Annotated in this window: 57 protein-coding genes, 4 pseudogenes and 2 riboswitches (1 of these 63 running past the window's edge); of the genes and pseudogenes, 44 read left to right on the top strand and 17 right to left on the bottom strand. The window is 51.9% G+C overall.

The genetic code is table 11. The features are described 5' to 3' along the window. The 5 genes from KNP80_RS02345 to KNP80_RS02325 form a co-directional block, all read left to right on the top strand. Positions 1–274, top strand: the final stretch of a protein-coding gene (locus KNP80_RS02345; protein WP_128122090.1) for a cysteine desulfurase. It extends 947 nt beyond the left edge of the window; 274 of the gene's 1,221 nt are visible here — the last part of the coding sequence; the start codon falls outside the window, past its left edge; the stop codon is at positions 272–274. Then, complete coding sequence (sufU, locus tag KNP80_RS02340; protein ID WP_024372279.1) at positions 264–698, top strand: Fe-S cluster assembly sulfur transfer protein SufU; 435 nt, start codon at positions 264–266, stop codon at positions 696–698. Before KNP80_RS02345 ends, sufU begins: the two co-directional genes overlap by 11 nt. A 19-nt stretch (positions 699–717) precedes the next feature. Further along, a complete protein-coding gene (gene sufB, locus KNP80_RS02335; protein ID WP_214831971.1) occupies positions 718–2,115 on the top strand; it encodes a Fe-S cluster assembly protein SufB in 1,398 nt (465 codons plus the stop codon). Between the two features lie 132 nt (positions 2,116–2,247). Next, a complete protein-coding gene (locus KNP80_RS02330) occupies positions 2,248–2,622 on the top strand; it encodes a YciI family protein (protein ID WP_214831970.1) in 375 nt (124 codons plus the stop codon). 127 nt (positions 2,623–2,749) lie between these two features. Then, positions 2,750–3,724, top strand: coding sequence for an L-lactate dehydrogenase (locus KNP80_RS02325; RefSeq protein ID WP_214831969.1), 975 nt, complete (start codon positions 2,750–2,752; stop codon positions 3,722–3,724). 34 nt (positions 3,725–3,758) lie between these two features. On the opposite strand, the gene KNP80_RS02320 is transcribed toward KNP80_RS02325, so the two are convergent. Beyond that, the gene (locus KNP80_RS02320) at positions 3,759–5,141 is read right to left on the bottom strand and encodes an alanine/glycine:cation symporter family protein (protein ID WP_214831968.1); all 1,383 of its coding nucleotides are present in this window, start codon (positions 5,139–5,141) and stop codon (positions 3,759–3,761) included. A 92-nt stretch (positions 5,142–5,233) separates the two neighbouring features. On the opposite strand from KNP80_RS02320, the gene KNP80_RS02315 reads away from it, so the two are divergent. From KNP80_RS02315 to KNP80_RS02280, 8 genes are all read left to right on the top strand, one after another. Further along, a complete protein-coding gene (locus tag KNP80_RS02315) occupies positions 5,234–5,506 on the top strand; it encodes an acylphosphatase (RefSeq protein ID WP_214714519.1) in 273 nt (90 codons plus the stop codon). A 240-nt stretch (positions 5,507–5,746) separates the two neighbouring features. Next, complete coding sequence (gene brnQ, locus KNP80_RS02310; protein ID WP_214801394.1) at positions 5,747–7,066, top strand: branched-chain amino acid transport system II carrier protein; 1,320 nt, start codon at positions 5,747–5,749, stop codon at positions 7,064–7,066. 114 nt (positions 7,067–7,180) lie between these two features. Beyond that, a complete protein-coding gene (locus KNP80_RS02305) occupies positions 7,181–8,362 on the top strand; it encodes an MFS transporter (RefSeq protein ID WP_214831967.1) in 1,182 nt (393 codons plus the stop codon). A 17-nt stretch (positions 8,363–8,379) separates the two neighbouring features. After that, positions 8,380–9,225: a DUF72 domain-containing protein gene (locus KNP80_RS02300; RefSeq protein ID WP_214831966.1), complete on the top strand. Its 846-nt coding sequence runs from the start codon at positions 8,380–8,382 to the stop codon at positions 9,223–9,225. Positions 9,226–9,239: 14 nt separating this feature from the next. Further along, positions 9,240–10,580 carry a bifunctional metallophosphatase/5'-nucleotidase gene (locus tag KNP80_RS02295; RefSeq protein ID WP_251128812.1) on the top strand — a complete coding sequence of 447 codons (1,341 nt, stop codon included), beginning with the start codon at positions 9,240–9,242 and terminating at the stop codon, positions 10,578–10,580. A 48-nt stretch (positions 10,581–10,628) separates the two neighbouring features. After that, the gene (locus KNP80_RS02290; RefSeq protein WP_058764068.1) at positions 10,629–11,009 is read left to right on the top strand and encodes a YutD family protein; all 381 of its coding nucleotides are present in this window, start codon (positions 10,629–10,631) and stop codon (positions 11,007–11,009) included. Between the two features lie 165 nt (positions 11,010–11,174). Further along, positions 11,175–11,480, top strand: coding sequence for a hypothetical protein (locus KNP80_RS02285; RefSeq protein WP_214831965.1), 306 nt, complete (start codon positions 11,175–11,177; stop codon positions 11,478–11,480). Positions 11,481–11,581: 101 nt separating this feature from the next. Continuing rightward, a complete protein-coding gene (locus KNP80_RS02280) occupies positions 11,582–12,250 on the top strand; it encodes a DUF975 family protein (protein ID WP_214831963.1) in 669 nt (222 codons plus the stop codon). Positions 12,251–12,287: 37 nt separating this feature from the next. On the opposite strand, the gene glpX is transcribed toward KNP80_RS02280, so the two are convergent. Next, on the bottom strand, positions 12,288–13,268 hold the full coding sequence (gene glpX / locus KNP80_RS02275) for a class II fructose-bisphosphatase (RefSeq protein WP_021065511.1): 981 nt from the start codon (positions 13,266–13,268) through the stop codon (positions 12,288–12,290). Positions 13,269–13,426: 158 nt separating this feature from the next. On the opposite strand from glpX, the gene KNP80_RS02270 reads away from it, so the two are divergent. Together KNP80_RS02270 and KNP80_RS02265 are read left to right on the top strand one after the other, a co-directional pair. Then, on the top strand, positions 13,427–13,870 hold the full coding sequence (locus tag KNP80_RS02270; RefSeq protein WP_214831962.1) for a DUF86 domain-containing protein: 444 nt from the start codon (positions 13,427–13,429) through the stop codon (positions 13,868–13,870). 4 nt (positions 13,871–13,874) lie between these two features. After that, positions 13,875–14,645 (top strand): TIGR01457 family HAD-type hydrolase, encoded by a 771-nt coding sequence (locus KNP80_RS02265; RefSeq protein WP_214831960.1) that lies wholly within the window; start codon positions 13,875–13,877, stop codon positions 14,643–14,645. A 34-nt stretch (positions 14,646–14,679) separates the two neighbouring features. On the opposite strand, the gene KNP80_RS02260 is transcribed toward KNP80_RS02265, so the two are convergent. Beyond that, entirely contained in the window at positions 14,680–14,937 is a 258-nt protein-coding gene (locus tag KNP80_RS02260) for a NifU family protein (protein WP_228617585.1), read from the bottom strand. A 96-nt stretch (positions 14,938–15,033) separates the two neighbouring features. Here KNP80_RS02260 and KNP80_RS02255 point away from each other — a divergent pair, with 96 nt between their 5' ends. Further along, positions 15,034–15,327, top strand: a complete 294-nt coding sequence (locus KNP80_RS02255) for a DUF1462 family protein (RefSeq protein ID WP_029595112.1) — start codon at positions 15,034–15,036, stop codon at positions 15,325–15,327. Positions 15,328–15,365: 38 nt separating this feature from the next. Here the strand turns inward: KNP80_RS02255 and KNP80_RS02250 are convergent, their stop codons facing one another. Together KNP80_RS02250 and KNP80_RS02245 are read right to left on the bottom strand one after the other, a co-directional pair. Further along, positions 15,366–16,796 carry a S8 family serine peptidase gene (locus tag KNP80_RS02250; RefSeq protein ID WP_214831958.1) on the bottom strand — a complete coding sequence of 477 codons (1,431 nt, stop codon included), beginning with the start codon at positions 16,794–16,796 and terminating at the stop codon, positions 15,366–15,368. 238 nt (positions 16,797–17,034) lie between these two features. Next, positions 17,035–18,090: an NAD(P)/FAD-dependent oxidoreductase gene (locus KNP80_RS02245; protein ID WP_021065516.1), complete on the bottom strand. Its 1,056-nt coding sequence runs from the start codon at positions 18,088–18,090 to the stop codon at positions 17,035–17,037. Positions 18,091–18,187: 97 nt separating this feature from the next. Here KNP80_RS02245 and KNP80_RS02240 point away from each other — a divergent pair, with 97 nt between their 5' ends. Continuing rightward, complete coding sequence (locus KNP80_RS02240; protein ID WP_021065517.1) at positions 18,188–18,424, top strand: YuzB family protein; 237 nt, start codon at positions 18,188–18,190, stop codon at positions 18,422–18,424. Between the two features lie 210 nt (positions 18,425–18,634). After that, positions 18,635–19,846, top strand: a complete 1,212-nt coding sequence (locus KNP80_RS02235; RefSeq protein ID WP_214831956.1) for a NupC/NupG family nucleoside CNT transporter — start codon at positions 18,635–18,637, stop codon at positions 19,844–19,846. 101 nt (positions 19,847–19,947) lie between these two features. Here the strand turns inward: KNP80_RS02235 and KNP80_RS02230 are convergent, their stop codons facing one another. Together KNP80_RS02230 and KNP80_RS02225 are read right to left on the bottom strand one after the other, a co-directional pair. Beyond that, positions 19,948–20,526: a nucleotidyltransferase family protein gene (locus KNP80_RS02230; RefSeq protein WP_214833510.1), complete on the bottom strand. Its 579-nt coding sequence runs from the start codon at positions 20,524–20,526 to the stop codon at positions 19,948–19,950. Positions 20,527–20,600: 74 nt separating this feature from the next. After that, entirely contained in the window at positions 20,601–21,188 is a 588-nt protein-coding gene (locus KNP80_RS02225; protein WP_214833508.1) for an ECF transporter S component, read from the bottom strand. A 160-nt stretch (positions 21,189–21,348) separates the two neighbouring features. Continuing rightward, a riboswitch (FMN riboswitch) is annotated at positions 21,349–21,490 on the bottom strand. Positions 21,491–21,587: 97 nt separating this feature from the next. Between KNP80_RS02225 and KNP80_RS02220 the strand changes: the two genes are divergently transcribed. Then, positions 21,588–21,944: a HesB/IscA family protein gene (locus KNP80_RS02220; RefSeq protein ID WP_021065521.1), complete on the top strand. Its 357-nt coding sequence runs from the start codon at positions 21,588–21,590 to the stop codon at positions 21,942–21,944. A gap of 39 nt (positions 21,945–21,983) precedes the next feature. On the opposite strand, the gene KNP80_RS02215 is transcribed toward KNP80_RS02220, so the two are convergent. Further along, the gene (locus KNP80_RS02215) at positions 21,984–22,226 is read right to left on the bottom strand and encodes a hypothetical protein (RefSeq protein ID WP_214717630.1); all 243 of its coding nucleotides are present in this window, start codon (positions 22,224–22,226) and stop codon (positions 21,984–21,986) included. A gap of 129 nt (positions 22,227–22,355) precedes the next feature. Between KNP80_RS02215 and KNP80_RS02210 the strand changes: the two genes are divergently transcribed. Beyond that, complete coding sequence (locus KNP80_RS02210) at positions 22,356–23,210, top strand: NAD-dependent epimerase/dehydratase family protein (RefSeq protein ID WP_214831953.1); 855 nt, start codon at positions 22,356–22,358, stop codon at positions 23,208–23,210. A gap of 35 nt (positions 23,211–23,245) precedes the next feature. Here the strand turns inward: KNP80_RS02210 and KNP80_RS02205 are convergent, their stop codons facing one another. Continuing rightward, positions 23,246–24,223, bottom strand: coding sequence for an NAD(P)/FAD-dependent oxidoreductase (locus tag KNP80_RS02205; RefSeq protein ID WP_214833505.1), 978 nt, complete (start codon positions 24,221–24,223; stop codon positions 23,246–23,248). 266 nt (positions 24,224–24,489) lie between these two features. Here KNP80_RS02205 and KNP80_RS02200 point away from each other — a divergent pair, with 266 nt between their 5' ends. The 5 genes and pseudogenes from KNP80_RS02200 to ptsG (KNP80_RS02180) all read left to right on the top strand — a co-directional run. After that, the gene (locus KNP80_RS02200) at positions 24,490–25,701 is read left to right on the top strand and encodes an NAD(P)/FAD-dependent oxidoreductase (protein WP_214717628.1); all 1,212 of its coding nucleotides are present in this window, start codon (positions 24,490–24,492) and stop codon (positions 25,699–25,701) included. A 126-nt stretch (positions 25,702–25,827) separates the two neighbouring features. After that, positions 25,828–26,145 (top strand): YuiB family protein, encoded by a 318-nt coding sequence (locus tag KNP80_RS02195; RefSeq protein WP_021065526.1) that lies wholly within the window; start codon positions 25,828–25,830, stop codon positions 26,143–26,145. A gap of 105 nt (positions 26,146–26,250) precedes the next feature. Continuing rightward, positions 26,251–27,096, top strand: coding sequence for a glucose PTS transporter transcription antiterminator GlcT (gene glcT / locus KNP80_RS02190; RefSeq protein WP_021065527.1), 846 nt, complete (start codon positions 26,251–26,253; stop codon positions 27,094–27,096). Positions 27,097–27,313: 217 nt separating this feature from the next. Beyond that, positions 27,314–28,813: pseudogene (gene ptsG, locus KNP80_RS02185) on the top strand (glucose-specific PTS transporter subunit IIBC); the annotation flags it as partial. A gap of 140 nt (positions 28,814–28,953) precedes the next feature. Continuing rightward, positions 28,954–30,891: pseudogene (ptsG, locus tag KNP80_RS02180) on the top strand (glucose-specific PTS transporter subunit IIBC); the annotation flags it as partial. A 137-nt stretch (positions 30,892–31,028) separates the two neighbouring features. Here ptsG (KNP80_RS02180) and ptsP read toward each other — a convergent pair. Next, positions 31,029–32,747 carry a phosphoenolpyruvate--protein phosphotransferase gene (gene ptsP, locus KNP80_RS02175; protein WP_214833499.1) on the bottom strand — a complete coding sequence of 573 codons (1,719 nt, stop codon included), beginning with the start codon at positions 32,745–32,747 and terminating at the stop codon, positions 31,029–31,031. 329 nt (positions 32,748–33,076) lie between these two features. Between ptsP and KNP80_RS02170 the strand changes: the two genes are divergently transcribed. Then, the gene (locus tag KNP80_RS02170; protein WP_214833496.1) at positions 33,077–34,519 is read left to right on the top strand and encodes a leucyl aminopeptidase; all 1,443 of its coding nucleotides are present in this window, start codon (positions 33,077–33,079) and stop codon (positions 34,517–34,519) included. A 135-nt stretch (positions 34,520–34,654) separates the two neighbouring features. Next, positions 34,655–35,314 (top strand): DUF429 domain-containing protein, encoded by a 660-nt coding sequence (locus KNP80_RS02165; RefSeq protein WP_214831950.1) that lies wholly within the window; start codon positions 34,655–34,657, stop codon positions 35,312–35,314. Between the two features lie 4 nt (positions 35,315–35,318). Here KNP80_RS02165 and ytvI read toward each other — a convergent pair whose 3' ends face one another. Then, positions 35,319–36,446 carry a sporulation integral membrane protein YtvI gene (gene ytvI / locus KNP80_RS02160; RefSeq protein WP_214717623.1) on the bottom strand — a complete coding sequence of 376 codons (1,128 nt, stop codon included), beginning with the start codon at positions 36,444–36,446 and terminating at the stop codon, positions 35,319–35,321. Between the two features lie 85 nt (positions 36,447–36,531). On the opposite strand from ytvI, the gene KNP80_RS02155 reads away from it, so the two are divergent. After that, a complete protein-coding gene (locus tag KNP80_RS02155; protein WP_214717622.1) occupies positions 36,532–37,317 on the top strand; it encodes a MazG nucleotide pyrophosphohydrolase domain-containing protein in 786 nt (261 codons plus the stop codon). Between the two features lie 120 nt (positions 37,318–37,437). Continuing rightward, a pseudogene (locus KNP80_RS15775) lies at positions 37,438–37,860 on the top strand (SH3 domain-containing protein); the annotation flags it as partial. 46 nt (positions 37,861–37,906) lie between these two features. Here KNP80_RS15775 and KNP80_RS15770 read toward each other — a convergent pair. Beyond that, positions 37,907–38,152, bottom strand: coding sequence for a hypothetical protein (locus KNP80_RS15770; RefSeq protein WP_251132311.1), 246 nt, complete (start codon positions 38,150–38,152; stop codon positions 37,907–37,909). 146 nt (positions 38,153–38,298) lie between these two features. On the opposite strand from KNP80_RS15770, the pseudogene KNP80_RS15765 reads away from it, so the two are divergent. Continuing rightward, positions 38,299–38,469 (top strand): annotated as a pseudogene (locus tag KNP80_RS15765) (SH3 domain-containing protein); the annotation flags it as partial. Positions 38,470–38,508: 39 nt separating this feature from the next. Next, complete coding sequence (locus tag KNP80_RS15760) at positions 38,509–39,063, top strand: N-acetylmuramoyl-L-alanine amidase family protein (protein WP_251132310.1); 555 nt, start codon at positions 38,509–38,511, stop codon at positions 39,061–39,063. A gap of 57 nt (positions 39,064–39,120) precedes the next feature. Here KNP80_RS15760 and KNP80_RS02145 read toward each other — a convergent pair whose 3' ends face one another. From KNP80_RS02145 to KNP80_RS02135, 3 genes are read right to left on the bottom strand one after another with little or no spacing between them, the layout of a single operon-like run. After that, positions 39,121–40,161, bottom strand: coding sequence for a ribonucleotide-diphosphate reductase subunit beta (locus tag KNP80_RS02145; RefSeq protein WP_021065536.1), 1,041 nt, complete (start codon positions 40,159–40,161; stop codon positions 39,121–39,123). Further along, positions 40,118–40,624 (bottom strand): flavodoxin domain-containing protein, encoded by a 507-nt coding sequence (locus KNP80_RS02140; RefSeq protein ID WP_214717616.1) that lies wholly within the window; start codon positions 40,622–40,624, stop codon positions 40,118–40,120. The genes KNP80_RS02145 and KNP80_RS02140 overlap by 44 nt, the downstream gene beginning before the upstream one ends. 29 nt (positions 40,625–40,653) lie before the next feature. After that, positions 40,654–42,921 (bottom strand): ribonucleoside-diphosphate reductase subunit alpha, encoded by a 2,268-nt coding sequence (locus KNP80_RS02135; protein WP_214833490.1) that lies wholly within the window; start codon positions 42,919–42,921, stop codon positions 40,654–40,656. 509 nt (positions 42,922–43,430) lie between these two features. Between KNP80_RS02135 and KNP80_RS02130 the strand changes: the two genes are divergently transcribed. The 12 genes from KNP80_RS02130 (at position 43,431) to KNP80_RS02075 (ending at position 53,384) form a co-directional block, all read left to right on the top strand. Further along, the gene (locus KNP80_RS02130; RefSeq protein ID WP_021065539.1) at positions 43,431–43,664 is read left to right on the top strand and encodes a DUF1871 family protein; all 234 of its coding nucleotides are present in this window, start codon (positions 43,431–43,433) and stop codon (positions 43,662–43,664) included. 12 nt (positions 43,665–43,676) lie between these two features. After that, entirely contained in the window at positions 43,677–43,925 is a 249-nt protein-coding gene (locus tag KNP80_RS02125) for a NifU N-terminal domain-containing protein (protein ID WP_021065540.1), read from the top strand. Next, positions 43,922–44,722 carry a glycosyltransferase family 2 protein gene (locus tag KNP80_RS02120; protein WP_214831944.1) on the top strand — a complete coding sequence of 267 codons (801 nt, stop codon included), beginning with the start codon at positions 43,922–43,924 and terminating at the stop codon, positions 44,720–44,722. The genes KNP80_RS02125 and KNP80_RS02120 overlap by 4 nt, the downstream gene beginning before the upstream one ends. A gap of 3 nt (positions 44,723–44,725) precedes the next feature. After that, a complete protein-coding gene (locus KNP80_RS02115; RefSeq protein ID WP_021065542.1) occupies positions 44,726–45,220 on the top strand; it encodes an Lrp/AsnC family transcriptional regulator in 495 nt (164 codons plus the stop codon). Further along, positions 45,217–46,401 carry an aminotransferase gene (locus tag KNP80_RS02110; protein ID WP_214831942.1) on the top strand — a complete coding sequence of 395 codons (1,185 nt, stop codon included), beginning with the start codon at positions 45,217–45,219 and terminating at the stop codon, positions 46,399–46,401. The genes KNP80_RS02115 and KNP80_RS02110 overlap by 4 nt, the downstream gene beginning before the upstream one ends. A gap of 58 nt (positions 46,402–46,459) precedes the next feature. Beyond that, positions 46,460–47,704 carry a lysine N(6)-hydroxylase/L-ornithine N(5)-oxygenase family protein gene (locus KNP80_RS02105; RefSeq protein WP_214833487.1) on the top strand — a complete coding sequence of 415 codons (1,245 nt, stop codon included), beginning with the start codon at positions 46,460–46,462 and terminating at the stop codon, positions 47,702–47,704. A gap of 194 nt (positions 47,705–47,898) precedes the next feature. Further along, complete coding sequence (gene yugI, locus KNP80_RS02100; protein WP_016509788.1) at positions 47,899–48,291, top strand: S1 domain-containing post-transcriptional regulator GSP13; 393 nt, start codon at positions 47,899–47,901, stop codon at positions 48,289–48,291. A 94-nt stretch (positions 48,292–48,385) separates the two neighbouring features. Then, the gene (locus tag KNP80_RS02095) at positions 48,386–49,384 is read left to right on the top strand and encodes a Gfo/Idh/MocA family protein (protein ID WP_214833484.1); all 999 of its coding nucleotides are present in this window, start codon (positions 48,386–48,388) and stop codon (positions 49,382–49,384) included. A 68-nt stretch (positions 49,385–49,452) separates the two neighbouring features. After that, the gene (locus KNP80_RS02090) at positions 49,453–50,616 is read left to right on the top strand and encodes an iron-containing alcohol dehydrogenase (protein WP_214833481.1); all 1,164 of its coding nucleotides are present in this window, start codon (positions 49,453–49,455) and stop codon (positions 50,614–50,616) included. 107 nt (positions 50,617–50,723) lie between these two features. After that, positions 50,724–52,076, top strand: a complete 1,353-nt coding sequence (locus tag KNP80_RS02085) for a glucose-6-phosphate isomerase (protein ID WP_214833478.1) — start codon at positions 50,724–50,726, stop codon at positions 52,074–52,076. 98 nt (positions 52,077–52,174) lie between these two features. Beyond that, positions 52,175–52,648: an RNA deprotection pyrophosphohydrolase gene (ytkD, locus tag KNP80_RS02080; protein ID WP_214833475.1), complete on the top strand. Its 474-nt coding sequence runs from the start codon at positions 52,175–52,177 to the stop codon at positions 52,646–52,648. After that, complete coding sequence (locus KNP80_RS02075) at positions 52,629–53,384, top strand: alpha/beta hydrolase family protein (RefSeq protein ID WP_214833472.1); 756 nt, start codon at positions 52,629–52,631, stop codon at positions 53,382–53,384. The genes ytkD and KNP80_RS02075 overlap by 20 nt, the downstream gene beginning before the upstream one ends. A 35-nt stretch (positions 53,385–53,419) precedes the next feature. Here KNP80_RS02075 and pckA read toward each other — a convergent pair whose 3' ends face one another. Beyond that, complete coding sequence (gene pckA, locus KNP80_RS02070; RefSeq protein WP_214833469.1) at positions 53,420–54,991, bottom strand: phosphoenolpyruvate carboxykinase (ATP); 1,572 nt, start codon at positions 54,989–54,991, stop codon at positions 53,420–53,422. Positions 54,992–55,306: 315 nt separating this feature from the next. Then, positions 55,307–55,426, top strand: a riboswitch (SAM riboswitch). 132 nt (positions 55,427–55,558) lie between these two features. Between pckA and metK the strand changes: the two genes are divergently transcribed. Continuing rightward, positions 55,559–56,767, top strand: coding sequence for a methionine adenosyltransferase (gene metK / locus KNP80_RS02065; RefSeq protein WP_214833466.1), 1,209 nt, complete (start codon positions 55,559–55,561; stop codon positions 56,765–56,767). A gap of 39 nt (positions 56,768–56,806) precedes the next feature. On the opposite strand, the gene KNP80_RS02060 is transcribed toward metK, so the two are convergent. Continuing rightward, positions 56,807–57,304 (bottom strand): hypothetical protein, encoded by a 498-nt coding sequence (locus tag KNP80_RS02060; protein WP_214717600.1) that lies wholly within the window; start codon positions 57,302–57,304, stop codon positions 56,807–56,809. Between the last annotated feature and the right edge of the window lie 60 nt (positions 57,305–57,364).

The following is a 57,364-nucleotide window of genomic DNA, read 5'->3' as shown; positions in this document are numbered from 1 at the left end:
GATTGAAGGCATTGAGATTTACGGGCCAGAGGAACGTGTCGGACTCGTCACGTTCAACTTAGGTGACGTGCACGCCCACGACCTTGCGACCGTATTGGATATGCAAGGCATCGCGGTCCGGGCCGGCCACCACTGTGCTCAGCCGCTCATGCGTCTCCTGAAGCAATCATCGACAGCCCGCGCGAGCTTCTACTTGTACAATACGAAAGAAGAAGTCGACCGCTTCATCGAAGGGCTACGTCAAACGAAGGAGTATTTCAATTATGAGTTTTAACAATCTCGACATGTTGTACCGACAGGTCATTATGGATCATTATAAAAACCCAAGAAACCGTGGCGTCATCGAAGATGGCGTGACGGTCGACTTGAACAACCCGACATGCGGGGATTCACTCCGACTCCAACTCCAAGTCGAGGACGGAATCGTGAAAGATGCCAAGTTCGAAGGTGAAGGCTGTTCAATCAGTCTCGCGTCGGCATCGATGATGACTCAAATCGTGAAGGGCAAGTCTGTTGACGAGGCACTCCAATTGGCCACCATCTTCTCGGAGATGGTCCAAGGGAAAGATTACGATACAGACACGTTCGACCTAGGCGACATCGAAGCGTTGTCTGGCGTCTCAAAGTTTCCGGCTCGCATCAAGTGCGCCACGCTCGCGTGGAAAGCGCTTGAAAAGGGAGTCGACGAGGAAGCGTAAGTAGAAGGAGGAGACCGATATGGCGAAAAACATGCCTGACATTGGCGATTATAAATATGGCTTCCATGACCGAGACATCTCGATTTTCCGTTCAGGCCGCGGCTTGACGAATGAAATCGTAGAGACGATCTCGCGCATGAAAGAAGAACCGGCATGGATGCTCGAGTTCCGCTTGAAATCACTCGAACAGTTCCGCAAAATGCCGATGCCGACATGGGGCGGCGATCTCACGGCACTCGATTTCGATGAGATCACTTACTATGTCAAACCGTCTGAAAAGACAGAGCACTCGTGGGACGAGGTTCCTGAAGAAATCAAACGTACGTTTGACAAGCTCGGAATCCCGGAAGCGGAGCAAAAATACTTGGCAGGCGTTTCGGCTCAGTACGAGTCAGAAGTCGTCTATCACAGCATGCAAGAAGACTTTGAAGCGAAAGGTGTCATCTTTAAAGATACAGACACGGCGCTCAAAGAAGATGAAGACCTCTTCCGTGAGTACTTCGGAAAATTGATTCCGCCGACGGATAACAAGTTCTCGGCACTCAACTCGGCTGTTTGGTCAGGTGGCTCGTTCATCTACGTACCAAAAGGCGTGAAGCTCGAGCAACCGCTCCAAGCTTACTTCCGCATCAACTCGGAGAACATGGGTCAGTTCGAGCGGACGCTCATCATCGTCGACGAGGGCGCTTCTGTCCATTACGTCGAAGGATGTACAGCACCGGTCTACACGACGAACTCACTTCACTCAGCGGTCGTTGAGATTTTCGTCAACAAAGACGCATATTGCCGCTATACGACGATCCAGAACTGGGCGAACAACGTCTACAACTTGGTCACGAAGCGTGCTGTCTGTGAAGCGGGTGGATCGATGGAATGGATCGATGGCAACATCGGTTCGAAACTCACGATGAAATACCCGGCCGTCATCTTGAAAGGTGAAGGCTCACGCGGTATGACGCTCTCAATCGCTCTCGGCGGTAAAGGGCAGCACCAAGACGCGGGCGCGAAAATGATTCACCTCGCACCGAACACGTCGTCGTCAATCGTCTCGAAGTCGATCTCGAAACAAGGCGGAAAAGTCTCGTATCGCGGAATCGTCCACTTCGGTCGTAAAGCGAAAGGCGCACGTTCGAACATCGAATGTGACACGCTCATCATGGATAATCAGTCGACGTCGGACACGATCCCGTACAACGAGATCTTGAACGACCAAGTCTCACTCGAGCACGAAGCGAAAGTCTCAAAAGTGTCAGAAGAGCAACTCTTCTACCTCATGAGCCGCGGAATCTCGGAAGAAGAAGCGACGGAAATGATCGTCATGGGCTTCATCGAGCCGTTCACGAAAGAATTGCCAATGGAATATGCCGTCGAAATGAACCGTCTCATCAAGTTTGAGATGGAAGGATCGATCGGATAATCCTGCATAGATACTGAAAGACGGTTGACATGATTTCATGTCGACCGTCTTTTTGTGTAGGCTATGCCTGTAAACAGGGAATAGGGCATGGATAGCTGATGCGTGCCTGTAGATTCGAGAGGAGAAAATCACATGATGTTCTTAGTAACGGGATATTTCAACGCTGACAAAGTGAACGAAAAGACCGACCTAGAAATCGATCAAATCATGGCGACGTGTGAACCACACTTACAGGAGCTGTATGCAAGTGATCAGGTGCTGATGGATATGGGGCTTGAAGCAAGCATGAAACAACTCAAGCGGGAGTCACATCAGATTTCGATTACGGATGAGCCTGTTACAGAATCGAAAGAAGTCATGGGAAGTGCGTTCCTGATTGAAGCGTTGGATATGGAGGATGCGGTCAGAATCGCTTCCATCCATCCAACGACCCAAGTGCCCGAAGCGGAATCGTTAGGATGGAGGCTCGAGATTCGGCCGGTGCACTATTATCGGGAGCGAGAATGATATGTGTGATAAACATTGTTTTGTTTAGAAGCGAATTCCTCACAAGCGAGTTCGCTTTTTTTGTCGTGAAACGAAGGAGAGTCGGGTATGCTAAGAAAGAGAACACGTTTAGAAAGGGATGAAGCATATGGATCATTTGAACACGATTGACCCAGAAGACATCACCCGCATCGCCGTCGTCGGTGCCGGATGGGTCGGCGTCAGTTTCGCCTATCAACTGTCGATGGCCGCGCTCTGTGAAGAGCTCGTCTTGATTGATTCGAACCACGCCAAGGCTGAAGGGGAGGCGATGGACCTCAATCACGGCATCTCGTTCGCTCCGAGCCCAGTCCGAATTTGGGCAGGCGACTATTCGGACTGCCGCGACGCCGATATCGTCGTCATCACGGCCGGTGCCGCACAAAAGCTCGGTCAGACCCAGATGGACCTCGCTGAACAAAATGCGAAGGTCATGCAACATGTCACGGAGCAAATTATGGCGAGCGGATTCGACGGCATCCTCGTCGTCGCGACGAACCCGGTCAACGTCATGGCGCACGTCGTCTGGAAAGCGTCCGGGTTACCGAAGCATCGCGTTATCGGTTCGGGGACCGTGCTCGATACGGCTCGTCTCCGTTATAAGGTCGGTGAGTATTTCGACTTGTCGGTACGGAACTGCCACGTCTATTATATGGGTGAGCACGGTGCCGGAGGTTTCGTCGCTTGGGATAACGCCCGCATTTACGGGAAATCGGTCCAGCAACTGCTCGCCGAGAATGAGTCGTATCGGCAAGAAGACTTGGATGCGATTTATCAACGCGTCCGTGATGCGGCCAATCAAATCATCGAATATAAGAGTGCCGCGTACTATGCGATCGGGCTCGGCTTGCTTCGTATCGTCCGCGCCATCGTCCGGAACGAGAACTCGGTCGTGACGATCGGGGCCCATCTCGACGGCGAATACGGGGCATCTGGCCTCCATATCGGCGTACCGGCCTTGATTGACCGGACCGGCATCCGCCAAATCGTCGAAATTGAACTGACGGACGAGGAACAAAGACAGTTCGATGCCTCGGTCGGACGGATTCGCCAAGCGATCGACAAGATTGAATCGAGTTCATAAAAAGGCCCGGCTGCAATCGCAGCCGGGTTTGTCATTACGACGCCTTCTTCTCGGCGACGTCTTTCTTATAATATTTCTCGGACGTGAAGAACTCGGTCGTCAAGCGCTTCACTTCACCGCTGAGCAATAAGACGGCAATCATGTTCGGGATGAGAATCATCGCGAGCATCAAATCAAGGAAGTTCCAAATCATTTGGGCCCCACCGATCGCACCGATGACAATCGAGACGATGTAGACGACTTTCATCATGAAGCCGGCCTTCAAACCGAACAAGTACTCGGCTTGACGCGATCCGTAGAAGATGACGACGATGATTGTCGACAAGACGAAGAAGATGAGCGAGATGGTGACGAGAAGACTACCCGTGTAGCCGAAGTACTGTTGGAACGCAATCGTCGTCAGGGCTGCTGGATCGTTCATCGCATCGGCCCGTGTCCATACCCCGGACGACAAGACAACGAACGCCGTCGTGCTACAGATGATGAGCGTATCGATGACGATCCCGATTACGGCCCAGAAGCCTTGCCGGACCGGATGATCCGTTTGCGCAGCGGCGTGGGCAATCGGTGCCGTCCCGAGTCCTGCTTCGTTCGAATAAAGACCACGGGCGAAGCCCCAACGAATCGTCTCGGCGATGGCGGCACCAGCGAAACCACCGAGCGCGGCCATCGGTTGGAATGCGTATGAGAAGATGAGCCCGAGTACTTCCGGGATTTGTGAGAAATTCATCAAGACGATGACGAAGCCGGCACCGACATAGACGAGGGCCATCGCCGGGACGATGACTTCCGTCACTTTCGCGATGCGTTTCATACCGCCGAAGACAACGAGGGCGACGAGCCCGGCGACGATAATCCCGGTCACAAGGGTATTGCCGTTGAACGTCTCTCGGACGGCCGAACTGACGGCGTTTCCTTGAACCATGATACTCGGGATGAGTTCGATCATGAGAGCGAAGGCGAACCATGAGGCGAGCCATTTCAGCTTCAAGCCTTTCGCCATATAGTAGACGGGACCGCCGACAAATTCACCGGCCTCGTTCTTCTCGCGGTAACGGACGGCGAGGACGCTCTCCGAGAACTTGATGGCCATGCCGACGACGGCGATGACCCACATCCAAAAGATGGCGCCCGGCCCGCCGAACATGATGGCGGCCGGTACCCCGATTATATTGGCGGCACCGATCGTCGAAGATAAGGCTGACGTCAACGCCTGGCGGGGACTGATGTCACCTTCACCTTTTGGTTTTTTAAAGACACTGCCTAACGTTTGTTGCATTATGTAGATGGGGTATCGGAATTGGAAGAATCCTAAACGAATCGTCAAATAGAGTCCAGACAAAACGAGTAACGAGATGATTGGCACACCCCATAGCCAATCTGAAATTGTCGTCACCACAGTCACAAGTTGTTCCACATCACCACTCCTATCCAGTATTTTACTTATATATTGTTGCCTAACGAGACAGAGGCTAAACCCATTCTTTCAAATTTGAGGAGGAGACTTATATGAAACAGGCACAGCATCTTATCGTATCAGGCCGGGTCCAAGGGGTCGGCTTCCGTTACTTCGCGCAAGCGACTGCCCTTGAATACGGCATCACAGGTTGGGTCCGGAATTTGAATGATGGGACGGTTGAACTTCAAATCGAAGGAGACGCGGAGAGACTCGAATCCTATAAACGCGCCCTCTATAACGGGAATCGTTTTGTCGGGGTCGAACGGATTGAAGCGGAAGACACGACGGTCGAATCATTCCGGAAGTTTGATATCCGTTATTGACCATTTTTCTCATTTACAGCTAGTCAGTGAGTGCAACCAACCGACAATTTGTAAATTAAGGGAACGGTTCCATACAATAAATCCACATTTTAAAAAAATAAACATCATTTTTATGGATAGGGTGGTCAAAAAAATGAAAGTGTGTATAATGGAATAGACTAAGCGGTTTATTGTCAGAAAATTTAGTCATTTGATTCATTGGTAACACGGAAGGTATTACATGTATGTGGAGGTAGTTGTATGAAAAAATCGACATTATTCCCGTTAGCATTCACGATTTTCGCATTATTCTTCGGGGCCGGGAACTTGCTGTTCCCACCGATGCTAGGTGCGATGGCAGGACAGAACCTCGTCCCAGCCCTAGTCGGCTTCGTCATTACCGGCGTCGGGCTACCATTACTCGCGCTCTTCGCAGTCGCGCGGGTAGGCGGTGGATCTGACCAAATCGCTCGGTATATTCCGAAGCGACTTGCACTCGTCTTGACGGGATTAATGTACGTGGCGATTGGACCGTTCTTCGGGATTCCACGGACGGCAGCAGTCACGTATGAGATGGGAGTCGTACCGTTCCTCGGTGCGCCATCTACACTCACGCTCGCAATCAGTTCAACTGTCTTCTTCGGTTTGACGTTCTTCTTGACGTTACGCGCTCAGAAATTGATTGAAGTCATCGGACGCATCATTACACCGATTCTCTTGCTCTTGCTTGCGGCAATCGGAATCACGAACCTCGTGGCGCCACTCGGGAAGCCGGTCGCACCAGCAGAAGGATATGAGACGTGGATTGGCGCTCTCGGGGAGGGCTTCAAACAAGGCTACTTGACGATGGACGTCTTCGGCGCTCTCGTCTTCGGTGCCATCGTGCTCGTCACGCTTAAAGCGAACGGGATGACGGACCAGAAAGAAGCATCTTCACTTCTTCGGACGTCTGGAATGCTCGCTGTCACGTGTTTGATGCTCGTCTATATCTCGCTCGGGTCGATTGGAGCGAACATGACAGGCCAAACAGGAACGACAGACGGAGCAAGCTTGCTTCAAGCGTTTGCAGGTTCATCTTTCGGACAAGTCGGAATGCTCGTACTCGGGGCTGCGGTCTTCCTCGCTTGTTTGACGACAGCGGTCGGACTCATCACTGAGTTCTCACGCTTCATCAGCAACACGTTCGAATCACTCAAGTATTACCAAGTCGTCATCGCGACGACATTGTTCGGCTTCATGATTTCACTCGTCGGACTTGGTATGTTGATTGAAATCGCAGTACCGCTCCTCACGCTCTTGTATCCGGTCATGATCGCACTCGTACTCGTCTCGATTACGGAGCGGATTCAACGCAACCCGCATGTCGCCATGAAGGCGACTGTATATACGGCCCTCGTTCTCTCGCTCTTCGAGACGACACACGGATTGGCGCCGTCAGCAGCAACAGCTTGGATCACGAACTTGCCGATGGCTGAGATCGGACTTGCTTGGGCAGTTCCAACATTGATCGTGTATGTGATCACACTGTTATTACCGAAAAATCGTTCCAACCAAGCACTCGCTCAATCACGCATCTCATAAGCAAGTGTTTGAACACCCATCCTCTGGTCAAGGATGGGTGTTTTGCTGTCTTATCGTTTGCTCATTTCATTCATCAACAAGTAAAATGAAAGGATGAAAAGGAAGTGACATACATTGACGACTAAACAAAAGAAACAATTGGCGATTCTCATGTTGAACATGTTCATCGCTGTAGCAGGATTCGGGATTATCATACCGATTATTCCTGATTATTTGAAGATGATTGGAGAAGGCGGCACCGCTGCCGGACTCATGATTTCTGTCTTTGCCGGGGCCCAGCTGCTCATGTCGCCGATTGCCGGGAAATGGGCGGATGTTTACGGGCGCAGGCTCATGATCATCCTCGGGCTCATCGGCTTTACCATCTCGATGGGCGTCTTTTACTTATCAGACAACTTGACCGTCCTGTTGATTTCACGGGCAATCGGCGGCGTCGGGGCCGCTCTCTTGATTCCAGCCATCTTTGCTTACGTGGCCGATATCACGACGCTCAAACAACGGGCGAAAGGGAACAGTTATATTTCCGCGGCAATGTCGCTCGGGATTGTCATCGGCCCAGGAATCGGTGGATTCTTCGCCGAATTCGGGTTGAAGGCACCGCTCTTGTTATCGGCGATCGTATCATTCGTTGCCGTCATCTCGTCAATCATTCTATTGAAAGAACCGGACCGTGAACCGTATGTCCAAACGAGTGAGAGTGAATCGTTACCGCGTCAACTCGTGTCGTCGACACGGAAACCGTATTTCTTCGTGCTCGTCATCAACTTGGTCATGGCGTTCGGTTTGATGGCATACGAGTCGGTCCTCGGTCTGTTCGTCAGTGAGACGTTCAGCGCAACGCCGCAACAGATTGCGGTCATGATCACCGGGACGGGAATCGTCAGCGTCATCGTCCAGCTGTTCGCGGTCGACCGTCTTGTCTCGCTGTTCGGTGAGATTAAAGTCGTGCTCATCTTTATCATGCTCGCTGCGCTCAGCTTCTTGTTCTCACTGTTTGCCGGGTCTTACACGATTTTCTTCGCGGTCACGTTGATTATCTTCTTGTCGACGTCAATTTTACGACCGGTATTGAATACGCTCGTATCGAAAATGGCAGATAAAGAGCAAGGGTTTGCGATGGGGATGAACAATGCTTATATGAGCATCGGGAATATCGTCGGACCGACGCTTGCCGGAATCGCCTTCGATATCGATATGCGCTATCCGTTTGTGATGGGGCTCGTCCTGTTGCTCGTGACGTTCGCGGGAACGTTGAATTGGTCGAAACGGAACACGGCGGCCACGTTCAAACAATAAGTTGAGGAGGGAATGTGATGATTTATGTCGGTGTGACGGGGTGGGGAGACCATGATTTACTGTATACGACCCCAGAAGAACGAAAACATAAACTGTCGACCTATGCGGGGCATTTCCCGACCGTTGAAATCGATTCCTCGTTTTATGCGATTCAACCGGTGAAGAATTACGAGAAGTGGAACTTGGAAACACCGGAGACGTTCCAATTCATCGTCAAAGTTTCCAGGGAAATGAGCGGCCATGACCGGGAGCCGAAGCTACCTCTCGCCGAGCTGTTCGAGAGGTATCGAACGTCTGTCGAACCGCTGAAACAAGCTGGGAAGCTACGAGCCGTGCTCGTCCAACTCCCGCCCTGGTTTGATGTCTCGAAGCCACATCTCGATTATTTACGGACGATCCGTGACGAGTTGCGCGACTATGACATCGCCATCGAGTTCCGGAACCCGACGTGGTTCTCGGAGGCGTTCCGGGAGCGGACGCTCGCGTTCTTGGCGGAACAACGTTTCATCAATACGATTTGTGATGAGCCGCAAACGAAAGAGAGCAGCATCCCGTTCGTCCCGGTCGTGACCAATCCGGATGTGGCCGTCGTACGTTTGCACGGCCGCAACACCGCCGGCTGGCTTCGAAAACCGGGCATGACGAGCCAGGAATGGCGTCACGTACGCTGCCTGTATCGCTATAGTGAGGATGAACTGCAGGAGCTCGCCGCGGCCCTCAAACAAGTCGACGAAACAGCGAAGTCGGTGTACGTCTACTTCAACAACAACTCGGCCGGCGACGCGGTACCAAACGCCAAACGGTTGATTGAGATTCTCGGTGCCGAATATGAACTCGCCCCGAGCCAAATCAGTCTGTTCTAGGAAGGGGGATCGTCTTGAGAACGATTACGATGTTTCATTATAATGACTTACATTCGAAATTCCATAACTGGCCGCGGTTCGTCTCGTTTTTGAATGAGCATCGGACGGACGAGACGCTCGTCTTCGATCTCGGCGACCATGCCGACCGCACCCATCCGGCGACAGAAGTGACGCGCGGACAAGTGAACGTCCGACTGCTCAACCGGATTCGACCGACGGCGGTCACGATCGGCAATAATGAAGGCATCACGTTCCCGCACGACTGGCTCGCCCATCTGTATGACGAGGCCGCGTTCCCAGTCCTATTAGGGAACGTCTATCAAGCAGCTGGTGAACGGCCAGAATGGGCGTCGGAGACGCTCATCGTCGAACGAGAGGGAATTCAGATCGGGCTGTTCGGGGTGACCGCGCCGTATGAAGAGCTTTATCCTGAACTCGGTTGGGCCATCGAAGCACCACACGGGGCAACGGCGCGTGCCCTCGAGACACTTCGAGACTGCGACGTCATCATCGCGCTCAGCCATCTCGGCTTTTATGCCGACGAGCGGCTCGCCGAGGCGTTCCCAGAAATCGATGTCATCCTCGGAGCCCATACCCACCACGTACTCGATGAAGGTGTCGTCACGAACGGCGTCCTGATCGCGCAGGCCGGCAAGTACGGGCAGTACGTCGGGCAAATCGAGTTGACCATCGAAGGAAAGCGGGTCATCGAGAAACGGGCTTGTCTCCACGATGTATCGGAGCGCGAACCTGATGAAGCGACGGTCGCGGTCCTAGCCGCAGAGTATGGTCAAGCCGAGCGTCTGCTCGATGTGACGATTGCTGAGACACCAGGTTATGAAAGTGACTGGTTCGGTCCGTCAGCCATCGGAGACCTATTGGCGAGCGGACTCGCGGACTGGTGTGACGCCGAGTTGAGTATCATCCCATCCGGTGTCTTGTTGGAAGGTTTGCGCCCGGGCCACGTCACGCTAAATATGTTGCACCGGATTTGTCCGCATCCGATCAACCCTTGTCTCTTGACGCTTGACGGGGCTACCCTCGTCCGATTTTTGAACGACGTCCAAGAAGATGCGTTCACGACAATGCATGTCCGTGGCCTCGGTTTTCGCGGGACGGTGCTCGGTAGCCCGATCCTCCATGGAATCGACAGCCGACACGGTCGCTATTCGATTAATGGTGAGGAAATCAAGCTAGACGGGACGTATCATGTCGCCACGGTCGACATGTTCACGTTCGGACCGCTCCTTCCGTATTTGGCCGATCAGCCGAAGCGTTACTTTATGCCGGAACTGCTGCGTGACGTGTTACGCGAGACGATCGTGACCCGTCATAATGCCATCCGAAAAGGATAGGGACGGGACCGGTTGGCATGCTATGATAGAACAGTGGAGGTGTGAAACATGATTAGAGTGAATCGCCATGGCTATACCGTCATTGAAGAGAAACGTGACGGTTTTGACGAGGAAGCGTTCATCGCACGCTATAGCGACGTGCTTGATAAATACGATTATATCGTCGGGGATTGGGGCCACGGACAACTTCGGTTGAAAGGGTTCTATGAGACGAAGTCCAAGTTCGCGACGTATGATAATCGAATCGATCACGTGATGGATTACGTGTATGAATACTGTAACTTTGGGTGCCCGTTCTTTGTACTCAAAAAAGAGACGGAAATCGATGAGGCGGAAGACGGTCCAGTCTTCGGTGGCACGAAACAACCGCTCAAACTGAAACGCAAATTCAATAAATCGGAAGAAGTCGAGCCTTCGACCGGTACATGACGCGCTGATGACATCAGCGCTTTTTTGTTACATTTATTTTCCAAATGTTTCTTTTAGGTGAAAAGACGGTGTGACAGGTTTAGGGATAGGAAAATTGTGATAACTTATATTTAAGGTTATTGTTTCTGTTCGGGTTTTTGTGGGTTTTGGAAGTGAGGTGGAAGTATGCAACACGTACAAACGGCGACCGTCGGTGACCGCGATGACGTCCATAATCGAATTCATAATTTCGGCTTGGGCGTACTGGCGATGTTGTTCTTCGGGTTCGAGAGTATCATGACGTTTTACTTCACCGCCGCAGTCCTGATTTATGAGGTTGTCCACGTCTTGCTAATCCGCCGCTTTGAATATCGTCAGGCGTTTTTGAGAAGCCGCCTCTTTAAAATTATTTCGTTGGCGGCAGTGGCCACAGGTGTGCTCTTATTTATCGTATCGATGTCACAGTTTTTCATGGGCAACATCATGTATTGAAGGGAAAGGAAAAACCTTTTCCCTTTTTTCGTGTTTTTTTGAAACTTTTCGTGAAATGATGACGTACACTGAAGAGAGAACTCAAAAAAAGGATGATGAAAATGACTGCACAACTTAAGCAACATGCACAACAAATGTTAACTGGTAAGCGTTGGCTACTCGCCGGGCTATTAATTTTGTTCGTCGTCTTGAACGGGATTCCACAATCGTTCGCGCCTCCTGTAGACCCTGAAGCGGTCCCAACAGCGGCGGACACGGGACTTACGTTCTTGTCGCTCCTCCTCACATTATTGATTGCGCCGCTCGCAATCGGTTGGTCTTGGCTCGTCCTGTCTGTATCGCGCGGTGACAAGCCTGCTGTCTCTACGTTGTTCGAGCCGTTCAAAACGGGATACGTCAAGCACGTGCTCGCCCCGTTCTTCATGGGATTGTTTATCTTCCTTTGGTCGCTGCTCCTCGTGATTCCGGGAATCATCAAAAGTTTCTCGTATTCTCTCACGTTTTACATCTTACGTGACCAGCCGGAATTATCGGCTCTCGAGGCGATCACCGAATCACGCCGGATGATGGACGGGCATAAGATGGACGCGTTCAAACTCGTCCTCTCGTTTATCGGTTGGTTCCTTCTCGGGGTCATTACACTCGGCATCGGTTTCTTGTACGTCTATCCGTACTTCACGACGACGTATGCGACGTTCTACGATTCACTTCGGAAAGCAGAACAACCGCAGACGAACCATGTCGGGACAGATTTTGAACAAGGATTCTAAACGAAAACCTCCGCTCATCGAGAGCGGAGGTTTTGTATTAGGCGTTGACTTCTTGTTTTTGAAGGTAGGGCTTGAGCGATAACGTGTGTTCGGCGACGACTTTACGAATCGTCTTCGTCTTCGATCGCATGACGAGTGACGTCGTCTCGACAATATCGTCCGTCAAGAATTTTACGCCGTCCAGCAATTCGCCCGATGTGACGCCTGTCGCCGCAAAGATGCAGTCGTCGCTCTTGACGAGGTCGTCAAGCGTGAGCAATTGGAGCGGGTCCTCGATGCCCATCGAGATGACACGTGCCGTCTCTTCTTCATTCATCGGGTGGAGGCGTGCCTGCATGTCGCCACCGAGCGCTTTGACGGCCGCTGCCGTGATGACGCCTTCTGGTGCGCCGCCCGTACTGATGAAGATATCGATCGGGTTCGACTTGACGGCCGCTGCGATTCCCGCCGAGACGTCGCCGTCTTCGAACAGCTTGACGCGTGCGCCCATGTTCATCGCCGCTTGACGGAAATGTTCATGACGATCACGGTCTTGCATGATGACGGTCACTTCCTCGATGCGCTTGCCGTTATAAAGGGCGGCTTTCTCGATAATCGACTCAAGCGGTTCGTCGAGTGAGACTTTGCCTTTTAAATTCGGGCCGACGACGAGCTTATCCATATACATATCTGGTGCGTGGAGGAGGGCGCCTTTATCCGCGACCGCGATGACGACCATGGCGTCCCCGAGTCCTTTGGCGACGATCGATGTCCCTTCGAGCGGGTCAACGGCGATATCGACTTCTGGTCCGAACGTCGTCCCGAGACGTTCCCCGATGTATAGCATCGGTGCCTCATCGAGTTCACCTTCACCAATGACGACAGTTGCATCCATATTGATTGTACCGAGTACTTCACGCATGGCCGATGTCGCTGCGTCATCCGCTTCATTCTTCTGACCACGACCGATCCATTTCGATGAGGCCAATGCTGCTGCCTCGGTTGCTCGTACGATCTCTAACGCTAATTCTCGTTCCATAGTGTTGTACCCTCCACATGATATCTATTTAATGTGACATACTAATAGTTGTGTTAATCCGTGGATTAGTGTATCACAATTACGTAAATGATGTAAATAGGAGAGATTCTTTTCTCGAACGAGAAAAAGGATTACTATAGGAGGCAGGGGGGATTGCGATGTATTTTGTAAACAGAGAAAAGATTAATGAGACGTTGACCCATATGGAGACGATGCTCAGTCGACTCGACCAATTAGAGGGGGACGCGTTCACCATCGAGCTGGCGAAACAACGTTTGGCCGTTCACTTGATAGAGGGCGTGATTGACGTCGGCAACTCAATGATTGACGGGTTCATCATGCGTGACCCGGGCAGCTATGAGGATATTGTCGACATCTTGCTCGACGAGCGTGTGCTCGACGCCGAGACGGCCGAAGCGACGAAAGCGCTCGTCGGATTACGGGCGCACTATGTCAGGGAGTTCGTCACGGCAGATTCGGCCCGGTTCGACGCCTGGGTCGACCGTGATAAATCAACGTTCGAGGCATTCCCAGAGCAGGTCCGACGCTATCTCGAGGTGGAGCTCGGTCCTGTATCAGCATTTTTACCAGAAAGCGAGTGATTGGATGAATCCGATTAAAGGATACTTATTTGATTTAGATGGCACGATGTATGCGGGGACGGCCCCGATTCAAGCAGCGGTCGATTTCGTGAATCGACTCGAGGCGACCGGCTTCCCATACTTATTCGTCACGAACAACGCGTCGATGACGCCGGAGCAAGTGGCGGATAAACTTGTCTCGATGGGAGTGCATGTGACGCCTGAGCACGTATTGACAAGTGCGATGGCGACGGCCCGTTATATCGAGAAGATGACGCCAGGGGCGACGATTTACATGATTGGGGAAGATGGCCTGCGCCTGGCGCTCGAAGAACGCGGTTTCCATGTGACGGAAGAGGCGAAGGCGGATTACGTCGTCGTCGGGCTCGACCGAAACATCACATACGAAAAGTTGGCGAAAGGCGCGCTCGCGATCCGCTCCGGCGCTCGTTTCATTTCGACGAACGGCGATATCGCCATTCCGACTGAACGCGGCTTTTTACCAGGGAACGGTGCGCTCACGTCCGTCTTGACGGTGACGACGGAAAAAGATCCGTTCTTTATTGGCAAACCGGAACCGGTCATGGTCGATATCGCGCTTGAGATGATTGGTCTCACGAAAGAAGAAGTCGTCATGGTCGGGGATAACTACCATACTGACATCTTGTTCGGGATCAACGGCGGGATTCGGACGCTCCACGTCAACTCAGGCGTACATGGTCCGGCTTTCATTCAGGAACAAGAAAAACTCCCGACCTATATGGTCGAGAGCTTGGACGAATGGACGCATGCATGAAAAAAAGGGATGACATGATTGTCTCCCTTTTTGTTTAGAATACTTGTTCGACTTCAACGATGCCAGGTACTTCTTCGATGAGCGCGCGCTCAATCCCGGCTTTCAATGTAATTGTTGAAGATGGGCAGCTGCCGCATGCACCCATCAAACGAAGTTTGACGATGCCTTCTTCTACATCAACGAGTTCGACGTCACCGCCGTCGCGAAGCAAGAACGGGCGTAATTTATCGAGTACTTCTTGGACTTGATCAAACATTTCCATGGTATCTACCCCTTTCTGGTTCTCTTTCATTCTAGCAAGTTTGAGATTGTTTCTCAATCATTAACGCTGAGCGTTTTGTGACGATGCCCCTTCTTGATTTTTGTATAATAGGAAAGAAGAGGGGGAATGGATATGAAAATCACCGTATATGGGGCCGAAGTACAGTGTGCGAGCTGTGTCGGGGCGCCGAGCTCGATTGAGACATATGAATGGTTGCAAAGCGCATTGGCACGGAAGTACCCGAATCAGGCGTTCGAATTCGAGTATATCGATTTTGAGACGGCGGACGATGACATCGCCGAAGCAATCAAGCAGGACGAGTGGTTCTATCCGCTCGTGCTCATCGATGGGGAAGTGGTGGACGAAGGGGTCGTCCAACTTCGGAAAGTCTATTCGGCCATCGAACAGACGACAGCATGAAAAGAGTCGAGCGACGATTGTCGTTCGACTCTTTTGCGTTATAGAAGACGGAACGACGACGTCGCCGAACCTGACGTGTAACCCGTGAGCGTCGCATCAGATTTCACTTGATACGTCCCACGTTGTGACGAAGAGGTTGTTGAGAGCGTGAACGTGATGGCGCCCGTTGAACTTGTCTTGCCTGTTCCTGTGAGCGTCGCGCCGTTTGGCTGTGTGACCGTCACACGGACGTCGGCGTTCGCGACCGCTTGGCCGTTCGAATTCCGGACTGTTGAAGAGATGGAGACGACTTCACCAGCGTAGTAAGTTGATTTCGATGTCGATACTGTCGTCGTGAGCGCTTGGACCGGTTGCGTCGTGCCGCCAGCCGTCGGTGCTTGCACGAGTCCGTTCCCGAACCATGTGTCACGTCCGGCCGTTCCGAGGTCGATTGAATCTTGTGATAGTTTCGTGCGGAGTTGCGAGCTCGACAACGTCGGGAACGCTTGCTTCATGAGTGCGAGGTTACCGGCGACGTAAGGTGTCGCCATCGATGTCCCGCTCATTTGACCGTAGCCGCCGTTCGCGAGTGTCGAGTTGATGCTCACACCTGGTGCCGCGACTTCGACCGTACTACCTGTCGCCGAGAACGAGGCGCGGTTATTGTTGATGTCCGTCGCCGCGACGGCGATGGCCGAGCTGTAACGGGCCGGGTAGTTGACGAGGTCGCCTGTACCGTCAGAGCGTCCGTTGTTACCGGCTGCCGCGACGACAAGGATACCCGCGTTATTGGCGCGATCGACGACCTGTTGGAGCGTCGTCGATGGACTTGTCGTCCCGAGACTCAAGTTGATGACGTCCATATCGTTCGTGATCGACCAGTCAATCCCGGCGATGATACTCGAGAGGCTACCACTACCGTCGGCTTCGAGTGCTTTAACGGCATAGATGCTCGCCTCATGGGCAATCCCGACCGTTCCGATGCTGTTGTTGCGGGCACCGATAATCCCGGCGACGTGCGTACCGTGACCGTTGTCATCCGCGTATGAGCTCGTGACTGTACTGAACGAGGCACCACCAGAAATCGTCAAATCAGGGTGCGGCGAGATTCCGGTATCAACGACCGATACTTTCACGCCTTTCCCGGTGTAGCCACTCTGCCAAGCTGATGGAGCTTTCAACTTCGGAATGCCCCAGTCTTGCGTCTGATTTTCGATTTGTACCGTTTGATCGACTTCCACGTGGGCGACGTTCGGGTTGTTCTTCAAGCCATTCAAGGCAGCCTTCGGTACTTCGAGCGCTGCGGCCGGAAGGTTTTTGTACTGTTGGCGAACTTCCATGCCTTCAATCGAGAGCGGGATGTTCTTCGCCGATTCCTTGAAGACGACGATGACACGTTCTTTCTCTTTGTTCGGGGCGGCTTCTGCGCCTCCTGGAACGGTTGACAAGACGAGCAGTGAGGCGAGGACAGTGCTGCAAACTTTTTTCAACTTGTTTCCTCCTTCGGGTTATGTAGGCGAGGTGACGCGATGTCGAACTGCCGTGCCCATAGAGTAACAAGTTTTCCCATCGGGTAGAATATGTCAATGGAATTAAAAATCTGAATATTTAGATAAGGATACAGGGGATTCAGATACAAGACTTTTGACTCAAGGAGATGGCGGCAGAACGCCAAATCGAACACGTTACACAAAAAAACGGGTGACCGTAAAGGTCGACCCGTTCATGTTATTTAATGACTTTATGTTTCCAAAGAATTCCGGACTTGAGTAGCCGAGCGACTTTGCCGGTGAGCGACTGTTTGCCCATGAAGACGCCGAAGCCGGCCTTCTTCCCGAGCGAGCCGAGCGTTCCTCGAAGTTTGATATCCGGTAAATCCGGATAACTGACGCCTTTCCATTTACAGAGCAACACTTGGACGATCTGTTCCGCTTGCGCTTCCGCAAGTTGACCGGAAGGTGCATACGGAAGGCTGGCGTTGTCTCCGACGACGAAGATGTCCGGCTGTTCCGGGACGTAATGGTGCGGTGTCAATTTGACGCGCCCGCCGCCATCGAGTTCCCATCCTTGATTTCGGACGACGGCGACCGGTTGAATCCCAGCCGTCCAAACCGTCAAATCAGACGGGAAGTGTTGCTCGTGATTCCATAGGCCGTCGGCGTCGACCCGGACGATATTCGACTGGTTGATGACCTCGACGCCGTGCTCTTCGAACCAAGACTGGACATACATCGAGACACGGCTCGATAGGAACGATAAGACCGATGGGCCACGGTCGAACAAACGGACCGTCAAATCGGGACGGCTCTCGCGTAGCTCGCTGGCGAGTTCGACACCCGATAATCCAGCGCCGACGATTGAGACGATTGAACCGGGTGACAGACCGTTGATGGCTTGTTGGGTCTTACGTGATTCTTCTAACGTTTGGATGCTGTACGTGAACTCGGCTGCACCAGGCACATTGTGATACTTGTCCTCGCAACCGAGTCCGATGACGAGGTCGTCATACGGTACTTTTTCACCGCTCGCGAGCAGAACCATCTTGTCGCCTGCGTCGATATCGGTGACTTGACCGTATATGTAATCGATCTCTTCTGGAAAATCGATACGGATATCGCGATCCGATACGGTCCCCGCCGCAAGTGCATAATACTCTGTTTTTAACCCATGGTAAGGTAGACGATCGATGAGTGTGATCGATACATCCTTCAGCTGATGGCCGAGGACGCGTTCGATTACACGCATACCCCCGTAACCGCCTCCCAAGACGACTAATTTGCGCATAAAAATCCCCCTTTGTTACACTTCAACTGTATCATGTTATAATACGCCGTAGAAGAACCATTTTCCTGTTTTGAGGGAAAGGGGAAGGGTGAATGACATGATGAATCCGATCATTGAGTTCTGTGCCTCCAATTTGGCGATGGGCTCGCAAATCGCCCGGGCCAAACTAGAGTCCGATCCAGACCTGGATGTCGTTGAATACGGCTGTACAGGCTACTGTGGCGTCTGTTCGCTCGACTTGTTTTGCCTAGTCGATGGCGAGGTCGTGACGGGAGATACGCCAGAGCAACTCGTGACGAACGTATATGAAAAAATTGAAGAAATGGCTTGGTGAAAAAGTTTGAAGCAACTTCAAACTTTTTTTATTTTGACTGTTTTGACCCGTTGCATTTTTAAAAAGGGTCTGTTATATTCAAAGAGGTTCGAATGTAGGTTGTCTGACGTTTAACAACATAAAAAGAAAGCGTTTCAAACGGTAGGACATATCTCGATTCGGGTATATCACAATATCAGGTTTCCCCAATATGAAAGGAGCACAACACCAATGAATATCATGAGCGTGGTTGGTATTTTGGCACTAATTGGAATCGCTTACATCTTCTCAACCAACCGTAAAGCCATCAAATGGCGTACCGTTCTTGCCGCTTTCGCGGTACAGTTTACGTTCGCTTTCCTCGTCCTCTTCACATCAGCAGGACGTAGCGCGTTAGAATGGATCTCAGGAGGCGTTCAGAACGTCTTGAACACAGCAAATGACGGAATCGCCTTCGTTTTCGGTACAGCTGTAGGAGGGGACAACTTCGTCTTCGCATTCCAAGTGTTGCCGATTATCATTTTTATGTCTTCTTTAATCGCTTTGCTTTACTACCTCGGTGTCATGCAATGGGTCATCCGAATTCTCGGTACAGCCCTTGCGAAAGCTCTCGGCACATCACGTAAAGAGTCGCTCTCAGCGACGGCAAACATCTTCGTCGGTCAAACGGAAGCACCGCTTGTCATCAAGCCTTACCTTCCAACGATGACACAATCGGAGCTCTTCGCCGTCATGGTCGGGGGACTCGCGTCGGTTGCCGGTTCGGTTCTCGCTGGATACGCTGCCCTTGGTGTACCGCTCGAGTACTTGCTCGCAGCGAGCTTCATGGCTGCACCTGCTGGTCTCTTGTTCGCCAAAATCATCGTTCCTGAAACAGAAGAGTACAATGATGACATCGAAATCGCTGAAGATGAAGAGGACAAAGCAGCGAACTTCGTCGATGCAGCCGCTCGCGGTGCGTCTGACGGTCTCTTCCTCGCCTTGAACGTCGGTGCGATGCTTCTCGCCTTCGTTTCATTGATTGCGCTCGTCAACTTGATTCTTGGTGGAATCGGCGGCTTGGTCGGATTTGAGAGCCTCTCACTTGAATTGATTCTTGGTTACGTGTTTGCACCACTCGCGTTTATCATCGGTGTACCGTGGGCTGATGCGGTTCAGTTCGGTAGCTTCCTCGGTCAAAAACTCGTCTTGAACGAATTCGTTGCCTTCTCTGAATTCGCACCAATCATCGGTACTGGTGAACTTTCAGCACGTACGGAAGCGATGATCGCCTTCGCACTTTGTGGATTCGCCAACATCTCGTCACTTGCAATCCTTCTCGGTGGTCTCGGTGGAATGGCACCGAACCGTCGGAACGACATCGCACGTATGGGTGTCCTCGCGATTCTCGCAGGTACGCTTGCCAACTTGATGTCAGCCACGCTTGCTGGTCTGCTTCTCTAATCAAATCCGATATACCCAGAGTGATCACTTCGGTGGTCACTCTTTTTTGTGAAGACGTTTATGAACGCACAGCAAAACCCGACCGTATCGGCGGTCGGGTTCTACAGTCCGTGACGAGTCACGTCCACTTCTTGAAGTTTCGGCCAAATGGCTTGCCAATTCTTATTTTGGATCCGCGCTTGATAAATGTGGTGATGCGGGGATCCGTCTGCAAATGCTGGGGTCGGTCGCAGCCTCAATTCGATGATGTCATCAACACCGTAAGGCGCGGCCACGATCAAGCGGTCGTTCGCATCGAGGCTGACCCCGATGGCGGTGACGGTCTCGGGGAAATGGGCCAAGGCGTCGATCGCCGACTGATAGGGCGGCAATTGATTAACCAGATGCATCCGCGCTTGATTTTTGACCGACCACGGGACGGTCGGGGACAGGACGTGTAATTGTGCCTCATATTCTTTTTCAATCGCCTCGTCAATTTGAGACCGGTCAAAGTAGATGACATCGACGTCCTCGGTCGGCGTTGGTGTTGGATAGCCATGCATGTCATCCCATATCTTCGCCCGCACGTATCCGGCACAGATCCACCAGTCGGGTAGCTCGAGGGAAGCGACGTCTTTCAAGAGACCCCTCAATTCCGAATCATTCTCTAAAAAGTGAGTGACCTCTTCAATCGTTTTCAAGTGATTCCCTCCTATTCTTCCTCAAGCATAACGCAACCATACAAAAAAGCACCTATTTCTAGGTGCTTTTCGCATTAAGCCTGGAGTTGCATCCGCTGGCGTTCGATCCACGGCTTCAATTTGAGGAAGAGGGGGACGAACAAGGCGCTAATCAACAACGCTTTGATGAGGTTGAACGGCAAGATGCCGTAGAGGACGAGGTCCGTTTTAACTGCCGGTTGCGCCATCTCGGTCATGCCGAAGAAGAACGCGTAGGCTGGTAAGATGAGTAAATAGTTCAAAATCGCCAAGCTGAGTGCCATCGTGATCGTACCGGCCACGAGACCTGAAGCGAGCGCTTTATTCGTTTTACGTTTATGGTAGAACCATGCGACCGGATACATGAAGGCGACTCCTGCAAAGAAGTTTGCGACTTCACCGACCGGAACGCCGCCACCGTTAAAGACATAGTAGAGGACGTTTTTTAGAGCGACGACCACGACGCCTGCGAGTGGGGAGAAGATGATCCCGGCGACGAGCGCGGGAATGTCACTAAAGTCCACTTTTAGAAATGGTGGTAGGAAAGGCAGCGGGAAGTTAAAGAGCATGAGGACAAAAGAAATGGCCCCGAGCATCGATAGCGTCACCAGTGTTGTCAATCGTTTGTTGCGCGTTGTTTTCATCAAAATCTCTCCTTTTGTCGCTCCTTGATGAATGGCACCCGTCGCATAAAAAATCCCGATTGCATCATACAATCGGGAGAGGTTACGCGCATACGAAATAGATGTTTTCCGTCGCGGAAGAGACCACGTCAAAGAAAACATCCGGATATCGGTCGGATGCCGCCATCTTCTCCCATCCAGACTTTACTGTCGGCTTTCGAATCTCACGAAATCAGCAAGCAACGCCTTGCTCGCTCACGGGCTGAGAAGATCATGTCTTCAATACCGCCGGTCGGGAATTTCACCCTGCCCCGAAGATGGAACGATTTAATTTTTTTTGTTACAGTTTAGTTATACAAGATATTTCACAAAATCTCAAGTCAGTTGACTTGAAGTTAAGATAATGAAGGAGGAGTTCAGATGATTCATTTGACAGAGTCAGCTGCATTACAAGTCATCGATATGATGAAACAGACAGAACACCCCGAGAATCAGTACTTGCGCATCAAGGTCCAAGGCGGAGGCTGCACCGGTCTCTCGTACGGAATGGGATTCGATGAAGATAAAACGGATCGAGATATCCAATTCGACCATCACGGCGTCCGCGTCATCGTCGCCGAAGCCGACCATGGGGTCGTCGACGGGCTCGAAATCGACTATAAGCAGTCGATGCTCGGAGGCGGGTTCACGATTAAAAATCCGAACGCCATCGCCACGTGTGGATGTGGTTCGAGTTTCCGGACGGCGTCGAACGCCGGGACACCTGGAGATTGCTAAACGAAAGGCCAATCGTGTGGACGATTGGCCTTTTTCGATTCAGTCGGTTTCTTCCATCAAAATCAAGCGAATCACTTTGGATGTCGCATTCAATTCGATGTGATGTTGCCAAGGGCGGAACGCCGTGATTTTGCATGTGTCGGTCGTGATTTGGAACGAACAGACGCTCTCTTCCTCTTGGTCAAGCACTGAGTAGCGGCTGAAATCGGATAAGCTTTGGTAGATGGCGTATTGTTTCGGTAACTCACACGTCCATCCTTTTTCTAACATGATTTGATGCATGGGTCTCGCCTCTTTCTTCTATCATATATATAAGAATAACAAAAAAATTCAAGGATGTGGAAGATTAGTCGAGAGGAACCAAGGGAAAATGAAAAGAGATGTCATTTTTATGTAGGAGGGGTAGGGACGATGAGAAAAGTATTGATATTCGGTGGGTCACGCTATTTTGGAAAGCGGTTGGCGCTTCGCTTGGCGGAGACCGGTGATGATGTGACGATTGTGACGCGTGGACAGCTCCAAGTGCCAGAGGCGGAAGGCATTCGTTCCATCAAAGGGGACCGACAGTCGGTGGCGACGATGAAAGATTTATCGCGCGACCGTTACGACCTCGTCTATGACAATATTTGTTTCAATCCATATCAGGCGAAAATCGCATCGGACGCGTTCATGGATCAAGTTGGCAAATATGTGCTCACGTCGACGATGTCGGTCTATGCACCTGGCGCCGATTTGAAAGAAAGTGACTTCAATCCGCTTCATCATGACTATCATCTCGAGTCCGATCACGACTATGGACAAGGTAAACGAGAAGCCGAGTCCTACTTCTTTCACCGCGCCTCGTTCCCGGTCGCGACCGTCCGTCTGCCGATCGTCTTAGGTCCAGACGACTATACGGATCGTCTCAAGTTTTATATCGATGCCGTCCGTCGAGAAGAGCCGATCGTCCTGCATCATCCCGAAGCAAAGATGGGCTTTATCTCAAGTTTTGAGGCGGCGTCGTTTTTAGAGTGGGTCGGTCGGGCCAATGTGACCGGTCCGTTCAATGCGGCGAGTGAGGGCATCATCTCACTCGGTGCACTCATGGAGCGGATTGGCCATCATTTAAATAAACCGGTCCAAATCATCAAAGACGGCGAGTCGTCGCCATATGATACGGACGTCGACTATTACATGTCGATTGCCGAGGCGAAAAAGGCCGGCTTCGTCTTTACCCAACTCGATGACTGGCTCGATCGGGTCATCCTCCAAACCATCCGTAAATGAAAATGGCCCTCATCGCGATGATGAGGGCCATATCTTTATTTCCCGGCAAATACCGAAGTTGAGTGTTGCGGGTGACGCGCTGTCGGGTCGACGAGCTGCTTCACTTGGTTGATGGCGATTGGGGCTTCTCCGAAGCCGGTCGCAATCAATTTCACTTTTCCTTCATACGTGGCGATGTCACCGCAAGCGAAGATGCCGGCGACCGTCGTCTCCATGCGTGAGTCGACGCAGATTGTGTTCTTCTCGAACTCCATGCCCCAGTTTTTGATTGGGCCGAGTGACGAGACGAAACCGTAGTTACAGATGAGGTCATCGATCTCGACGAATTTCGATTCGCCGTCTTTGTCCGTCAATTCGACCGACTCGATGTGCGTCTCACCTGAGAGTGATTCGATGTTATATGGCGTCCAGACGTTAATCGTCGAAGCTTTCATCTGTTCGACCGTATGCTCGTGGGCCCGGAAGCGGTCACGGCGATGGACGATATGGACTTCTTTGGCGATGCCTTCGAGCATGAGTGCCCAGTCGACGGCAGAGTCGCCGCCACCGGCGATCATGACGCGACGGTCACGGAACTTCTCCATGTTGTCGACGAAGTAATGAAGGTTCGCATAGTCTTCGCAACCATCGAGGCCGAGCGGTCGTGCGGCGAATGCCCCGTTCCCAGCTGTGATGATGATGGCTTTCGTATGGTACTCATCTTTATTCGTCGTAATCTGGAACGTGCCGTCTTCAAGACGCTCGACCGTTTCAACGGTCTCCCCGAGACGGTAGTCTTGTTCGAACTGATCAGCCTGGGCTTTCAATTGGTCAATCAAATCTTGGGCCTTCACTTTCGGGAAGCCCGCGATGTCGTAAATATATTTTTCTGGATACAATGTCGACAATTGTCCGCCGAGTTGTGGCAAACTTTCAATCAACGCCGTATCAAGTTGGCGCATACCTGCATAAAATGCGGTGAACAGTCCGACCGGGCCGCCACCGATGATGATCACATCTTTCGTCGATTTCATCGAATTCCTCCTCAAAACGTATACATCTATTATAGTGACAATCGTGAATTAAATCCATTCTGTACAAACATGCTACACATTCAAAAAAATTTCAAGAAGATATGCTTTTCCATTGAGAAAACAAAACAAACAGCGTACAATGAACGAGAAGCAATTGTGAACATTGGTTGAACAAGGTTTGGGCTTTATTGTGAACACTCATGTGAAAAAACACACAACATGATTGTTCAAGAAAACAAAACTATCAAAACAAGGTGGAAATGAACATGAAACGACCTAACATTGTTATTCTTGGCGCAGGTTTCGGTGGACTCATCACAGCGGTCAACCTCCAGAAGACGCTCTCAGCTGGCGACGCGAACATCACGCTCATCAACAAGCATGATTACCATTACCAGACGACGTGGCTTCATGAGCCAGCGGCCGGAACGATGAAACCGGATCAAGCTCGCATCTACATCAACGACGTCGTGAACCCGTCACGTGTGAAATTTGTCAAAGGGATCGTCGATCGCGTCGATACTACGGCAAAACAAGTCTTGCTCGTAGACGGTTCAGCAGTTGAATATGATTATGTCGTGTTCGCGCTTGGCGGCGTACCGGAGACATTCGGTATCCCTGGCCTTAAAGAGCATGCGATGACAATCAGCTCGCTCAACAGCGTCCGTAAAATCAAAGAACATATCGAGTACTCGTTCGCTCAATATAAAACGAACGGTTCAGCTGACCGCTCGTACGTGACGATCGTTGTCGGTGGCGCCGGCTTCACAGGAATCGAGTTCCTCGGTGAGCTCGTCAACCGTGTGCCTGAGCTTTGCAAACAGTATGACGTGCCACGTGAAGCGGTTCGCATCGTGAACATCGAAGCCGCTCCGACTGTACTTCCTGGTTTCGACCCAGAACTCACGACGTATGCGCAGAAATGGCTCGAACGAAACGGCGTCGAGATGAAACTCGGAAACGGCATCAAAGGCGTTGAGCCTGGTGTCGTCACGTTCGGTCCACTCCAAGGTGACACGACAGAGACGATTGAAGCGAACACGATTCTCTGGACAGGTGGCGTCAGCGGTAGCCCGATCGTTGAGAAGTCTGGTTTTGAAGCGGTCCGTAACCGTGTCATGGTCGAGGCGGACAACCGTGCCCCTGGTCACGACAACGTCTTCATCATCGGTGACTGCTCGGCTGTCATGGATCCGGTCTCAAACCGTCCATACCCGCCGACTGCCCAAATCGCGACACAACAAGCGCACAACGTGGCGAAAAACATCGCAGCACTCATCAACGGGAAATCAACTTCGAAGTTCACGTATGAGAGCAAAGGGACAGTCGCATCACTTGGCCATAACGACGGCATCGGTATCGTCATGGGCAAAAAGATCTTCGGTCGCAACGCTTCATTCATGAAGAAAGTGATCGACAACAAACACTTCCTCGAATTGAAGAAGTACGGTCTCGTCCTCAAAAAAGGTAAATTCTAAGCCATATATCTGAGTGGCCCGCTCCTAGGAGCGGGTCACTTTTTTATTGTCGGTAGGGTGCGGTTCACCTTTGACCTAAGCGCAGACGATTCGGTATAATAGACAACGGGAAAAGGGGGCAATCGCATGCATATCATCCAGGCTGTCATTGGGGCGATTCTTTATTTGGTCATCTTCTTCAGCATCGGCTTCATTTTGAACATGCTACTTAAAAAAACATGGACGCTCGTGTTCATCTATCCGATTTTCGTCATTATGATGATTGATAACGTCAAGCTCTCGAGTTACATCACGGAGACATCGACCGCGCTCGCCAACGTTTACGAACGGGTGCTCGGACTTCAGTTTTTGGATGTGTTCATGCTTGGTTTCGGACTGCTCGGTGCGATTTTGGCCGGCGTCACGATCCGCTACTTGCGTAAGAGTGGTTACTCAATGTTTTAAAGACGGCAGAAATGTTCGTCTTTTTTGTTTTCTGCCTACTTTTTTAGAAGGCGAACCGATATACTAGATAAGATAACGATTTAATTAGTAAGGGATGCGATGAGAATGACATTACCGATGTATACGATCAAGAAAGTGTTGAATAATAGCGTTGTCATTTGCCAACATGATCCGGAACCGGAAGTCATTCTACTCGGGAAAGGGATTGGCTTCGGCAAGAAAGCGGGCGATCTCGTCGACCCGGCCAGTGTCCCGGAGAAAGTGTATCAACTGACAGATAAAGAAGAGCAATCACAATACCGTGAGCTCGTCAAACACGTCGATGAAGACTTTATTGCCTTCATGCAAGAAATCGTCGGGTTTATCGAGAACAATACGGGCAAAAAAGTCGATCAACATATTCATATCGGTTTGACTGACCACTTGTTCTTCACGATGAAGCGGATTGAACAAGGGATGGAAGTCACGAATCCGTTCTTGCTTGAGACCGAATCGCTCTATCCGAACGAGTACGCGCTCGCCGAACGTATCGTCGATATGATTCACGAGCGGCTTGACGTGTTATTGCCGGACGCGGAAATCGGTTTCATCGCGCTCCACATTCATTCGGCGACGACGTTCAAAAACGTCCTCGAGGTCAATCGACACAACCAAATTATCGGGCAGATCGTTCAGACGATTGAGAGTCGTTTGAACGTCAAAATGGACCGGAGTTCACTCGATTATAAGCGCTTACTTCGGCACTTAAGGTACGCCGTTGAGCGGGTTGCGACGGGTGAGATGGTGGAGGCCCCACAAAAAATTGAAAAGGTATTGCGCGAAGAATATCCGCTATGCTATAGTACTGCTTGGGAGCTGATGGGCATCATGGAACGCGAATTAAAGCGTCCGGTCCCGCGAGGTGAAGCGACATATTTGACGATGCATCTCCAGCGCCTAACAAGTAGATAACTGATACCACGTATCTTACGTGTTACTGATTCGATCAGGCATGAGTAAGGAGTGGAACGCAACGATTTCTCTATTAGGAGAGGTCTACGTTCTATACCTTATTCATGCCTGTTTCTGTTTTTATAAACGTTTATTATGAAAACGTTTAGATACGTCGGTTGTCTGACATCTACAGTCGTCTTTCCACACGAAACAATCACAAAAAGGAGGATTTATCATGTTTAAGCAGATCTTTGGTGTTCTTCAAAAAGTCGGTAAAGCACTTATGCTTCCTGTTGCGATTTTGCCGGCAGCCGGTCTTCTTCTTGCATTCGGTAACGCGATGCAAAACCCGGCCCTTACATCACGCGCTGGTTGGTTAACGAACGAAGGCGTTGTGAAATTCGCTCAGCTCATGGAGCAAGCGGGTGGCATTATCTTCTCGAACTTAGCACTCTTATTCGCAGTCGGTGTCGCGATCGGTTTAGCAGGGGACGGCGTTGCCGGACTCGCAGCCATCGTCGGATTCCTCATCATGAACAAAGTTATGGGTGTTTGGCTCGAACTCACACCTGAAATCATCGCACAAGGTGATCCGGCTTACGCATCAGTACTCGGGATTCCAACGCTCCAAACTGGGGTATTCGGGGGGATCATCGTCGGTCTGATAGCCGCCTGGGCATATAATAAGTACTTCAACATCGAGTTGCCGCAATTCCTTGGCTTCTTCGCTGGTAAGCGTTTCGTCCCGATTGTTACTGCAGTATTGGCAGTTGTCGCTGGTTTCGTCATGCTTCTCATCTGGCCACCAGTTCAGCACGGCTTGAACACGTTCTCAAACTTCATGTTGACTGAAAACCGCACGTTCGCGGCATTCATCTTCGGTTTGATCGAACGTTCATTGATTCCATTCGGTCTTCACCACATCTTCTACTCACCATTCTGGTTCGAGTTCGGCTCGTACACGGATGCAGCGGGTAACATCGTTCGTGGTGACCAAGCCATCTTCTTCGCACAAATTCGTGATGGCGCTGAGCTCACAGCCGGTACGTTCATGACTGGTAAGTACCCGTTCATGATGTTCGGTCTTCCAGCAGCAGCACTCGCAATGTACCACGAAGCACGTCCTGAACGTAAAGCAGTCGTCGGTGGTCTCTTGGCATCGGCAGCACTTACATCGTTCTTGACTGGTATCACTGAGCCGATCGAGTTCTCATTCTTGTTCGTTGCTCCACTCTTGTTCGCAGTACACGCAGTCTTCGCGGGCCTTTCATTCATGGTCATGCACATCTTGAACGTCAAAATCGGGATGACGTTCTCGGGCGGTTTGATCGACTACCTTCTCTTCGGTGTACTTCCTAACCGTACAGACTGGTGGCTCGTCATTCCAGTCGGTCTCGTGTTCGCAGTCGTTTACTACTTCGGATTCCGCTTCGTTATCCGTAAGTTCAACCTTAAAACACCGGGCCGTGAAGATGAAGTCGTTGAGCAATCAACTGCTACAGGTTCGGAACTTGCACAAGATATCCTCGTTGGTTTCGGTGGTTCACAAAACATTAAACACCTTGACGCATGTATCACACGTCTCCGCGTCGAAGTAAAAGATAAGAGCCAAGTCAACAAAGAAGAGTTGAAACGCCTTGGGGCAGCTGGTGTCCTTGAAGTCGGTAACAACATTCAAGCCATCTTCGGACCACGTTCGGATGCTTTGAAATCAGAAATGCAAGCGGTCATCGCTTCTGGTAACGAAAAGAAAGCTAACTAATTGAAGCTATAAGCCAATCCGTTATGGGTTGGCTTTTTTTGTATGGGTGAAACGGTTTCAGCCTACTGGCAGATGGGGAAAAGTAAGTATTCTGACAAAAGGAGGGAACCATGATGTGGAAGAAAGTGTTTGGTGTTTTGCAGCGAATCGGGAAGGCACTCATGCTTCCGGTTGCGATTCTACCGGCAGCCGGTCTATTACTCGCATTTGGTACCGCGTTCCAAAACCCTGATCTCGTTTCGCTCTTACCTTTCTTGGCAAACGATTCACTCGTCCTCGTCTGGCAAGTCATGACAGATGCCGGGGATATCGTGTTTGCCAATCTAGGTCTTCTGTTCGCCGTCGGTGTCGCCATCGGGCTAGCCAACGGGGACGGTGTTGCCGGGTTAGCAGCTATCGTTGGTTATTTGATTATGAACAAGGTTATCAGCACGTGGAACGGTATTACCGCGGAAATAGCCCAGGGAGACCCGGCCTATGCCACGGTACTCGGGATTCCGACGCTCCAAATGGGGGTATTCGGGGGTATCATCGCCGGTTTGATTGCCGCATTCGCGTACAACAAGTACTTCAACATCAAGTTGCCGGATTTCTTAGGGTTCTTTGCAGGGAAACGGTTCGTGCCAATCGCGACCGCCGCGTTCAGTTTGCTGATCGGGATTGCGCTCGCCTACATTTGGCCGCCAATCGGTTCGGCCATCAACACGTTCTCGAGCACGATCATTGAAGCGAACGTCGCCGTTTCTGCCTTCGTCTTCGGTTTGGTTGAACGTTCTTTGATTCCGTTCGGTCTGCATCACATCTGGTACTCTCCGTTTTGGTTCCAGTTCGGGGAATATACGAACCAAGCGGGAGATCTCGTCCAAGGGGACCAACGAATTTTCTTCGCCCAACTTCGTGACGGGGTCGAATTTACAGCGGGTACGTATATGACCGGTAAATTCCCATTCATGATGTTCGGATTACCCGCCGCTTGTCTCGCCATGTTCCATACCGTCCCGAAAGAACGTCGCAAAGACGTCGAAGGACTTTACTTCTCAGCAGCCCTCACTTCATTCTTGACGGGAATCACCGAGCCGGTCGAATTCTCGTTCGTCTTCGTTGCACCTCTACTCTTTGGTATTCATGCCGTCTTCGCTGGACTTTCCTTTATGACCATGCACTTGCTCAACGTTAAAATCGGGATGACGTTCTCAGGCGGACTCATCGACTATCTCTTGTTCGGGGTGTTACCGAACCGGACAGCCTGGTGGCTCGTCATTCCAGTCGGTCTCGTCTTCGCGGTCATCTATTACTTCGGGTTCCGTTTTGCGATCACGAAGTTCGACTTGAAAGTGCCGGGACGTGAAACCGTCGCCGAAGGCAAAGGCGCCCGCGGCGCTGTCGGAGATGACTTACCGCATGAAGTGCTTGTCGGTCTCGGAGGACCGGAGAACATTAAGCACCTCGATGCTTGTATCACACGACTGCGCGTCACCGTGAACGATGTCAAACAAGTGGATAAAGACTTGCTGAAAGATTTAGGGGCGGCCGGAGTACTCGAGGTCGGGGATAACATTCAAGCCATCTTCGGTCCGAAATCGGATACGCTCAAATCGCAAATCGCGGCCATCATCGAAGGCGGCGAATATAAACCGAAAGAAAAAGCTGTCATCACACCGGAAGCGGCTGAACATGCCGACCATCGATTCCTTGCCCCGATGTCGGGTGTCATCTTATCGCTTGACGATGTGCCGGACCAAGTCTTCTCGGGCCGGATGATGGGTGAAGGATTTGCCATCGAGCCGAGCTCGGGACAAGTCGTTGCGCCGGTCACCGGTCAAATCACCACGTTCTTCCCGACGAAACATGCAATCGGCCTACTCGCGGACGACGGACGAGAGATTCTCATCCACGTCGGACTCGACACGGTCAACCTGAAAGGGGAGGGCTTCGTCGCCAAAGTGAAAGAAGGCGACCGGGTCGAAGCAGGGGACGTCTTGCTCGATGTCGACCTCAACTTGATTCGTGACAAAGTCCCATCGCTCATCACGCCGATCATCTGGACGAACGGAGACGGCAAAATCGTCGTCGTACCATTCGGAGAGACGGTCGTCGCCGGGGAAGCGCTCGACTTCAGAACGGATGACAAAGGAGCCGAGTAAACAAAAAAGAAGCTCTCGCAACCGCGAGAACTTCTTTTTTTGTGTTACTTCTTAATATCGAATTTTTCACTGAGGAAGTTCACGACTTCTTCAGCTGTATCCATGTTGAGGACGTCGTTGACGATTGCTTCTGTTTCCGACTTCGTCAAACGCTTCACGAGGCTACGTGCGCGAAGGACGCTTGAAGCCGACATCGAGAATTCGTCAAGACCGAGTCCGAGCAGGATTGGAATCGCAAGCTCTTCTCCAGCCATCTCTCCACACATACCGACCCATTTACCGGCTTTGTGTGCTTCTGTGATGACGTTGTGGAGCAAGTTCAAGATGGCCGGGTTGAACGGTTGGTACAAGTACGAGACTTTCTCGTTCATGCGGTCCGCTGCCATCGTGTATTGAATCAAGTCGTTCGTGCCGACTGAGAAGAAGTCGACTTCTTTCGCGAATTGCTTCGCCATGACGGCAGTCGATGGAATCTCGACCATCATCCCAGTTTCGTAGTTACCGACAGCAATTCCTTCTGTCTTCAACTTCGCTTCTTCTTCAAGCAAGATGGCTTTCGCAGCACGGAACTCTTCAAGCGTCGCGATCATTGGGAACATGATGGCGAGGTCACCGTGCGCTGAGGCACGGAGAAGCGCGCGAAGCTGTGTGCGGAACAAGTCCGTCTCTTCGAGGCAAAGGCGAATCGCACGATAGCCGAGGAACGGGTTCATCTCTTTTGGAAGGTCGAGGTAAGACAATTCTTTATCTCCACCGATATCGAGCGTACGGATGACGACTTGTTTGCCGTCCATACCTTCGATGACTGCTTTATAAGCTGTATACTGCTCTTCTTCCGTCGGGAACGTTTCCGAGTCCATGTAGAGGAACTCAGTCCGGTAAAGACCGATGGCGTCAGCGCCGTTTTTCAATACGCCTTCGAGGTCGTTCGGTGTACCGATGTTCGCTGCAAGTTTGACCTTGTGGCCGTCGGCTGTGATCGACTCTTCGTTGACGAGTTGTTTCAACTCTTCTTTATACGCTTCGAATGCAGCGCGTTTTTCGTTATATTCGTTGACGAGTTCTTCAGACGGGTTGACGAACACGTCGCCCTCTGTCCCGTCGATGACGACGAGATCGCCATTTTTGATTTCTTCAAGTGCTACTTTTGTACCGACGACGGCAGGGATCTCGAGTGAACGAGACATGATTGCCGAGTGAGACGTACGTCCACCGATGTTTGTCGCGAATCCTTTGACGTACTTACGGTTGAGCTGAGCTGTATCAGACGGCGTCAAATCTTCAGCGATGATGATGACTTCTTCTGAGATTGAGGCTGGCGTCATGAACGTGACACCGAGAATGTGCGCCATGACACGTTTCGTGACGTCACGAACGTCTGCTGCGCGCTCACGCATGTACTCGTTATCCATCGATTCAAAGATCATGACCATCATTTGAGCGACTTCATCGAGAGCCTTCGCAGCGTTCATGTGTTCGCTTTCAATTTTGTCGTTCACTTGTGAGACAATCTCAGGATCCTCGACGATGAGCAAGTGAGCCGAGAAAATCTCAGCCTTGTCTTCACCGAGCTCACGAAGCGTGATTTGACGGATTTCTTCGAGTTCTGTTTTTGACTGAGCGATGGCCGCTTGGAAACGGGCTTTCTCAGCTGCTATGTCCTCGATTTTGTTTGTCGGGATGTCGAATGAAGGTGTCTCCATGACGAATGCTTTCGCAACTGCGATTCCTGCAGATGCGCCAATACCTTTAATGTGTAACATAAGCGTAGTCCCTCTCTTCAAAGAAATAGTGGTTTCCAATGTTATCTCGTTAGTTCTTACCCGAAATGAAAAAGGAACTAACGAAAACCTGGAAGATTAAAGTAGCAACGGTCTACTACTAGGGGAAGCCTCGACCGAACAAAATGGCCTCGCCTCAACAGTGAGGGATGCCTGATTGCGTACTTTCTTATCCTATCATAAAATAAATCATCGTCACAACGAGGAGTTAACGCCTGAATTCGAAGAATTCATGACTCTTACGCATACTGTTTCATTATTTCGCCGAAGTTCGTTATGCTAACCATATATAAAGAAGGGAAGTGGCAAACATGTATCAAGTGAAGGATTTAGATTGGAACGGTTCATACGACACGATCGTCGTCGGAATCGGTGCGGCCGACACGATTGACGAAGGCCTCGATACGTTGTTTAACGGGCGCGTCAAGTCGCTCATCCAAACGTCGGACATCTCGACGAAAACAGGGGAACTGTCCATCGTCCCGACGTTCGAAGGAACGGTCAAACGCATCCTATTCGTCGGTCTTGGACAACGCAACGAGAATACGCCTGAGAACGTGCGCAATTGGTTCGGGAAAGTCGCGAAACAAATTAAAGCACGCGCCTTCACAAACGTCGCGGTCGCGCTCGACGCGTTCGGACCGAACACGGCGAAACTGTTTGCCGAAGCGTATGAGATGGCGACATATGAGCACCCTACATACAAATCTGAACCGAAGCCGGCGAAGTCAGACGTGACGATCACGTTGCTCGGTGCTGGTGTAGAGGAAGAGGCGTTGACGGGTGCCGCTTACGGACGCGGTGTCAATGTCGCACGGACGCTCACGATGATGCCGGCCAATATTTTGACGTCGGAAACACTCGCGGACTATGCGGTCGAATTGGCCGAACGTCATGGATTCAGCCATCGCATCTTGGAGAAGGAAGAGATGGAGGCGCTCGGGATGGGTGCACTGCTCGCCGTCAATCAAGGGTCGACCATCCCGCCGAAATTGATTGTCCTCGAATACCACGGTGCAGGCGATGCAGCGCCCGTCGCCGTCGTCGGAAAAGGAATCACGTTTGATACGGGTGGTTACTCAATCAAGCCGAAAGACGGCATCGTCGGTATGAAAGGCGACATGGGGGGCGCGGCGACCGTGCTCGGCCTATTCGAGACGCTTGCGACGACGAAACCGAACGTGAACGTCATCGGCGTCATCCCATCGACGGACAACATGATCTCAGGGGACGCGTTCAAACCGGATGATGTCATCACGGCGATGAGCGGGAAGACGATTGAAGTGCTCAATACCGACGCAGAAGGTCGTCTCGTCCTCGCCGACGCAGTCACGTTTGCCAAGACGTATGAACCACAAGCCATCATCGATGTGGCGACGCTCACGGGCGGTGTGCTCGTCGCACTCGGCACAGAAGTGACTGGTTGCCTGACGAACGATGCGTCGCTCTACGGCGCCTTAGAAGCTGCGAGCCGAGAGACGAATGAACTCGTCTGGCAAATGCCATACTTCGACGTCTTCATTAAACAAGTCCGGAAATCAGAAGTCGCAGATTTGAACAACTCGCCGGGCCGTTATGGGCATATGATCTTTGGTGGCGCGTTCGTCGGTGAGTTTGTCGGCGACACGCCTTGGCTCCACCTCGATATCGCCGGGACGAGTGAACGTTCGGCGGCAAGCGATCTCGGACCAAAAGGACCGACTGGGGTCATGGTACGCACGCTCGCATTGATGCTCGAAGAGTGGAAACGTTGAAGTCAGGATTGTTATTGATTGGCTTAGCCGTCGTCTTCGGACTCGGATACACGGCTTGGCCGAGTCAATGGTTGTTGGGAGTGACCGTCTTATGCGCGGTGCTCGGAATATTGTTTTTGATGCAGGAGGGACGACGTGGTCGGAGTAGGAATTGATGGCGCGAGCGGGAGCTGGGTACGAATCACGTACGATAGCATCTCGCTCTGTTTGACCATCTCAGAAAAGTTGGAAGATTTATTGATTGAAGGGGCCGTCCACTTTGTCGACATGCCGAAAGACTTGGCGACGATCGATGCGCCGGACCGGTCGTGTGATGCCTGGATGCGGTCACAACTGAAGCAGCGGAAGTCGTCCATCTTCACGCCGCCGATTCAAGACGTGCTCATGGAGGCGTCCTATGCCGAGGCGAATGCGAAGAGCCGGGAACTGGTCGGAAAAGGGATCAGTAAACAGGCGTGGAACTTGGTGCCGCGCATCCGTGAGTTTCAAACGATCACGGATGCGGACGTCTACGAGTCGCATCCTGAAGTGTGTTTTGCCGTCATGACGGGGAACGAGGCGGCCTTCAGCAAGAAGACCGAGGCGGGAGAGCTCGAACGGATCGAGTTGTTGCGCCGTTATTCGAACAGCTCACCATGGAAATGGAAGATGTCGAACGTGCAAGTCGATGATATCATCGACGCCTGTATTTTGGCCGTTGCCGCCTATGAGGCGGGCACGACCGGGATGGTGACGCATCCGGACCAAACTGAAGGGGCACCGTTCGTGGCGGTACCGAAGACAAAAGAGCGATGACGTGTCATCGCTCTTTTGGTGTCGTCGGCCCGATGACGAACTTCCACATATAGTGGAACACTTGGGCGTTATAGAGGGCTTTGAGCAAGACGGCCAATACCGGCCCTAAAATGAAGCCGAGTACACCGAACAGCTGGAGCCCGACAAAAATCGAGATGAGGGCGGCGAGCGGGTCGAGGCCGATGTGAGAGCCGACGATTTTCGGTTCGGCCAGATTGCGTTGCACGATAACGACGATATAGAGGACGACGAGCCCGATTGCGAGGAACCATTCGCCCGTGACGGCGGCATAGGCGGCCCACGGCAATAACAGCGTCCCGACACCGAGATATGGCAACAAGTCAAAGATGGCAGCTAGCAGGGCGAACGAGAACGGGTTATCGACACGAAGGATGAACATGCCGATTAAGACGATTCCGAACGTGATCGAGATGAGCGTCAATTGCGCGCGGACGTAACCGAACAGCGCCGAGCGCAAATTCGTCATGACGAGCTCGAACTCTTTGAAACCTTTTCGTTCATTCAAGCGAGCGATGGACTTCATATAGTCCGGCCAGTCTTTTGTGATGAAGAACCAGGCGAGCACGATGACGATGAACAAGAGCAAGACGAGCGGCAACGCGCTCAAGATGCCCTGCAACAAGCCGGCGACCCCTCGGGACAAGACGCCGATCGCGGCGCCGAGCTGGACACCGATTTCGGTGATGCCACCTTCGAGCGAATTCGCCTGTCCAGGGTTGAGTCGTTGGATGCTGTCGTATGCATCGTTGACCCATGGGGCGAGTTTTTCATTGAATAGACGTTGTATGTATTCGGTAAACGTTTCAATCTGGGCAGGCAATTTTTCGGCGGCAATCGTCAAGTAGCGAATGAGTTGCGTCACGACGATGGCAATCACTCCGCTGACGATGCTCATGACAATCAATAAAGATACGAGAGTGCCGAGGGCGCGTGGCAACTTGGTCTCACGCTCGAACCAGTTGACGAGCGGGACCGTCAACAAGGATAACAAGAGAGCGAACACGAATGGATACGTGTACGTGAAGAGGACGCTCAGTCCCCAGATGACAAAGATGAGCCCGATGATGACGAGCAGGAAACGAAGTAGTTGCCATAGTCTGGCTGGCGACACGATGCATTGCCCCTTTCCTAACAATTGGATTGAGCATAGTATACCACGCAAGCGGTAAATATAGAGGATGGATAGGTGATTAAATATGAAGGAATTACAACGACGAATCGATCAAATGATTATTCATTTAGGTGGCTATTGGCGGCCGCTGTCGGGATTGGCCAGACTGCTAGAAGAAGTCGGTGAAGTCGGCGGAGCATTGTATGCGAACGACCAATCGGCGCTACGGGAAGAACTGATGGACGTGTTTGTCATTTCGACGTGTCTGGCGAACCAGTACGCCATCACGCTTCAGCGTCAAGAGGCCGGAAATGGTCAGGAGGCGCAGGACAAGACGTACTATCGGCTCGTTCGTGAGGCCGGGGAAGTCGGACGGATTTTAAACGCCTATGAAGGGGACAAAAAACTGAAGGCGTCCGCGACGCCGGGTTCGTTGCAGCGACATATCGAGGCTGTCCAACGAGCGGTCCTCGACCTTGCGTCCCAAAACGACTTTGATTTATATGCAGCGATTGGCTCACTCATCGAAGACAAGTCATCCCGGGACTTCGGACGTTTCGACCATACCCCGGACCCGATCACGGAAGCGTCGGTCCGCGCCTATGTGGCGTATGTAGAAGGACGCTATTGGGGTGGAGTAGCGGCTAAACCTTCTGAGGCGGCAAGCCGATATAGAGAGCGGGAACAACACTTGGCTCGATTTTTAAAAATTGCCCAAGTCGAGGGTCTCGACGGGTTCGTCATTCAACAGCCTGACCCGTCATTTTTGATTGAACATTCGATAAAAGGTGATTTCGGTATCCCGTCGTCTTTCACCGTGGAGATGGAGGATAATGAAGCGGGCACGTTTGTGGTGATTCGGAAAATGTAAATAAATACATTTACCTTATTGTTAAAATATTCAATTTATTATGCAAATTTTCACTTTTTTAATGCGGGCAGTATGCTAATATGAACATGTTATCAGTTCTGATGTCTCATGTAGAAAGGAATGTTTTGGATGATTATAAATTTTTTTAAAACAGTAATAATTCTTATTGTCATGCTGTTTTCTATCCAGATTCCGATAGCGGAAGCTGCTCCGTTAGAAGGGAAAACAACAGTTAATTTAAATTTACGCGCCTCACCGAGCACAGGTGGGAAATTGATTCAAACTTTGAAAAAAGGAACGACAGTAAAATACGCAACGCATAACAAATCATGGCATAAAGTATATGTTAAAAATCGAGTTTATTATGCTTCTTCAGCCTATATCAAACGAACGACAGGCTATGCAAACCCAAAAGTTAAGCCAATGGCAAAATTGCAAGGCGTCACCAAGGTCAACTTGAATGTGCGTACATCCGCTAATACAAAGGCTAAAATCATTAAGACTTTAAAAAAAGGTACTTCGGTTCAATACACGAATCACAATTCATCTTGGGCGAAAGTATATTTGAACGGTAAGACGTATTACGCTGCTAAAACATACATCGCACAAAAGGGCGCTGCTTCGAAACCGCCGGCAGCGAAACCGCCGGCAGCGAAACCGCCGGCAGCGAAACCGCCGGCAGCGAAACCGCCGGCAGCGAAACCGCCGGCAGCGAAACCGCCGGCAGCGAAACCGCCGGCAGCGAAACCACCGGCATCAAAACCTCCGGTCGTAAAAAAAGAACAAGGTTATACAAAGCAAAGTGTAAATCTGTATGAGCGGGCGCTTCAAGCATCTCCAATTGCTCGTGTATTACCGAAATCTACGGCAATAGTATACAGTAAATACGACGCGTCTTGGTCGATTGTATACATCGGGTCAGAGTCATTCTACACATTAACTACGGGTTTGTCTTCTGAGAAACCACAGACTACTCCAATCATGAAACCACATGGAAGTGTATACACAAACACGCCGGGAGACGTATTGAATGTGAGATCAAGTGCATCTCCTAAAGCGACTATTCTTGGAAAACTTGCTCATAGTACATTAGTTGAACATTATGGTTCAAAAAGTGGTTTTTACAAAATTAAGTACAATGGAAAAGAGGGCTATATCGCATCGACTCACACCATAACGACAAAACCGAAAATGACAGTGATTGTGCTCGACGCAGGGCACGGTGGTCGTGACCCGGGCGCTGTCAATGGATCCCTCTATGAGAAGACGATCGTGCTTGACGTGACAAAGCGGGTCGAGACGTATCTTCGCTCGAAATATGGATATCAAGTTCGGTTGACGCGCTCGACGGACATCTATTTGACGCTCGATCAACGCGTTCAAACTGCTAAGACACTTCGCGGCAACTTGTTCGTCAGCTTGCATACGAACGCAGCGACGACACCGTACGCCAAAGGTGTTGAGACGTTTTATTCGTCATCATCTGCCCACAGTGGCAAAAGCCGTGTCCTGGCAACAAATATCCAATCCAATTTGATGGGGAACATGTCCGGGATGACGAGCCGTGGCGTCAAGACTGCGAACTATTATGTTATTCGTTATAATACGATGCCATCAGCGCTCGTCGAACTCGGTTTCATCTCCTCGCCTCAAGACGTTACACATTTAAGGAGTAATGCTTCACGTCAACGGATGGCAGAAGGAATCGCAGAAGGCATTGCCCAATACGTACATGCTTACCACTAAACCTCATCACAGTATAAAAATCCCCCAACTCATCGTGAGTCGGGGGATTTTTTGTACTTATAGGTCATCGAAGCCATTGGCGTCGGTGACTTTGGCGTATGAGCGTGATTTCTGTTCGAAGAAGTCAGATTTCGTAGCATTCAATGAGTCGTCTGAATAGGCGCGAATCCAAGGCATGACATCTTCATTGAACCCTTCATACAGATCGTTCAAACCGATGACACGGAGGCGCTTGTTGGCGAGGTATTTGACGTAGTCGCGCATCTCGCTGACGTCGAGCCCATCGAGGTCGCGCAACACGTACTCACACCACTCGATTTCAAGGTCGACGGCTTCCGCCATCGTGTCATAGACGAACTGGCTGAAGCTGCCGTCCGCGTCGATCTCCGGATTTTCCGTTAAGACGGCCCGAAGCAACTGGCTGACGAAATACGAGTGTTGCATCTCGTCACGTTGGATGTAACTGATCATCGTCGACGTGCCGACCATCTTCTGATGGCGCGCCAAGTTGTAGAAGTAGGCGAAACCAGAATAGAAGTTGATCCCTTCGAGGATGATTGAGGCGACGAGCGATTTGGCGAACGTCTCGGCCGTTTGGTCGGCGCGGAAGTCCTCATATAAGTCCAAGATGAATTGATTGCGTTTCATGACCATCTCGTCGTCCTTGGCGATATCGAAAATACGATTTTGTTCGCTGAGCGGGACGAGGCTTGAGAGGACGTAGCTATACGATTGGTTATGGACGACTTCTTGCTGAGCGATGACGGCGAGCACGGCGTGCACCGACGAGTCCGATGAGAACATCGATGACTCGAGGATGTAACGCGTCTGCACCGAGTCAAGGATTGACAGCAGACCGATGATGCGTTTGAAGGCATCCTGCTCGCGCTCCGTCAACTGCGGCCATTGCTGCATGTCTTTGGACATCGAAATTTCATCCGGGATCCAGAAGTTCGAGAGCAGTTGCTTATAGATGGTATAAAACTGTGGATAGGCGATGTCGTTCCAATTTACGATGGAACTCGTCTCGCCCCCGATAATGGCTGTCGCCCGGTTAGGATGTTTGGGCGACAGTAGTTTGATCTTTTGAATGTTCATGGACATATACTCCTTCTTCGGCGTTTCTAGCCAACCGTTCGGCCCAATGACGGACGTTGTACGGTTGATTGCGCGGTGATTGCTCGATTTTCAACGTTTCACCGGCGAGGGGGATCCCGTATTTCGAAAGGTGGTACGCCATCTCATCGACCGCTCGACAGAAGTGGACGAACATCTTGTCCCCGGTCCCGAATACGGCGGCTTGGCGAAGCGGCACGTCGAGCTCTTTCAAGACGAGCCGGAACGTGTCTTTCATCTCGTCCGGTAAGACGCCGTCGGCCCACGTGTACGACCCGAAATAGACGAGGTCGTACGTGGCGAGCGATCGGGCTTCGCGATGGCCGATGCGGTCCGCTTCGAACAAGACGACGCGGTCGCCCCGATTAGCGTGGCTTTCCTGAATCAGCTCGGCGACTTCTTCTGTATTCCCACTCATGGAACTATAGACGATGGCGATGTGCATGGTCGTTCCCACCTTTCTGTTACGTGACGTTATGAAGCACACGATTCACATTCGTCGACTTCAACAGTTGTCGAACGCGTGTAGTAGATTGATTTCATTCCGAGCGACCACGCCTCGAGGTGCATCGAGAGGAGTTCGGTCGCTTTGACGTCGTTTTTGACGTACAGGTTGAAGCTGATGGCTTGGTCGATGTGACGCTGGCGCGCCGCGTTTTGACGGATGCTCCAGAGTTGATCGACTTCGAACGCTGATTTATAGAACCAGTTCGTCTCCGAGTTGAGGTCAGGGACCGTCACCGGAATCTTATAGTTTTTCTTCTCTTCCGAGTAGACCTTCTTATAAACCGGGTCGATTGACGCGGTGCTGCCAGCGATGATGGCCGTCGACGAGTTCGGAGCGACCGCCATCATATAGGCGTTGCGGACACCGTTTTTGTGGACCGCTGCGGCGAGGCCGTCCCAATCGAGTTCGTCGTGTGAGCGGTAGTTGCGGCGCTTGAAGTACTCACCCGTGTGCCATTCCGATCCTTCGAAGACCCCGAACGCGCCTTTTTCTTTGGCGAGTTCCATCGAGGCTTGAATCGTCAAGTAGGCGATTTTCTCGTACAGCTTCTCCGCGTATTGGACGGCATCGACCGATTCCCAACGGATGCCTTCCAGTGCGAGCAAGTGATGCCAGCCGAACGTGCCGAGTCCGACGGCGCGGTATTTCTGGTTCGTGATCATCGCTTGTGGCACTTCAATCGTGTTCAAGTCGATGACGTTGTCGAGCATCCGCATTTGAATCGGGATGAGTCGCTCGAGGACGTCCGATTTGACGGCCCGGGCGAGGGCGATTGAGCTCAAGTTACAGACGACGAAGTCACCAGGTGTCTTCGTGATGACGATTTTTCCGTCTTCCGTGTACTCTTCATCGATTGTCGTCGGCGACATGTTTTGCGCGATCTCTGAGCAAAGGTTCGAGCTGTAAATCATGCCGGCGTGTTTGTTCGGGTTGGCGCGGTTCACGGCGTCGCGGAAGAACATGTAAGGCGTTCCTGTCTCGAGCTGTGAGCGCATATACCGTTTGACGAGGTCGATGGCCGGTACCGTGACGCGAGTCAGTTCAGGCGTATTGACGCACGCCATGTATTTCTCCGTGAATGAACCGCCGTTCTCTGTCTCATCATAGAAGTCTTCGAGGCTGAAGCCCATGACCGTCCGGATTTCGTGCGGGTCGAATAAGTGCCAGTCACCGCGGGCTTCAACCGTACGCATGAACAAGTCTGGCAAACAGACGCCCGTGAACAAATCGTGGGTCCGGAGACGCTCGTCCCCGTTATTCAATTTCGCATCGAGGAACTCGAAGATGTCCTTATGCCAAATGTCGAGGTAGACGGCAATCGACCCTTGGCGCATGCCGAGCTGGTCAACCGAGACGGCCGTGTTGTTCAACTGTTTCATCCAAGGGAGCGCACCGCTTGAGACGCCTTTGAACCCTTTGATGTCACTGCCGCGTGAGCGGATCTTACCGAGATAGACGCCGATGCCGCCGCCGCCTTTCGAGAGTGTGGCCACGTCCGTGTTCGAATCGTAAATGCCGCGAAGCGAGTCATCGACTGTGTCAATGAAGCATGAGCTGAGCTGCCCGTACGATTTCCCGGCGTTCGAGAGCGTCGGTGTGGCAACCGTCATATAGAGGTTCGAGAGTGCCCAGTACGCTTCCTCGACGAGCTTGACGCGCTGGTCGGCGTTCTCCTTTTGCATGAGCGTCATGGCGATGACCATGAACCGCTCTTGCGGCAACTCATATAGGTTCTTGACATGGTCGCGGCCGAGGTAACGGTCCGACAACGTCCGGAGACCGATGTAGGTGAACATGCGGTCGCGTGACGGGTCAATCAACGTCTCCAAGTAGGCGATGTCTTCTTTCGAATACGTATCGAGTAAAGCCGAGGTGAAGATGCCTTTTGTCGTGAGCGTCTCAATCATCGGATAGAGCGCACCGTAACGCATCGAGGCGTCATAGCCACGGTTTCGTGCCGCTTCTAAATAGAGGCGGTTTAAGTACATCTCAGTGGCAACGAACGTCCAGTCCGGCTCTTCTGCCTGCAACATGTCGAGGGCGTGCATCGTCAAGAGTTCATATACTACATCTTGTGTCAGTGTCTTTCCTTCGAGCGCCCGAACGGCCCGTTCTTCATATCGTTCAACACTGAGCTGTGGGTAGCGTTGTTTAAGGGATTGGATCATTGTAGAGACGTCAGCGAGCGTTGGCGTCGCAGCCAACAGCGTCTCGTGGTGGATAGGGGATGTCAAAACGATCACTCCTTCTTCGAATGTAGATATTATAAAGGTATAGCGGAACTTGTCCGATACGACGTCAATGTGAGCGGAACGTGATAAATATCCGTTAACTATATATTGACGTTTTCTTGTCTTTTTAATCATAAATCACCTATATTTAGTTTTGCAATCTTGACATTCGGCAAACTGCAGACGCTTGAATTACTTTTACTCAAAAACGGCGCTGTCATACGATTTGAGATAAGATTTGAGATGAAAAAAAGTTTGAGCGACGGTTAAACGACAGCACATTCATTTTTATGTAAGCGGTCAATCGAGAAGCGAACGACCTCATTCGGCAGTCGCCTTCGTTATTTTTTGAGAAAATCCTGCTTCTTCCCACTACTGATTCATTACTATATATAGTGGTCGCTTGTTTTTGAAAACGAGGGAAATTCGAACGCTCACTAGCATCGGATTGAAAAGTGAGGTAGATTGAGGGAGTACGATTTGAAATTAAGGTAAAAAGAAGGGTTTAACAAATGAGAGCAGAAGACTTATTATTAGCATGGGACCCACTCGGTTACGGGCTTGGGTCGTATGGACCAGAGTTTGATGATATCGCCTTGGCGCTCATCCACATCGACACGATCGATGAGTTGGATGAGACGATTCGCCGGATTTTGACAGACGCGTTCGGCGACTGTCCGACCGAATCGGAAACACGGGCCATGGCGGCACACTTACTCGCGTCTTCAGAATCTTGTCACTTATAAGGGGGAACCACGATGTTACGTATCGATCCAACACCGAATCCAAATGCAATGAAAATCACACTTCCTGAGAACGTCTTCGGCGCGAAAAGCCAAAGCGTAAAAGCTGGCGAAGAGACGGACCAACCGCTTCTCGCGAAACTCGTCGCCATCGAAGGCGTGGAGAGCGTATTCGCCTATGGCGATTTCGTCACGGTATCAAAAGAGAATGGCGTGAGCTGGGAAACCATCTTGCCACACGTCGAAACTGCTTACCGCGGATGAACCCGCTCGTTTCCATCGTCATCCCGGTCTATTCCCGGGAGGCGGAACTGACGGAGCTGCTGGAAAGCCTGGTCGTCCAGACGTTTCAACAGTTCGAAGTACTTGTAATCAATAATGACGGGCCGCCAAAACAGCATCTTTTGGCGCCTTTTTTGAATCGATTGTCGATTCGTTATATCGAACTTGGCGAGAACCATCACGTCAAAGCCCGCAATCTCGGCGTGCAAGAGGCGAGCGGCGACTATATCTTATTGCTCGACGATGACGATTTGCTCATGCCGACACATCTCGAGTTGGCGCTCGCGGACATCCGCTCGGCCGACCTCGTCTTCACGGATGCGGAACTGTTCCGCTTCATATGGGAAGATGGACGTCGCCGCGTCACCGACTGGGAGGCGTTCGCCTACGACCTCGATTTGGAACGACTCCGTCAAGACTCGACGTTCATCCCGTCCGGCACGCTGTATCGCAAACAGCTCCACGAGACGATTGGACCGTTCGACGAGGATGTCTATAACTACTGGGACTGGGATTTCATTCTACGTGTCAGTGAAGTCGGGACGATTCGGCATCCCGCGCGCGCGACCGTGCTCTACGCGTTTAACGGCACGGACAATCTGTCGGCCAAACAAGATGAGACGCGTCGTCTTTACTTTGATCGGTTTTGTCACAAGCACGGCCTCGTCGATATGGAGATGAAAAACTTCCATATCGTTCAAGCCGAGCGACGGGACTACGTGAGACAGACAGAGAGAACGTTCACAGGGGCGTTCCCCGGTAGAACGGAAGGAGAATAAATTATGTACACATCGAAAGAATTAGAACTGCTCGAGTTGCTCGAAGAGAAAGGCTACCTCGAGACGAAATTGTTGGCGAACTTGCTGGCGACCGACGAGGCGACCGTTGAGGCGATGCTCGAGAAGTTCAAAGCGGACGGGATTTTGCTCGGTTTCCGGGCGATGGTCAACTGGCAAAAAATCAACCGGCACGACGTCACGGCGTTCATCGACGTCAAAGTCACACCGAAGCGCGGCCGTGGTTTCGACGAGGTCGCCGAGCGGATTTATCGCTTCCCGGAAGTGACGGCGCTCTATTTAATGTCAGGGGCTTACGATTTGCAAGTCGTCATTCGAGCGAACTCACTCCAAGACGTCGCGTCGTTCGTGTCGGATAAACTGTCACCGCTCGATTCGGTCGTCTCGACGACGACGCACTTCAAACTGAAGACGTATAAACACGATGGCATCTTGTTCACCCCACAAGTCGAAGACAAACGGTTGAACATTACGCCATGAAGTCACTATCTCAACAAGTCGTCTCGATGAAGCCGTCCGGCATCCGCCGCTTCTTTGATTTGGCGCAAACGATGGAAAACGTCGTCTCTCTCGGGGTGGGGGAGCCAGATTTCATCACGCCATGGAATGTGCGCGAGGCGAGCTATGCAGCGCTCGAGCAAGGGTATACGGCTTATAGCGCCAACGCAGGACTCCTCGAGTTGCGACAAGAAATCGCGAGTTACATGACGGACCGGTTCGGGGCGACGTATGATCCGGCGACGGAATTGATTGTCACGACGGGCGCCTCACAAGCGCTCGATATCGCGTTCCGGGCACTCCTCAACCCAGGTGACGAGGTCATCGTCGTCGAGCCGGCCTTCGTTTCATACGGACCGCTCATTGAACTCGCTGGCGGGACGGTCGTTCCTGTCGCCTGTCGTCCGGAGAACGGGTTCCGTTTGAACCGGGACGATGTCGAGGCGGCCATCACCGAACGGACGAAGGCGATGCTCCTCTGTTTCCCATCGAATCCGACTGGGGCCACGATGACGGGCGAAGAGCTCACCGAAATTGCGGAGCTCGCGACGAAACACGATCTCTGGGTTGTCAGCGATGAGATTTATGCCGAGCTGTCTTACGATGAGCCGTTCACGAGTTTCGCGACGCTCCACGATATGCGCGAGCGGACGATCGTCGTCAACGGGTTCTCGAAGGCGTTCGCGATGACGGGCTGGCGGCTCGGTTTCACATGCGCGCCGGAAGTCGTGACGCGAGAGATGCTCAAAGTCCATCAGTACGGCATGATGTGTGCCCCGACACTCGTCCAATTCGGCGGTCTCGAGGCGCTCCGTAGTCGCGACCAACATGTACCGAAGATGGTGAAGAGCTATCGACAGCGCCGTAACTACTTCATCCAGGCCCTCAATGACGCCGGATTACCGACGCACGTGCCGGGAGGCGCGTTCTATGCCTTCCCGTCAATCCGTCACACGGGCTTGACGAGCGAAGAGTTCGCCGAGCGTCTCTTGCTCGAGGAACGGGTCGCGGTCGTACCGGGCAACGCGTTCGGTGCGAGTGGCGAAGGTTTCGTCCGTGCCAGTTACGCGACGTCGGTCGAACAGTTACAAGAAGCGATTCGTCGCATCGATCGGTTTATGAAACAGTTCGAGGTGACGACAACAACAGACTCTCAGCGATGAGGGTCTGTTTACGTTTTAGCGGTATAATAGGTGGGAAAAGACGAGCGAGGTGAAGTCAATGGAACAAGTGGATTTTGTAGCAATCGGCTGCGGGCCGTACAATCTGGGATTGATGGCGCTCAATGAAGCGACGTCATTGAAGGGTGTCTGTTTTGAGGAACGGGAGGACTTCAAGTGGCACGAAGGCATGCTGCTCGAGTCGGCGACGATGCAGACGCATTACTTATATGATCTCGTGACGCTTGCCGATCCGACGAACCGTCACAGTTATTTGAATTACTTGAAACAGAACGGCCGCTTGCAGACATTCATCGTCCAAGAGAGCCCGACGATTCCGCGGACGGAGTTCAACCGGTATTTACAATCGGTCGCCGCCTCGCTCGACACGATCAAGTTCTCGCACCGGGTCACCGATGTCCGTCCGGCGGCGGATGGGTTTCTCGTCACGGTCGAGACACCTGATGGGGAAACGGTGCTGTCGTCACGTCACGTCGTCATCGGCACGGGAGCAGAACCGCTCGTCCCAGACGCCTTCCAAGACGTCGTCCATACGAGTTCGTATCGGATGGAGCGGGAGCGCTTGCTTGAAACCGACCGCATCGTCGTCATCGGCAGCGGTCAAAGTGCGGCCGAGGTATATCTCGATTTATTGACCCGGTCCGATAAAATGCGCCAACGAATCGATTGGGTGACGCGCTCGGATGTGTTCGAATCCCTCGAGAGTGGGAAGCTCGGCGAGGAAATTTTCAGTTTGCCGTACGTCGACTATTTCAATCGTTTGCCCTATGCGGAGCGGGATCAAATCGGAAAAGCGTTCGAGCGGTTCCGGAACGGGGTCAATCCTGAGACGCTTCGAGCGATTTATGGACTGTTGTATCATCGGACTGCGGACGGGAGTGAGCAAGCGACGAACCTGTACACGCAGATTGAAATCGAGCACATCGCACACGAAATCGTTTATACTGTCGAAGGGACGCAACAATATACGGGACAATCGTTCACGGGTGAATATGATGCGGTCGTGGCGGCGACCGGCTATCGACCGCGCATCCCGACGTGGGTCGAACGATTCGAGATTGAATGGGAAGCGGAGCAGCAGTGGCGCGTCAATAGTCGCTATCAGATTGCAACGAAGACGACGTTGGCGGGAGGTTTATTTACCCATACGAATTTAGAACATTCGCACGGTCCGGCGGCGACGAACTTGGGGATGGCAGTGTATCGAAACGCGATCATGTTAAATGAAATGATGGGGGAAACGGTGTTTGATGTGGCCGCGCAGCAACCGTTTACAAGTTTTTGAACAAAAAAAGGGCTAGGCCTTAGCCTAGCGGAATCAGGGGGGAATACTTGAAGTCTTGCTTGATTTGTATTTACCCGACCCGTCGACTTTGAAACACAAAAACAATCCCAAATAATCTTTTTTACTAATTTGTACACTTTATCGAAAAAAGTATGTTATAGTAAGTTGATGAATTTAGCATAGGAGTGTTTGTAATGGCAAAATACGAAAAAGATCAAGTTTTAAAAGGTAAAGTAACAGGAATCCAACCTTTCGGTGCGTTCGTCGCACTCGACGACGAGACTCAAGGTCTTGTCCACATCTCTGAAATCTCACATGACTACGTGAAAGACGTGAACGAGTACGTTCAAGTCGGTCAAGAAGTTGAAGTGAAAATTCTTGATGTTGATGAAGCATCTAAGAAAATCAAGCTTTCAATGAAAGCGACACAAGAAGCTCCAAAACGCGAGAAGTCGGCTAAGCCAGCTCGTCGTGGCGCACCACGCCGCAACGAAGCTTCAAACTTCAAGCAAGAAGAAGCACCAGGCTTCACTGTCCTCAAGGACAAGCTCGAAGACTGGATCAAAAACACGAACTTCAAAAAGTAAGTGATTGAGACGACCTGCCCTGTGCAGGTCGTCTTTTTTTTGTACAGGAAATGTCCCACTCGTTCACGAACAGTACAGAAAAGGAGTGAGGACCATGAAAATCGGAATCATCGGTACGGGCGGGATTGCCAAAACCGCCCATATCCCGCAATACATCGCAGCAGGCGCAGACGTCGTCGCCGTTATGAATCGGACACGCGAACGCGGAGAGGCGGTGGCGAAGCAGTTCGGAATCGAACGGGTGTACGAGACGGTCGAGGAGATGCTCGCCGAAGAGACACTCGATGCGGTCAGCATCTGTACACCGAACGCCTTACATAAACAACAAGTCATTGCCGCACTCGAGGCCGGCTGTCACGTCCTTTGCGAGAAACCGCCAGCCATCTCGGCCGACGAGGCGAACGAGATGCTAGAGGCGGTCAGACGAGCTGAGCGAACCCTTCATTACGGCTTCCACTACCGGCATCGGTCCGATACCCAACTGTTGAAGCGGATGATTGATGCCGGTGAACTCGGACACGTCTATGTCGCGACCGCGCTCGCACTTCGGCGCCGTGGCATCCCGGGATGGGGCGTGTTCACGAATAAAGAGCTACAGGGTGGCGGCGCACTGCTCGATATCGGGGTGCATATGCTCGACCTTGCTCTCTATTTGATGGACTATCCGAAGCCGGTCGATGTGGTCGGTCACGTCGGTCAATATCTCGGGACACGACCTGGTGTCGGGCTGATGGGCGATTGGGATGCGGACGCGTTCTCGGTCGAAGACACGGCGCGGGCGATGGTCACGTTCGATAATGGGGCATCCTTGTTCTTAGACGCGAGTTTCATGGCCAACGTCGACGCGGCGGACACGATGCGGGTTGAACTGCGCGGCACGAACGGTGGGGCGTCTCTGTTCCCACTCGTCATCCATACGGAAGAGCACGGAGCGTTGTTCGACAAGACACCGGCTCACCTCGCGCTCGAAGACCCGTATGCGAGACAGATTCACACGTTTCTCGAGGCGTGTCGTCAGGAGCCGTCGTACCAGCAAGCGGAACAGGCGGTGACGCTCCATACAATCATCGACCGCATCTATGCTCAGGCCTGATTGCTTTTCAATCACAAAAAACAGGGTATATAGTGTAGGTGTTACATATTTTCGAAGGAGGATGAATTATGCACAACTTTGAATACAAAAACCCGACGAAACTTATTTTCGGGACTCATCAAATCGAAAAACTCGCGAGCGAGTTACAGGCACTTGACGCCAAGAAAGTGATGCTCGTCTATGGAGGCGGGAGCATCAAAAAGAACGGCACGTACGAAGAAGTCGTGGCCGAGTTAAACAATGCCGGAATCGACTACGTCGACTTCTCAGGCGTCGAGCCGAACCCGCGCATCGAGACGGTACGTCGCGCGGTCAAAAAAGCACGCGAAGAGAACATCGACGCGTTGCTCGCGGTCGGCGGTGGTTCGGTCATCGATTGTACGAAACTTATCTCGGCGGCCATCCCGTATGAAGGCGACGCTTGGGATATCGTGCTTCGCGACCACATTCCGACAGAAGCGGTCCCGTTCGGTACGGTGCTCACGCTCGCAGCGACTGGCTCTGAAATGAACTCGGGCTCGGTCATCACGAACTGGGAGACGCAAGAGAAGTATGGTTGGGGTCACCCGCTCGTCTATCCGACGTTCTCGATTCTCGATCCGCGTTATACGGTATCGGTACCGAAAGATCAAACGATTTACGGCATCGTCGACATGATGAGCCATTGCTTCGAGCAATACTTCCACCCGAACCATGCGCCGGTCCAAGAGCGTATGACGGAAGGCGTGTTGAAAGCGGTCGTCGAATCGGCACCGAAACTCGTCAATGACTTGGAGAACGTCGACTTGCGCGCCATCATCTTGTTCGCTGGAACAATCGCCTTGAACGGTGTGCTCCAAATGGGCGCCTCGGGCGACTGGGCGTCACACAACATCGAGCATGCGGTCTCGGCTGTCCATGACATCCCACACGCAGGCGGACTCGCAATCTTGTTCCCGCGCTGGATGGAGCACGTGCTTGAAGAAGACAACGCCGCTCGCTTTGCACGCCTCGGGACGGAAGTGTTCAACGTTGAACCGGCCGGTAACGATCTTGAGACGGCGAAACGGACGATTGCAGCTGTCCGCGCCTTCTTCGACGAGCTCGGTGCACCAAGCTCACTCCGTGACTATGACATCGATGAATCGACATTTGACGCCATCCTCGACTCGGCGATGAAACGAGGCGCATTCGGTCGCTTCCGTACGCTTGAACGTGAAGACGTGGCAGCAATTCTTGAATTAAGCAAATAAGGCGATTTGATGCCTATTTTGCAATAATGATTGAACGAATCCGACGTTTCCGTTTATGATGGGTCATGTATGGCTCGTCAATGAGCGATTTATAAGGAGGAAATGACATGTCAACTGTACGTTTCGATTATTCAAACGCCCTGTCTTTCGTCGGGGAACACGAAGTCAATCAATTGCAAGAAACCGTGAAAGCAATGCATTCGGTCATTCACGACCGCAGCGGGGCAGGTAGCGATTTCCTTGGGTGGGTCGACCTTCCAACAAACTACGATACGGATGAGTTTGCTCGCATCAAAGCGGCTGCGGAACGAATCCGCGAAAACTCGGACGTCCTCGTCGTCGTCGGAATCGGTGGATCATACCTCGGCGCACGCGCGGCAATCGAGATGCTCCAACATTCATTCTTCAACGTGTTAACTAAGGAAGAACGCAACGCACCACAAGTCTTCTTCGCCGGCCACAACATCTCGTCGACATACTTGACGGAGTTGCTCCACGTGCTCGAAGGCAAGGACGTCTCAGTCAACGTCATCTCGAAATCGGGAACGACGACTGAACCGGCCATCGCGTTCCGTGTCCTCAAACAGTTTATGGAAGACAAGTATGGTCAAGATGGCGCACGTGAACGTATTTATGCGACGACAGACCGTGCCCGTGGCGCCTTGAAGACGCTCGCGGATGCAGAAGGCTACGAGACGTTCGTGATTCCAGATGACGTTGGAGGTCGCTTCTCGGTGCTCACACCGGTCGGACTCCTTCCGATTGCAGCAGCAGGCATCGACATCGATGCCCTCATGGAAGGTGCTCGCGATGCCCAAACGGCATACTCGTCTCCGAACTTGGCTGACAACGAAGCGTACCAGTACGCGGTCGTCCGTAACGCCTTGTATGCGAAAGGCAAGTCAATCGAGTTGCTCGTCAACTACGAACCAGCCTTGCATTATGTATCGGAGTGGTGGAAACAGCTTTATGGCGAGTCAGAAGGAAAAGACAACAAAGGGATTTTCCCGGCGGCGGTCGACTTCTCGACGGATCTCCACTCGATGGGACAATACATTCAGGAAGGTCGTCGTGACTTGTTCGAGACGGTTATCCGTGTCACGAACGTCCGTCACGCGATGAACGTGCCGGAAGATTCACAAGACCTCGATGGCTTGAATTTCCTCGCTGGTGAGACGATTCAATTCGTCAACGACAAGGCGGCTGAAGGAACACTCCTCGCCCACACTGACGGAGAAGTCCCGAACCTCGTCGTCGAATTGCCAGAGATGACGCCGTACCACCTCGGTTACTTGTTCTACTTCTTCGAGAAGGCATGCGCGATGAGCGGATACATTCTCGGAGTGAATCCGTTCAACCAACCAGGCGTTGAAGCGTATAAAGCGAACATGTTCGCGTTGCTTGGAAAACCAGGTTACGAAGAGCAAAAAGCTGAGCTTGAAAAGCGCTTGAACCAATAATTTTGAGTAGGTCCGCTCCGGCGGGCCTATTTTTTTGTTTGAAACTAGTGGAAGACAAGGTAAAGTGAGAGTAGACAGGGGAAAGAAAGGGATGGACTATGTTGACATTCACGGACTACTATCACAATAAAGTCGAGTTGAGCTTTGCGCACTATCCATTTTCGGATACGCCGCTCCACGTCTGGGTCGTCGCTCGCTATGAAAATCAATGGGTACTGACGAAGCATAAACAGCGTGGGCTCGAGTTTCCGGGTGGGAAAGTTGAACCCGGCGAACACGAGGATGATGCTGCGATTCGGGAAGTGTATGAAGAGACGGGCGGTGTCGTGAAGACGCTCCATTATCTCGGCCAATATCGCGTGCTCGGGCGCGGCGACACGGTCATTAAAAATATTTATTTCGCCGAAATCGAACGTTTCGACGATCATCCGGCGGTCGACGAGACCGATGGGGCCGTCCTTATGAAGGAATTGCCGACGAATCTGCTCCGCAACAATCGGTACAGCTTCATGATGAAAGACCGGGTGCTACCGGAAACGATGAAGGTGCTCTATGAAAAACAATTGGTTTGACAAGGTCGAGGTCCTGCCGCCATATGCCGGTTACCCGGTCCATCGTGGCTGGTATGCGACGCGTGACGGTGAGGACGTCGTCGCCTATACGATCACACCGAAACGGCCGAACGGACACGTCTTGTTCTATCTACGCGGCGGAACAGGACGCATCGGGGATGTGCGTTTGCCCCGGTTGATGCAGTTCGCTGCCAAAGGTTTTCATGTCGTAGCGCCTGTTTACCGGGGTAACCATGGCGGAAGCGGGAAAGAGGACTTCGGTGGCGCCGATTTAGAGGACGTCCTGTCTCTCTACGATCGCGTCCGTCGAACGGATACGTTCATTCATGCCCTTGGTTTCTCGCGCGGGGGCATGATGGCGTTGTCGCTCGCCGCGGAACGACCGCTCACGTCCGTCACGTCATGGGCGGGTGTGACCAATCTCGAGTGGACGTATGAAGAACAGCGTTCGATGCGGAAGATGTTGCGCCGTATGACCGGGGGCGACCCGGAAGCGGCACGTGCAGCTTATGTCGAGCGCTCGCCGCTCTACAAGGAATGGGATGCACCGACGTTGTTGATTCACGGCACCGATGATGAACAAGTCCGCCTGCGCCATGCGACGGCGGTCGCGGAACGGATGGGGGAGCGGGCCGAACTTTGGGTCGTCCCGTTCGCCCATCAACTCCCGTTTTGGGAAAAATGGAAGACGACCGATGCGGCGATGGACTGGATGCTCGCCAACTCAAAAAAATGAGACGACTGCCGAATCGGCAATCGTCTCATTTTTCGTTATACGATGATTGGTCCGGCCGCAACGACCGCCTCACTCGCTTTCGTGAATCGTTTGAAATTGTCCTGGAACTTCCGGGCGAGCGCCGTTGCCTCGGCATCGTAGCGCGCTCCGTCTTTCCATGTGTCCCGCGGATTGAGCACGTCGCCTGGCACGCCATCAATGTGGCGTGGAATCTCGACATTGAAAATGTCGTGGCGCGTCGTCTCGACGTCACGCAATTTGCCGTTGACCGCCGCGTTCACCATCGCCCGTGTATAGGCGAGCTTCATCCGTGATCCTTCTCCGTACGCGCCCCCGGTCCAACCCGTGTTGACGAGATAGACGTCGACGTCGTGCTTCTCAATCAGCGTACCGAGCATGTCCGCATAGCGCTCCGGTGCGAGTGGCAAGAACGGTGACCCGAAGCAGGTCGAGAACGTCGCCTGTGGTTCAGTGACGCCGCGCTCCGTGCCGGCGAGTTTTGACGTATACCCTGACAAGAAGTGGTACATCGCCTGCTCTTTCGTCAATTTGCTGATTGGAGGCAATACCCCGTATGCATCGGCCGTCAAGAAGACGATCGTGTTCGGATGACCGGCCCGTGACGGAAGCATCGCGTTATCGATGAATTGAATCGGATAGGCGGCCCGTGTGTTCTCGGTGAGCGAGATATTCTTATAATCCGGTGCCCGGTTCTCGTCCAAGACGACGTTCTCAATCAATGAGCCGAAACGGATGGCATCGTAGATTTCCGGCTCGTTCTCGCGCGACAAATTGATCGTCTTCGCGTAGCAACCGCCCTCGATATTGAAGACGCCGTCGGGTGACCAACCGTGCTCGTCATCCCCAATCAAATGACGTTCCGGGTCGGCCGACAGTGTCGTCTTCCCAGTTCCCGATAGACCGAAGAAGAGGGCCGTCTCGCCGGCGTCCGATACGTTTGCCGAGCAGTGCATCGATAACACATGTTGTTCCGGCAACAAGAAGTTCATGACCGAGAAAATCGATTTTTTAATCTCGCCGCCGTATTCTGTTCCCCCGATCAGAATGGTCCGCTTGGCGAATGAGACGAGAATAAACGTTTCGGAGTTCGTCCCGTCGACGACTGGGTCGGCCTTATAACTCGGTGCATAGATGACCGTGAATGGCTCGAAGGCACCTTTCGTCGGCCATTCGCGCAAGAACAACTGTTTGGCGAACAAGTTGTGCCACGCGTATTCCGTGATGGCACGGACCGGGAGCGTATAGTGCTCGTCTGCCCCTGCAGACGCCTCGAGATAATAAAGCTTGTCTTTCGTTTCGAGGTGCGTCAACACTTTGTCGAGCAGCGCGGTGAACTTCTCTTCCGCGATCGGTTGGTTGACCGGACCCCAGTCTACTAAATGGTTGCTGACTTCATCTTGCACGACGAATTTGTCTTTCGGTGACCGTCCTGTGAATTTCCCAGTACTGACCGATAAAGCCCCGTCTTTCGTCAGTACGCCCTCACCGTTGTGAATGGCTTCTTCCACCAGTTCTGGAACCGTCAAGTTCCGCATCATGTCGGCACCTTTAATTAATTCTTCGATTTTCAGGAGCGTTGTAGCCATCCTGAATCCCACCTTTCCCCTAAATAGATGTGGATGAAATCCGCATACTTCCGCGTTTAATCAGTATGACGTTTTTATTATATGTGACATACTAATCAAAGACAAGCATTTTTTACCCTTTAAAGTAAGCGCTTTCTTACATTGTCATTCTAACATATTCTGTACCAGGTCATAGTACAAAAACCAAAACGGACAAAAAAATGTTTGATATTTCACAAACATAACTATTTGACCGTTTGTGAAAAGTTTGACGAATTCGGTCGATACGCTTGACAGAACGGGGTGTCATTTATATGATGGTCTTCGTAACGGATACTCTTATTCTGAGCGGTGGAGGGAACAAGGCCCTACGAAGCCCAGCAACCGTCCGATTTTTCATTGTTATTCGGAAAAGGTGCTATCCTGAAGCGAAGCGTAAGCTTCGAACGATAAGAGGGTAAGGAAGAACGATTCAACCTTTCCCATTTGAACATGGCGAGAGGTTTTTTTCATTACCGTCCCAAAGCAACGCGTAAGGGGAACGAGTACCGTCCACACATCACCCTTTATTATAGGAGGTTTTTCGAAATGGCAAACTTGAACCGTCGACTTTTCACTTCGGAGTCCGTCACGGAAGGACATCCGGATAAAATTTGTGACCAAATCTCAGATGCGATTTTGGATGCAATTTTAGCTGAAGATCCAAACGCCCGCGTTGCGGCTGAGACGTCTGTCACAACAGGTCTCGTGCTCGTAGCAGGTGAAATCACAACATCAACTTACGTGGATATCCCGAAAGTTGTTCGTGAAACTGTTCGTGAGATCGGCTACACACGTGCGAAATATGGTTTCGATGCAGAGACTTGTGCAGTCCTCACATCGATCGATGAGCAATCGGTAGACATCGCGCAAGGTGTTGACCAAGCGCTCGAAGCTCGTGAAGGACAAATGACTGAAGAAGAAATCGATGCGATCGGTGCTGGTGACCAAGGTCTCATGTTCGGTTACGCAACAAAAGAGACGCCGGAACTCATGCCGCTCCCGATTTCACTCGCTCACAAATTGTCACGTCGTTTGGCAGAAGTTCGTAAAAACGGCACGCTCGCTTACCTTCGCCCAGACGGTAAGACACAAGTGACAGTCGAATACGACGAAGCGAACAACCCAGTTCGCATCGACACAATCGTCATCTCGACACAACACGCAGAAGACATCACGCTCGAGCAAATCCAAGCTGATTTGAAAAAGCACGTCATCGATGCAGTCATCCCGGCTGAACTCATCGACGCGGAAACAAAATACTTCATCAACCCGACTGGCCGCTTCGTAATCGGTGGACCACAAGGGGATGCAGGCCTTACAGGACGCAAAATCATCGTCGATACGTACGGTGGATACGCACGTCACGGCGGCGGCGCGTTCTCAGGTAAAGATCCTACCAAAGTTGACCGTTCAGCAGCATATGCAGCTCGTTACGTGGCGAAAAACCTCGTCGCAGCGGGACTCGCTGACAAAGCAGAAGTTCAACTTGCTTACGCAATCGGTGTTGCTCACCCGGTATCGATTGCGGTCGATACGTTCGGCACAGGCAAATTGAGCGAGACTGAGCTCGTCGAACTCGTTCGTGAGAACTTCGACCTCCGTCCGGCGGGTATCATCAAGATGCTCGACCTTCGTCGCCCAATCTACAAGCAGACAGCAGCTTACGGCCACTTCGGTCGTACAGACGTGGAACTCCCATGGGAGCAAACGGATAAAGCGGCAGTGCTCGAAGAAGGCGCGAAACGCTTCGCATAAGCATAGAAAAACGACCTTTCACTCGAAAGGTCGTTTTCTTTAGGTTTGCGGCTTATGTTCAGTTGTCGTGTTCTCTTTGCCAAGTGCCGTATCTTTCGCTTCGACGACTTTCTCGCCGATTGATTGTAAATCCGATTTCGCTTCTTGCGCCGTCCCGACGACTTTGTTCACGTCTTGTTTGACCGTATCAACTTCACCGGCGACTTTTTCATAGACGTTTTGCACGTCGGTCGCGACGTCTTGAATGACCTCGGTCGCTGCTTTCACTTGACCGATGACCTGTGACGCCGTTCCGGCCGGGTCTTGCTTGACCGTATCGACGAGACCGCCGACCGATGACTTCGCGCTCGAGAACGACTGTTTCGTGTTCTCACGGTTCGACGTGCTAAGTAAGGCGAGCAGGCCGCCGACGAGGGCGCCGAGGAGCATCCCGGTCACGACTGTGATTTTTGGACCTCCTGTGCTCGTTTGTTCAAACTGACGGTTCGGATGATTGGATTGCTCGACTTGTGGGTCATGCTGCAATTTCGGTTCCATGATAACACTCCTTTTTGTAAGTTGGCATTGATACTCTTATACCCGACACAAAATGGAAAA

It is taken from the genome of Exiguobacterium sp. E4787, assembly GCF_018618375.1.
GTDB lineage: Bacteria > Bacillota > Bacilli > Exiguobacteriales > Exiguobacteriaceae > Exiguobacterium > Exiguobacterium chiriqhucha.
The sequence above is the reverse complement of the archived record's forward strand: the minus strand, read 5'-3'. Positions and strand labels throughout refer to the sequence as shown.

Bases quoted from the DNA above. Each gene is read 5' to 3' on its own strand.
- KNP80_RS02290 (WP_058764068.1), top strand. From the start codon at position 10,629: ATGATTAGAGTGAATCGCCATGGCTATACCGTCATTGAAGAGAAACGT.
- KNP80_RS02210 (WP_214831953.1), top strand. From the start codon at position 22,356: ATGAGAAAAGTATTGATATTCGGTGGGTCACGCTATTTTGGAAAGCGG.
- KNP80_RS02170 (WP_214833496.1), top strand. From the start codon at position 33,077: ATGTATCAAGTGAAGGATTTAGATTGGAACGGTTCATACGACACGATC.
- KNP80_RS02095 (WP_214833484.1), top strand. From the start codon at position 48,386: ATGAAAATCGGAATCATCGGTACGGGCGGGATTGCCAAAACCGCCCAT.
- KNP80_RS02270 (WP_214831962.1), top strand. From the start codon at position 13,427: ATGTATTTTGTAAACAGAGAAAAGATTAATGAGACGTTGACCCATATG.
- KNP80_RS02300 (WP_214831966.1), top strand. From the start codon at position 8,380: ATGATTTATGTCGGTGTGACGGGGTGGGGAGACCATGATTTACTGTAT.
- KNP80_RS02130 (WP_021065539.1), top strand. From the start codon at position 43,431: ATGAGAGCAGAAGACTTATTATTAGCATGGGACCCACTCGGTTACGGG.
- KNP80_RS02330 (WP_214831970.1), top strand. From the start codon at position 2,248: ATGATGTTCTTAGTAACGGGATATTTCAACGCTGACAAAGTGAACGAA.
- KNP80_RS02325 (WP_214831969.1), top strand. From the start codon at position 2,750: ATGGATCATTTGAACACGATTGACCCAGAAGACATCACCCGCATCGCC.
- KNP80_RS02205 (WP_214833505.1), bottom strand. From the start codon at position 24,223: ATGAAATCGACGAAAGATGTGATCATCATCGGTGGCGGCCCGGTCGGA.
- KNP80_RS02315 (WP_214714519.1), top strand. From the start codon at position 5,234: ATGAAACAGGCACAGCATCTTATCGTATCAGGCCGGGTCCAAGGGGTC.
- pckA (WP_214833469.1), bottom strand. From the start codon at position 54,991: ATGGCTACAACGCTCCTGAAAATCGAAGAATTAATTAAAGGTGCCGAC.
- KNP80_RS02235 (WP_214831956.1), top strand. From the start codon at position 18,635: ATGAATATCATGAGCGTGGTTGGTATTTTGGCACTAATTGGAATCGCT.
- KNP80_RS02245 (WP_021065516.1), bottom strand. From the start codon at position 18,090: ATGCGCAAATTAGTCGTCTTGGGAGGCGGTTACGGGGGTATGCGTGTA.
- ptsP (WP_214833499.1), bottom strand. From the start codon at position 32,747: ATGTTACACATTAAAGGTATTGGCGCATCTGCAGGAATCGCAGTTGCG.
- KNP80_RS02260 (WP_228617585.1), bottom strand. From the start codon at position 14,937: ATGAAAGAGAACCAGAAAGGGGTAGATACCATGGAAATGTTTGATCAA.
- KNP80_RS02155 (WP_214717622.1), top strand. From the start codon at position 36,532: ATGAAGGAATTACAACGACGAATCGATCAAATGATTATTCATTTAGGT.
- KNP80_RS02255 (WP_029595112.1), top strand. From the start codon at position 15,034: ATGGATATGAAAATCACCGTATATGGGGCCGAAGTACAGTGTGCGAGC.
- KNP80_RS02110 (WP_214831942.1), top strand. From the start codon at position 45,217: ATGAAGTCACTATCTCAACAAGTCGTCTCGATGAAGCCGTCCGGCATC.
- sufU (WP_024372279.1), top strand. From the start codon at position 264: ATGAGTTTTAACAATCTCGACATGTTGTACCGACAGGTCATTATGGAT.
- metK (WP_214833466.1), top strand. From the start codon at position 55,559: ATGGCAAACTTGAACCGTCGACTTTTCACTTCGGAGTCCGTCACGGAA.
- KNP80_RS02215 (WP_214717630.1), bottom strand. From the start codon at position 22,226: ATGCATCAAATCATGTTAGAAAAAGGATGGACGTGTGAGTTACCGAAA.
- KNP80_RS02060 (WP_214717600.1), bottom strand. From the start codon at position 57,304: ATGGAACCGAAATTGCAGCATGACCCACAAGTCGAGCAATCCAATCAT.
- glcT (WP_021065527.1), top strand. From the start codon at position 26,251: ATGACATTACCGATGTATACGATCAAGAAAGTGTTGAATAATAGCGTT.
- sufB (WP_214831971.1), top strand. From the start codon at position 718: ATGGCGAAAAACATGCCTGACATTGGCGATTATAAATATGGCTTCCAT.
- KNP80_RS02125 (WP_021065540.1), top strand. From the start codon at position 43,677: ATGTTACGTATCGATCCAACACCGAATCCAAATGCAATGAAAATCACA.
- KNP80_RS02085 (WP_214833478.1), top strand. From the start codon at position 50,724: ATGTCAACTGTACGTTTCGATTATTCAAACGCCCTGTCTTTCGTCGGG.
- KNP80_RS02265 (WP_214831960.1), top strand. From the start codon at position 13,875: ATGAATCCGATTAAAGGATACTTATTTGATTTAGATGGCACGATGTAT.
- KNP80_RS02280 (WP_214831963.1), top strand. From the start codon at position 11,582: ATGACTGCACAACTTAAGCAACATGCACAACAAATGTTAACTGGTAAG.
- KNP80_RS02285 (WP_214831965.1), top strand. From the start codon at position 11,175: ATGCAACACGTACAAACGGCGACCGTCGGTGACCGCGATGACGTCCAT.
- KNP80_RS02090 (WP_214833481.1), top strand. From the start codon at position 49,453: ATGCACAACTTTGAATACAAAAACCCGACGAAACTTATTTTCGGGACT.
- brnQ (WP_214801394.1), top strand. From the start codon at position 5,747: ATGAAAAAATCGACATTATTCCCGTTAGCATTCACGATTTTCGCATTA.
- KNP80_RS02140 (WP_214717616.1), bottom strand. From the start codon at position 40,624: ATGCACATCGCCATCGTCTATAGTTCCATGAGTGGGAATACAGAAGAA.
- KNP80_RS02105 (WP_214833487.1), top strand. From the start codon at position 46,460: ATGGAACAAGTGGATTTTGTAGCAATCGGCTGCGGGCCGTACAATCTG.
- KNP80_RS02195 (WP_021065526.1), top strand. From the start codon at position 25,828: ATGCATATCATCCAGGCTGTCATTGGGGCGATTCTTTATTTGGTCATC.
- KNP80_RS02240 (WP_021065517.1), top strand. From the start codon at position 18,188: ATGATGAATCCGATCATTGAGTTCTGTGCCTCCAATTTGGCGATGGGC.
- KNP80_RS15770 (WP_251132311.1), bottom strand. From the start codon at position 38,152: ATGCTTGAAGCGCCCGCTCATACAGATTTACACTTTGCTTTGTATAAC.
- glpX (WP_021065511.1), bottom strand. From the start codon at position 13,268: ATGGAACGAGAATTAGCGTTAGAGATCGTACGAGCAACCGAGGCAGCA.
- yugI (WP_016509788.1), top strand. From the start codon at position 47,899: ATGGCAAAATACGAAAAAGATCAAGTTTTAAAAGGTAAAGTAACAGGA.
- KNP80_RS02075 (WP_214833472.1), top strand. From the start codon at position 52,629: ATGAAAAACAATTGGTTTGACAAGGTCGAGGTCCTGCCGCCATATGCC.
- KNP80_RS02145 (WP_021065536.1), bottom strand. From the start codon at position 40,161: ATGAACATTCAAAAGATCAAACTACTGTCGCCCAAACATCCTAACCGG.
- KNP80_RS02225 (WP_214833508.1), bottom strand. From the start codon at position 21,188: ATGAAAACAACGCGCAACAAACGATTGACAACACTGGTGACGCTATCG.
- KNP80_RS02220 (WP_021065521.1), top strand. From the start codon at position 21,588: ATGATTCATTTGACAGAGTCAGCTGCATTACAAGTCATCGATATGATG.
- ytkD (WP_214833475.1), top strand. From the start codon at position 52,175: ATGTTGACATTCACGGACTACTATCACAATAAAGTCGAGTTGAGCTTT.
- KNP80_RS15760 (WP_251132310.1), top strand. From the start codon at position 38,509: ATGACAGTGATTGTGCTCGACGCAGGGCACGGTGGTCGTGACCCGGGC.
- KNP80_RS02200 (WP_214717628.1), top strand. From the start codon at position 24,490: ATGAAACGACCTAACATTGTTATTCTTGGCGCAGGTTTCGGTGGACTC.
- KNP80_RS02120 (WP_214831944.1), top strand. From the start codon at position 43,922: ATGAACCCGCTCGTTTCCATCGTCATCCCGGTCTATTCCCGGGAGGCG.
- KNP80_RS02115 (WP_021065542.1), top strand. From the start codon at position 44,726: ATGTACACATCGAAAGAATTAGAACTGCTCGAGTTGCTCGAAGAGAAA.